The organism is Stenotrophomonas maltophilia (assembly GCF_001676385.1).
GTDB classification, from domain to species: Bacteria; Pseudomonadota; Gammaproteobacteria; order Xanthomonadales; family Xanthomonadaceae; genus Stenotrophomonas; species Stenotrophomonas maltophilia_J.
Genome location: NZ_LYVJ01000009.1, coordinates 1 through 56,441 on the forward strand (window position 1 = coordinate 1; position 56,441 = coordinate 56,441).

Annotated in this window: 53 protein-coding genes and 1 rRNA gene (1 of these 54 running past the window's edge); 30 read left to right on the plus strand and 24 right to left on the minus strand. The window is 67.5% G+C overall.

The annotated features are described in order from the left end of the window. Both A9K58_RS12470 and tyrS read right to left on the minus strand, forming a co-directional pair. Nucleotides 1–75 (minus strand): 16S ribosomal RNA (locus A9K58_RS12470); the annotation flags it as partial. Nucleotides 76–605: 530 nt separating this feature from the next. Further along, nucleotides 606–1,817, minus strand: a complete 1,212-nt coding sequence (gene tyrS, locus A9K58_RS12475; RefSeq protein ID WP_065199639.1) for a tyrosine--tRNA ligase — start codon at nucleotides 1,815–1,817, stop codon at nucleotides 606–608. Between the two features lie 168 nt (nucleotides 1,818–1,985). Here tyrS and A9K58_RS12480 point away from each other — a divergent pair, with 168 nt between their 5' ends. Both A9K58_RS12480 and A9K58_RS12485 read left to right on the plus strand, forming a co-directional pair. Next, nucleotides 1,986–3,458, plus strand: coding sequence for a M23 family metallopeptidase (locus A9K58_RS12480; protein WP_065199640.1), 1,473 nt, complete (start codon nucleotides 1,986–1,988; stop codon nucleotides 3,456–3,458). Nucleotides 3,459–3,523: 65 nt separating this feature from the next. Then, nucleotides 3,524–4,651: an anhydro-N-acetylmuramic acid kinase gene (locus A9K58_RS12485; protein ID WP_081284068.1), complete on the plus strand. Its 1,128-nt coding sequence runs from the start codon at nucleotides 3,524–3,526 to the stop codon at nucleotides 4,649–4,651. Between the two features lie 78 nt (nucleotides 4,652–4,729). Here A9K58_RS12485 and A9K58_RS12490 read toward each other — a convergent pair whose 3' ends face one another. From A9K58_RS12490 to A9K58_RS12500, 3 genes are all read right to left on the minus strand, one after another. Further along, a complete protein-coding gene (locus tag A9K58_RS12490; protein ID WP_005420465.1) occupies nucleotides 4,730–4,960 on the minus strand; it encodes a hypothetical protein in 231 nt (76 codons plus the stop codon). Nucleotides 4,961–5,038: 78 nt separating this feature from the next. After that, on the minus strand, nucleotides 5,039–6,343 hold the full coding sequence (locus A9K58_RS12495; protein ID WP_065199642.1) for an AmpG family muropeptide MFS transporter: 1,305 nt from the start codon (nucleotides 6,341–6,343) through the stop codon (nucleotides 5,039–5,041). Beyond that, entirely contained in the window at nucleotides 6,340–7,140 is an 801-nt protein-coding gene (locus tag A9K58_RS12500) for an exodeoxyribonuclease III (protein WP_065199643.1), read from the minus strand. Before A9K58_RS12500 ends, A9K58_RS12495 begins: the two co-directional genes overlap by 4 nt. A gap of 162 nt (nucleotides 7,141–7,302) precedes the next feature. Between A9K58_RS12500 and pyrE the strand changes: the two genes are divergently transcribed. From pyrE to A9K58_RS12525, 5 genes are all read left to right on the plus strand, one after another. Continuing rightward, nucleotides 7,303–7,962: an orotate phosphoribosyltransferase gene (gene pyrE, locus A9K58_RS12505; protein ID WP_065199644.1), complete on the plus strand. Its 660-nt coding sequence runs from the start codon at nucleotides 7,303–7,305 to the stop codon at nucleotides 7,960–7,962. Between the two features lie 18 nt (nucleotides 7,963–7,980). Then, nucleotides 7,981–8,646, plus strand: coding sequence for a hypothetical protein (locus tag A9K58_RS12510; RefSeq protein WP_065199645.1), 666 nt, complete (start codon nucleotides 7,981–7,983; stop codon nucleotides 8,644–8,646). Between the two features lie 222 nt (nucleotides 8,647–8,868). Next, on the plus strand, nucleotides 8,869–8,967 hold the full coding sequence (locus A9K58_RS12515) for a potassium-transporting ATPase subunit F (RefSeq protein WP_155760485.1): 99 nt from the start codon (nucleotides 8,869–8,871) through the stop codon (nucleotides 8,965–8,967). A 74-nt stretch (nucleotides 8,968–9,041) separates the two neighbouring features. Further along, a complete protein-coding gene (locus A9K58_RS12520; protein ID WP_065199647.1) occupies nucleotides 9,042–11,702 on the plus strand; it encodes a sensor histidine kinase in 2,661 nt (886 codons plus the stop codon). Beyond that, entirely contained in the window at nucleotides 11,683–12,396 is a 714-nt protein-coding gene (locus A9K58_RS12525) for a response regulator transcription factor (RefSeq protein WP_065199648.1), read from the plus strand. The genes A9K58_RS12520 and A9K58_RS12525 overlap by 20 nt, the downstream gene beginning before the upstream one ends. Nucleotides 12,397–12,525: 129 nt before the next feature. Here A9K58_RS12525 and A9K58_RS12530 read toward each other — a convergent pair whose 3' ends face one another. From A9K58_RS12530 to coaBC, 3 genes are read right to left on the minus strand one after another with little or no spacing between them, the layout of a single operon-like run. Continuing rightward, nucleotides 12,526–14,865 carry a phosphomannomutase/phosphoglucomutase gene (locus A9K58_RS12530; RefSeq protein ID WP_065199649.1) on the minus strand — a complete coding sequence of 780 codons (2,340 nt, stop codon included), beginning with the start codon at nucleotides 14,863–14,865 and terminating at the stop codon, nucleotides 12,526–12,528. Nucleotides 14,866–14,877: 12 nt separating this feature from the next. Further along, entirely contained in the window at nucleotides 14,878–15,351 is a 474-nt protein-coding gene (gene dut, locus A9K58_RS12535; protein ID WP_065199650.1) for a dUTP diphosphatase, read from the minus strand. Beyond that, on the minus strand, nucleotides 15,348–16,604 hold the full coding sequence (gene coaBC / locus A9K58_RS12540; protein WP_065199651.1) for a bifunctional phosphopantothenoylcysteine decarboxylase/phosphopantothenate--cysteine ligase CoaBC: 1,257 nt from the start codon (nucleotides 16,602–16,604) through the stop codon (nucleotides 15,348–15,350). The genes dut and coaBC overlap by 4 nt, the downstream gene beginning before the upstream one ends. Before the next feature lie 221 nt (nucleotides 16,605–16,825). On the opposite strand from coaBC, the gene A9K58_RS12545 reads away from it, so the two are divergent. The 4 genes from A9K58_RS12545 to A9K58_RS12560 all read left to right on the plus strand — a co-directional run bounded on the left by A9K58_RS12545 (nucleotide 16,826) and on the right by A9K58_RS12560 (nucleotide 20,936). Further along, entirely contained in the window at nucleotides 16,826–17,452 is a 627-nt protein-coding gene (locus A9K58_RS12545; protein ID WP_065199652.1) for a response regulator, read from the plus strand. A gap of 70 nt (nucleotides 17,453–17,522) precedes the next feature. Continuing rightward, nucleotides 17,523–18,227 (plus strand): RadC family protein, encoded by a 705-nt coding sequence (gene radC, locus A9K58_RS12550; RefSeq protein WP_065199805.1) that lies wholly within the window; start codon nucleotides 17,523–17,525, stop codon nucleotides 18,225–18,227. A 108-nt stretch (nucleotides 18,228–18,335) separates the two neighbouring features. Next, nucleotides 18,336–20,024, plus strand: a complete 1,689-nt coding sequence (gene argS / locus A9K58_RS12555; RefSeq protein WP_065199653.1) for an arginine--tRNA ligase — start codon at nucleotides 18,336–18,338, stop codon at nucleotides 20,022–20,024. Between the two features lie 21 nt (nucleotides 20,025–20,045). Beyond that, nucleotides 20,046–20,936 (plus strand): SPOR domain-containing protein, encoded by an 891-nt coding sequence (locus tag A9K58_RS12560; RefSeq protein WP_065199654.1) that lies wholly within the window; start codon nucleotides 20,046–20,048, stop codon nucleotides 20,934–20,936. A 101-nt stretch (nucleotides 20,937–21,037) separates the two neighbouring features. Here A9K58_RS12560 and A9K58_RS12565 read toward each other — a convergent pair whose 3' ends face one another. After that, nucleotides 21,038–21,790 (minus strand): SDR family NAD(P)-dependent oxidoreductase, encoded by a 753-nt coding sequence (locus A9K58_RS12565; protein WP_065199655.1) that lies wholly within the window; start codon nucleotides 21,788–21,790, stop codon nucleotides 21,038–21,040. A gap of 100 nt (nucleotides 21,791–21,890) precedes the next feature. Then, nucleotides 21,891–22,382, minus strand: coding sequence for a hypothetical protein (locus tag A9K58_RS12570; protein ID WP_065199656.1), 492 nt, complete (start codon nucleotides 22,380–22,382; stop codon nucleotides 21,891–21,893). A gap of 84 nt (nucleotides 22,383–22,466) precedes the next feature. Between A9K58_RS12570 and A9K58_RS12575 the strand changes: the two genes are divergently transcribed. Continuing rightward, nucleotides 22,467–22,934 carry a YehS family protein gene (locus A9K58_RS12575; RefSeq protein WP_065199657.1) on the plus strand — a complete coding sequence of 156 codons (468 nt, stop codon included), beginning with the start codon at nucleotides 22,467–22,469 and terminating at the stop codon, nucleotides 22,932–22,934. A 146-nt stretch (nucleotides 22,935–23,080) separates the two neighbouring features. Beyond that, nucleotides 23,081–23,470 carry a DUF6165 family protein gene (locus A9K58_RS12580; protein ID WP_065199658.1) on the plus strand — a complete coding sequence of 130 codons (390 nt, stop codon included), beginning with the start codon at nucleotides 23,081–23,083 and terminating at the stop codon, nucleotides 23,468–23,470. Between the two features lie 6 nt (nucleotides 23,471–23,476). On the opposite strand, the gene A9K58_RS12585 is transcribed toward A9K58_RS12580, so the two are convergent. Then, complete coding sequence (locus A9K58_RS12585; RefSeq protein WP_065199659.1) at nucleotides 23,477–24,154, minus strand: response regulator transcription factor; 678 nt, start codon at nucleotides 24,152–24,154, stop codon at nucleotides 23,477–23,479. Nucleotides 24,155–24,344: 190 nt separating this feature from the next. Continuing rightward, nucleotides 24,345–24,917 (minus strand): OmpO family porin, encoded by a 573-nt coding sequence (locus tag A9K58_RS12590; protein ID WP_065199660.1) that lies wholly within the window; start codon nucleotides 24,915–24,917, stop codon nucleotides 24,345–24,347. A 217-nt stretch (nucleotides 24,918–25,134) separates the two neighbouring features. Between A9K58_RS12590 and A9K58_RS12595 the strand changes: the two genes are divergently transcribed. Continuing rightward, entirely contained in the window at nucleotides 25,135–27,537 is a 2,403-nt protein-coding gene (locus A9K58_RS12595) for a S9 family peptidase (protein WP_065199661.1), read from the plus strand. A 92-nt stretch (nucleotides 27,538–27,629) separates the two neighbouring features. Continuing rightward, nucleotides 27,630–27,989, plus strand: a complete 360-nt coding sequence (locus A9K58_RS12600) for a DUF1428 domain-containing protein (RefSeq protein ID WP_065199662.1) — start codon at nucleotides 27,630–27,632, stop codon at nucleotides 27,987–27,989. A gap of 15 nt (nucleotides 27,990–28,004) precedes the next feature. Here the strand turns inward: A9K58_RS12600 and A9K58_RS12605 are convergent, their stop codons facing one another. Beyond that, nucleotides 28,005–28,697 carry a hypothetical protein gene (locus tag A9K58_RS12605; protein WP_065199663.1) on the minus strand — a complete coding sequence of 231 codons (693 nt, stop codon included), beginning with the start codon at nucleotides 28,695–28,697 and terminating at the stop codon, nucleotides 28,005–28,007. A gap of 105 nt (nucleotides 28,698–28,802) precedes the next feature. Beyond that, nucleotides 28,803–29,624 carry a histone gene (locus tag A9K58_RS12610; RefSeq protein ID WP_065199664.1) on the minus strand — a complete coding sequence of 274 codons (822 nt, stop codon included), beginning with the start codon at nucleotides 29,622–29,624 and terminating at the stop codon, nucleotides 28,803–28,805. 493 nt (nucleotides 29,625–30,117) lie between these two features. Here A9K58_RS12610 and A9K58_RS12615 point away from each other — a divergent pair, with 493 nt between their 5' ends. The 9 genes from A9K58_RS12615 to A9K58_RS12655 all read left to right on the plus strand — a co-directional run bounded on the left by A9K58_RS12615 (nucleotide 30,118) and on the right by A9K58_RS12655 (nucleotide 38,024). Continuing rightward, entirely contained in the window at nucleotides 30,118–31,551 is a 1,434-nt protein-coding gene (locus tag A9K58_RS12615; RefSeq protein ID WP_065199665.1) for a Do family serine endopeptidase, read from the plus strand. 101 nt (nucleotides 31,552–31,652) lie between these two features. After that, nucleotides 31,653–32,018, plus strand: coding sequence for a hypothetical protein (locus A9K58_RS12620; RefSeq protein WP_065199666.1), 366 nt, complete (start codon nucleotides 31,653–31,655; stop codon nucleotides 32,016–32,018). A gap of 8 nt (nucleotides 32,019–32,026) precedes the next feature. After that, nucleotides 32,027–32,497: a phage holin family protein gene (locus tag A9K58_RS12625; RefSeq protein ID WP_065199667.1), complete on the plus strand. Its 471-nt coding sequence runs from the start codon at nucleotides 32,027–32,029 to the stop codon at nucleotides 32,495–32,497. Further along, a complete protein-coding gene (locus A9K58_RS12630; protein ID WP_065199668.1) occupies nucleotides 32,494–32,949 on the plus strand; it encodes a protein sip-5 in 456 nt (151 codons plus the stop codon). The genes A9K58_RS12625 and A9K58_RS12630 overlap by 4 nt, the downstream gene beginning before the upstream one ends. Nucleotides 32,950–33,016: 67 nt before the next feature. After that, on the plus strand, nucleotides 33,017–34,126 hold the full coding sequence (locus tag A9K58_RS12635; RefSeq protein ID WP_065199669.1) for an AI-2E family transporter: 1,110 nt from the start codon (nucleotides 33,017–33,019) through the stop codon (nucleotides 34,124–34,126). A gap of 31 nt (nucleotides 34,127–34,157) precedes the next feature. Next, the gene (locus tag A9K58_RS12640; RefSeq protein ID WP_065199670.1) at nucleotides 34,158–34,877 is read left to right on the plus strand and encodes an HAD family hydrolase; all 720 of its coding nucleotides are present in this window, start codon (nucleotides 34,158–34,160) and stop codon (nucleotides 34,875–34,877) included. A 3-nt stretch (nucleotides 34,878–34,880) separates the two neighbouring features. Then, on the plus strand, nucleotides 34,881–36,248 hold the full coding sequence (locus A9K58_RS12645; RefSeq protein ID WP_065199671.1) for a leucyl aminopeptidase family protein: 1,368 nt from the start codon (nucleotides 34,881–34,883) through the stop codon (nucleotides 36,246–36,248). Between the two features lie 136 nt (nucleotides 36,249–36,384). Further along, nucleotides 36,385–37,491, plus strand: a complete 1,107-nt coding sequence (locus A9K58_RS12650; RefSeq protein ID WP_065199672.1) for a catalase family peroxidase — start codon at nucleotides 36,385–36,387, stop codon at nucleotides 37,489–37,491. Further along, entirely contained in the window at nucleotides 37,488–38,024 is a 537-nt protein-coding gene (locus A9K58_RS12655; protein WP_065199673.1) for a cytochrome b, read from the plus strand. Before A9K58_RS12650 ends, A9K58_RS12655 begins: the two co-directional genes overlap by 4 nt. Before the next feature lie 574 nt (nucleotides 38,025–38,598). Here the strand turns inward: A9K58_RS12655 and A9K58_RS12660 are convergent. Genes A9K58_RS12660 through A9K58_RS19520 form a run of 3 tightly spaced genes read right to left on the minus strand, consistent with a single transcriptional unit; the run spans nucleotide 38,599 to nucleotide 40,573 of the window. Further along, on the minus strand, nucleotides 38,599–39,201 hold the full coding sequence (locus tag A9K58_RS12660) for a response regulator transcription factor (protein WP_025878350.1): 603 nt from the start codon (nucleotides 39,199–39,201) through the stop codon (nucleotides 38,599–38,601). Continuing rightward, entirely contained in the window at nucleotides 39,198–40,421 is a 1,224-nt protein-coding gene (locus A9K58_RS12665; protein WP_065199674.1) for a sensor histidine kinase, read from the minus strand. Before A9K58_RS12665 ends, A9K58_RS12660 begins: the two co-directional genes overlap by 4 nt. Next, complete coding sequence (locus A9K58_RS19520) at nucleotides 40,418–40,573, minus strand: hypothetical protein (RefSeq protein ID WP_155760486.1); 156 nt, start codon at nucleotides 40,571–40,573, stop codon at nucleotides 40,418–40,420. The genes A9K58_RS12665 and A9K58_RS19520 overlap by 4 nt, the downstream gene beginning before the upstream one ends. A 205-nt stretch (nucleotides 40,574–40,778) precedes the next feature. Between A9K58_RS19520 and A9K58_RS12670 the strand changes: the two genes are divergently transcribed. The 4 genes from A9K58_RS12670 (at nucleotide 40,779) to A9K58_RS12685 (ending at nucleotide 45,318) form a co-directional block, all read left to right on the plus strand. Continuing rightward, complete coding sequence (locus A9K58_RS12670) at nucleotides 40,779–42,026, plus strand: efflux RND transporter periplasmic adaptor subunit (RefSeq protein WP_065199675.1); 1,248 nt, start codon at nucleotides 40,779–40,781, stop codon at nucleotides 42,024–42,026. Between the two features lie 102 nt (nucleotides 42,027–42,128). Continuing rightward, nucleotides 42,129–42,818, plus strand: coding sequence for an ABC transporter ATP-binding protein (locus A9K58_RS12675; RefSeq protein ID WP_065199676.1), 690 nt, complete (start codon nucleotides 42,129–42,131; stop codon nucleotides 42,816–42,818). 13 nt (nucleotides 42,819–42,831) lie between these two features. Further along, the gene (locus A9K58_RS12680; protein ID WP_065199677.1) at nucleotides 42,832–43,989 is read left to right on the plus strand and encodes an ABC transporter permease; all 1,158 of its coding nucleotides are present in this window, start codon (nucleotides 42,832–42,834) and stop codon (nucleotides 43,987–43,989) included. Between the two features lie 12 nt (nucleotides 43,990–44,001). Next, a complete protein-coding gene (locus A9K58_RS12685; protein ID WP_065199678.1) occupies nucleotides 44,002–45,318 on the plus strand; it encodes an ABC transporter permease in 1,317 nt (438 codons plus the stop codon). A 75-nt stretch (nucleotides 45,319–45,393) separates the two neighbouring features. On the opposite strand, the gene A9K58_RS12690 is transcribed toward A9K58_RS12685, so the two are convergent. After that, complete coding sequence (locus A9K58_RS12690; protein WP_065199679.1) at nucleotides 45,394–45,693, minus strand: YrhB domain-containing protein; 300 nt, start codon at nucleotides 45,691–45,693, stop codon at nucleotides 45,394–45,396. Between the two features lie 356 nt (nucleotides 45,694–46,049). Between A9K58_RS12690 and A9K58_RS12695 the strand changes: the two genes are divergently transcribed. Continuing rightward, nucleotides 46,050–48,875 carry a TonB-dependent receptor plug domain-containing protein gene (locus A9K58_RS12695; protein WP_065199680.1) on the plus strand — a complete coding sequence of 942 codons (2,826 nt, stop codon included), beginning with the start codon at nucleotides 46,050–46,052 and terminating at the stop codon, nucleotides 48,873–48,875. A 130-nt stretch (nucleotides 48,876–49,005) separates the two neighbouring features. On the opposite strand, the gene rarD is transcribed toward A9K58_RS12695, so the two are convergent. Together rarD and yedA are read right to left on the minus strand one after the other, a co-directional pair. Further along, entirely contained in the window at nucleotides 49,006–49,905 is a 900-nt protein-coding gene (gene rarD, locus A9K58_RS12700; RefSeq protein ID WP_065199681.1) for an EamA family transporter RarD, read from the minus strand. Then, complete coding sequence (gene yedA / locus A9K58_RS12705; RefSeq protein WP_065199682.1) at nucleotides 49,902–50,807, minus strand: drug/metabolite exporter YedA; 906 nt, start codon at nucleotides 50,805–50,807, stop codon at nucleotides 49,902–49,904. The genes rarD and yedA overlap by 4 nt, the downstream gene beginning before the upstream one ends. Before the next feature lie 225 nt (nucleotides 50,808–51,032). Here yedA and A9K58_RS12710 point away from each other — a divergent pair, with 225 nt between their 5' ends. Beyond that, entirely contained in the window at nucleotides 51,033–52,367 is a 1,335-nt protein-coding gene (locus tag A9K58_RS12710; RefSeq protein WP_065199683.1) for an MFS transporter, read from the plus strand. 123 nt (nucleotides 52,368–52,490) lie between these two features. Here the strand turns inward: A9K58_RS12710 and A9K58_RS12715 are convergent, their stop codons facing one another. The 4 genes from A9K58_RS12715 to A9K58_RS12730 all read right to left on the minus strand — a co-directional run. Continuing rightward, on the minus strand, nucleotides 52,491–54,143 hold the full coding sequence (locus A9K58_RS12715) for a M28 family metallopeptidase (RefSeq protein WP_065199684.1): 1,653 nt from the start codon (nucleotides 54,141–54,143) through the stop codon (nucleotides 52,491–52,493). A gap of 104 nt (nucleotides 54,144–54,247) precedes the next feature. Then, nucleotides 54,248–55,180, minus strand: coding sequence for an MBL fold metallo-hydrolase (locus A9K58_RS12720; RefSeq protein WP_065199685.1), 933 nt, complete (start codon nucleotides 55,178–55,180; stop codon nucleotides 54,248–54,250). Between the two features lie 181 nt (nucleotides 55,181–55,361). Continuing rightward, nucleotides 55,362–55,658: a hypothetical protein gene (locus A9K58_RS12725; RefSeq protein WP_065199686.1), complete on the minus strand. Its 297-nt coding sequence runs from the start codon at nucleotides 55,656–55,658 to the stop codon at nucleotides 55,362–55,364. A gap of 204 nt (nucleotides 55,659–55,862) precedes the next feature. After that, on the minus strand, nucleotides 55,863–56,441 hold the final stretch of the coding sequence (locus tag A9K58_RS12730) for a tryptophan--tRNA ligase (protein WP_065199687.1). Its footprint extends 717 nt past the window's final position; only the last 579 of its 1,296 coding nucleotides appear in the window; the start codon falls outside the window, past its right edge; the stop codon is at nucleotides 55,863–55,865.

Genomic DNA, 56,441 nt, shown 5'->3' on the forward strand with positions numbered 1-56,441 from the left:
GTGCTGCCGTTCGACTTGCATGTGTTAGGCCTACCGCCAGCGTTCACTCTGAGCCAGGATCAAACTCTTCACTTAAAACTACATGATCCGAAGATCAAAATTTAAAGCTGCAGATGATTGATGCTGGCAACGTATCGCTTGCTTTGAAACAATTAATAGTTGCTTGATCAAACGTCTGCAAGATGGACAATCATCCTTCCTGCAGGCGCCTTCACAAGATACCTGCGCATACTTTCAAAGATCCGGGGAAGCGGCCTCAGCGCCATTCCCGTGTGCTGCGAAGTTTCCTTCGTAGCGAGCCGCCCATTATGCCAGACTTTTTCAGTCCGTCAACACCTTCGTTCGATCATCTCGTTCGGCGGTGATGGGCACCCTGTTGTCGCCGAAGCGCCTTGGAGGCGACCCCTGCGACGGGGGAAGGAAAGTATGTGCCTGTTCGCCCCATTTGTGAAGGGGGTGTGGCAATTTTTTTCAGCGGATGTTGCATCCGTTCATGCGGAAGCGCCTGGCGCTGAGCTTTTCGCGGAGAGCAGAAGCAGCCGAGCGTGGGCCCGGCTCTACAGGCGCAGAAGCAGGGGCCGGCTGGCGCCGGCCCCTGCTTCCGCTCAGGCAGCGACCAGGTGCACGCGGGCGAAAGTACGCTTGCCGACCTGCAGCAGGCCTTCGAAGCCCGGCAGCAGCACCTGCTGGCCGTCTTCCACCACCTCACCGTCGACCTTGACCGCGCGTTCCTTCAGCTTGCGGTTGGCCTCGGAATTGCTAGGCGTCAGGCCGGCCGCGGTCAGCAACGCGGCGATACGCAGGCCTTCTGCCGGAACCGCCACGTCCTGCAGTGGCAGCTGGGTGATATCGCCCTGCCCGGTCACTGCCGCCTCCCAGCCGGCAATCGCCTGCTCGGCTGCGGCGGCGCCGTGGAAGCGGGTCGCCAGTTCGCGTGCCAGGCGCAGCTTGACCACGCGCGGGTTCAGGCCGCCATCGGCCACTTGCCCGCGCAGCGTCACTGCTTCGGCCTGGCTGATGTCGAAGGACAGCAGCTCGATCCAGCGCCACATCAGGGTGTCATCCACCTTCATGGTCTTGGTGACGATGTCGATGGCCGGCTCACTGATACCAATGTAGTTGCCCAGCGACTTGGACATCTTGTTGACGCCGTCCAGGCCTTCCAGCAGCGGCATGGTCAGCACCACCTGCGGCTTCTGCCCATGGTGTTCCTGCAGGCCACGCCCCATCAGCAGGTTGAACTTCTGGTCGGTGCCGCCGAGCTCGACGTCGGCCTCCAGGGCCACCGAGTCGTAACCCTGCACCAGCGGGTACAGGAACTCATGGATGGCGATGGACTGCTGGGCGGCGTAGCGCTTGGCAAAGTCGTCGCGCTCGAGCATGCGCGCCACGGTGTGCTGGCCGGCCAGGCGGATCATGTCGGCAGCGCCCATCTTGCCGAACCACTCCGAATTGAAGCGGACTTCGGTACGGTTGCGGTCGAGAACCTTGAAGACCTGCTCTTCATAGGTGCGGGCGTTGGCCAGCACGTCCTCGCGACTGAGCGGTTTGCGGGTCAGGCTCTTGCCGGAAGGGTCGCCGATCATGCCGGTGAAGTCGCCGATCAGGAAAACGACCTGGTGGCCGAGGTCCTGGAACTGGCGCATCTTGTTCAGCAGCACCGTATGGCCCAGATGCAGGTCGGGCGCGGTGGGGTCGAAGCCGGCCTTGATCCGCAGCGGACGGCCTTCCTGCAGGCGCGCACGCAGATCCTCCCGCTTGAGGATCTCGTCGGCACCGCGGCCGATCAGGGCAAGGGCTTCTTCAATCGAGGACACGTGACTACTCCCGGCAACGCCGATTCTTGTGTGGGGTGTTAAAGCCAAGTTAACCCGATTGGCTTCACAAAAGCCAATGGGCACAAGGGTTTGACGCGGTTTTCTCAGGTGTCTATGGTAACCGGCGTTTAGGCCCGCGCTCCCGGGCCCGCCAGGAAATGACCGCCGATGCACAACTCCGAATCAGGGCGCGCCCGCAAGCAGCGCTTCCAGGAACGCCTCCACGTCCTGCACGACAACGCCCTGCATCGGAAGCTCAGGCAACATCTTCCCGCCGCCTTCAATGAGCGCTGGACGCGCCGTCATTGGATGCACGCCAGCCTGTTTGTAACCATCGGCGCCCTGGTGGCGACGATCGTCCCCGGCTTCTCGCACACCATCGACGCGCCCTTCGCCGACACCCATACCAGCCTGGCCCTGCCGCTGCCGCCGCTGAGCATGGCCCGCCAGCAACAGGTGCCCGGCGACAGCTGGCAGGTGCTGCGCGTGCAGCGCGGCCAGACGCTGAGCGACTTGTTCGACAAAGCCGGCATCCCGGCCAGCACCCTGCACCGGGTACTGGACCATCCCGGCGCGCGTGAGGCGCTGACCAAGTTGCGCCCGGGGGCCGAAATCGCCTTCGACATGCCGCTGTCCGGTGGGCTGCGCAGCATCCGCTTCGATCGCGACGCCGACAACCGCGTGGAACTGAGCCTGGCCGGCGACGACATCACGGAGAAGGTGACCCAACGCGAGACCTCCACCCGCACCGTGGTCACCAGCGGCGAGATCACCAGTTCGCTGTACGCCGCGGCCCGCCGGGCCGGGCTGTCGCCGTCGGCGATCGCGACGATGACCGACGAGATCTTCAAGTACGACATCGACTTCTCCAAGGACCTGCAGCCGGGCGACCGCTTCAGCGTAGTGATGGATGAAACCTGGCGCGAAGGCGAGAAGGTGGACACCAGCAAGATCCTGGCGGCGACCTTCACCACCGGCGGCAAGACCTATTCCGGCTTCCGTTTCGACCGCAACGGCAAGGCCGAGTACTACGACATCAATGGCCGCTCGCTGAAGAAGAGCTTCATCCGCATGCCGATCCCGTTCGCGCGGCTGAGCTCGACCTTCGGCGCGCGCAAGCATCCGGTGCTGGGCAAGATGCGCATGCACAAGGGCGTGGACTACGCCGCGCGCACCGGCACTCCGATCATGGCTGCCGGCGACGCCCGCGTGCAGTTCGCCGGCGTGCAGCGCGGCTACGGCAACGTGGTGATCCTCGACCATGGCCGCGGCCACACCACCCTGTACGGCCACATGTCGCGCTTCGCGAACATCCGGACGGGCCAGCGCGTGGCCCAGGGCACGGTGATCGGCTACGTCGGCTCGACCGGCCTGGCCACCGGCCCGCACCTGCACTATGAATTCCGCGTCAACGGCGAGCACCGCAATCCGCTGACCGTGACCATGCCGCCGCCGGAACCGCTGAAGGGCGCCGAACTGGTCGCCTTCCGCGCGCAGACCGCACCGGCAATGGCCCGGATCCAGGGCATGGAGAAGTTGATCTACGCTGATGCCAGCCCGGCGCCCACCAGCCGCGACGAGGCGGCCACCGAAGTGGCCAGCGCCAAGGACAAGAGCAGCACCGGCCGCAAGCGCGGCTGAGCCCCTGCGTTGACGAAGAAGGACGCGGCAGCCCAAGCTTGCCGCGTCCTTTTTTTATGCCTGCCATGAACACGACCGCCGACGCTGACGCCCCCCTGTACCTTGGCCTGATGTCGGGCACCAGCGCCGACGGCATCGATGCGGCGCTGGTGCAGCTGCCGGAGGACGGTGGCTGCCGCTTCGTGCATGGGCTGACCGCCCGCTGGGAGCCGATGCTGCGTGCGCGGCTGGTGGCGCTGGGCGAAGGCGGTCCGCTGGATTCGCTGGAGGAACTGGGCGAACTGGATGCGCGGATTGCGATCAGCTTCGCCGAGGCCGCCAATCAACTGATGGCCGAGGCCGGCGTGGACCCCGGCCAGGTCCGCGCGATCGGCTCGCACGGGCAGACCGTGCGCCACCGCCCGCTGGCCGACCCCGCCTTCACCGTGCAGCTGGGCGACGGCAACCGCATCGCCGAACTGACCGGAATCACCACGGTGTCCGACTTCCGCCGCCGCGACGTAGCGGCCGGGGGCCATGGCGCGCCGCTGATGCCGGCCTTCCACCGGGCCATGCTGGGCGCGGCCGACGAGGACCGTGCGGTGCTCAACCTGGGGGGCATCGCCAACCTGACCCTGATCCCGCGCGTGGGCGCGGTACGCGGCTTCGACACCGGCCCGGCCAATGCGCTGATGGATGCCTGGTGCCAACGCCATACCGGTCGCACCTTCGATGCCGATGGCGCATACGCGGCCAGTGGCGCGGTGGATGACAGCCTGCTGGCGGGTTGGCGCTCGGATCCGTGGTTCGCGCTGCCGCCGCCGAAGAGCACTGGCCGCGAGCAGTTCCATCTGGCCTGGGCCGAGGCGCACATGGGCGAAGGCCAGTACGCCGCTGCCGATGTGCAGGCGACCCTGCTGGAACTGACCGTAGCGACGGTGGCCGACGCACTGCTGGCGCAGCAGCCGCAGACCCGTCGCCTGCTGGTCTGTGGGGGTGGCGTACGCAACCGCCAGCTGATGAAGCGGCTGGCGGCGTGGCTGCCGCAGGTGCACGTCGAGTCCAGCGCGGTGCACGGGCTGGACCCGGAGTACGTGGAGGCAATGGGCTTTGCCTGGCTGGCGCAGCGGACGATGGACGGCCTGGCCGGCAACCTGCCGAGCGTGACCGGGGCCAGGGGCCCGCGGATCCTGGGAGCCATCCATCTGGCGTGAGGTGGGCCATCCGCGCATGGCGTGAATCTACCGGGCAGCCGAGCGTAGGCTCGGCTCTACAGCATGGCGGCGCGGCCGCTAATCGAAGCCCTGCCCCGCAGGCAGGGCCTGCAGGGCAGCGATGGCGTCGGAGAGCGCATCCACTTCGGGATCACCGAAGCCGGAGCGGACCTCCAGTTCGCTGCTGAACAGGCCCTGCTCCAGCAAGGCTGCGCAGGTCTGTTCATGGGTCCAGCCGCGGGCGACCGCGACTCGCCGGATGCGTTCCAGCAACAGCGGGTCCAGATCCCGCAGCACAACGTCGGCCATGCTCACTTCCCCGTTCGCAAGGCACCGTCCCCTCGGCGCGTCGGGGGCGATGATCCCGCAGTCCGGGCGGGCAGGCAATCAGGGCACCGGTGGCGCCCCGCGGTCGACGATCCGCGGCCACAGCCAGGCCAGCAGCAGCAGCGTCGGCACCACGGTGACGGCGCTGAGGATGAAGAACGTGCTGTAGGAGGTCGCTTCGACGATGTAACCGGAAACGCCGCCGATGAATTTGCCCGGCAGGTTGGCCAGCGACACCAGCAGCGCGTACTGCGTCGCGGTGAAGTTGCGATCAGTCAGCGACGACATGAAGGCGACCAGCACGGTGCCGGCAAAGCCCTGGAACAGGTTGTCGGCACTGAGCGCGGCATAGAACGCCCACAGCTTGCCCGGATTGTGCGCCATCAGCAGGAAGGCCAGGTTGGACAGGGCCACGCCCAGCGCCGCCACCAGCAGCATGCGGCGGAAGCCGAACGCGGCTACCGCGACGCCCCCCACGAAAGCGCCCCCGATCCCCATCCACACGCCGAACAGCTTGGAGACCGTAGCGATGTCCGCCTTGTCGAATCCCGAGTCGAGATAGAACGGCCCGGCCATCACCCCGATCACCTGGTCGGGGAACTTGAACAGGCCGACGAAGGCCAGCAGCACCAGTGCCAGCGCGACGCCGTTGCGGCTGAAGAAGCTTGAGATGGGCTGGACGAAGGCTTCGGCAACATCGATGCGCCGCTGCACGGCGGTGGCGGGACGCTCCGGTTCGGCGCACAGCAGGGTGGTGATGATCGGCAGCAGCATCAGCGCCGCCATCGCCAGGTACGCAATGATCCAGCCTTCGAACTGGGCCAGGTACAGCGCGCCGGCACCGGCCAGGATCAGGCCGATCCGGTACCCCAGCGTATAGGTGGCCGCCAACGCGGCCTGGGCCGCCTGTGGCGCGATCTCGATACGGTAGGCATCGACAGCCGAGTCCTGGGTGGCGCCCGCGAACGAGGCCACCAGCACCCACATCACCAACGGCCAGACGCCCTGCTCGGGCCGGACGAAGGCCAGCGCGACCAGACCGACCAGCACCATCGCCTGCGATACCAGCAGCCACGAGCGGCGGCGGCCGAACCGGCCCAGCAGCGGAAAGGCATACCGGTCCAGCAGCGGGGCCCACAGGAACTTGAGCAGGTAGAAGAAGCTGGCCAGGCTGATCAGGCCAATGCTGCCCAGGTCCAGGCCGACGTCGCGCAGGCGCGTGGACAGGGTCTGCGAGGCAATCAGCAGGAACGGCAGCCCGCTGCCAAAGCCGAGCATGGCCATGGTCAGCGCCGACGGTGTCCCGAAGGCACGCTTGATGCCTGCCCAGCCCTTGTAGCTGAGCGGCTTGGCCGGCTCGGTCACAGGTCGTAGTCCACGGTGAACGGGGCGTGGTCGGAGAAGCGCTCGTCGCGGTAGATCGAGCAGCTACGCAGTTTGTCACGCAGGCCCGGGGTGATGAACTGGTAGTCGATGCGCCAACCGACGTTGTTGGCACGGGCGGCGCCGCGGTTGCTCCACCAGGTGTAGTCCTCGCCGGCAGGATTGAGCAGGCGGTAGGCATCGGCCCAGCCACGGCCGGCGGCGACATCGGTGGCCTGGCCGTGGTCGGCGCACAGGGCGTTGAGCCAGTCGCGCTCCTCCGGCAGGCAGCCGGAGTTCTTCTGGTTGGACTTCCAGTTCTTGATGTCCAGCGCCGAGCGCACGATGTTCCAGTCGCCACAGAGCACGTAGTCGCGGCCGCTGCGCGCCCACTCCTCGAGGATCGGGCGCAGCCATTCCATCACTTCGAACTTGAAACCCTGGCGCAGGTCGCCCGAGCTGCCGGACGGGATATAGAAGGAGACCACGCTGAGGTTGCCGTAGCGCGCCTCGATGTAGCGACCTTCATCGTCGAACGGCGCCCAGCCCAGCGAGGTGATGACCTGGTCCGGCTCACGCTTGCTGTAGATCGCCACGCCGCTGTAGCCCTTCTTGGTGATGGCATCGCGATAGAAGCAGTGATGGCCGTCCGGACGGAACATCGGATCGGTCAGCTGGTCTTCCTGGGCCTTGGTTTCCTGGAGGCACAGGACGTCGGCGTCCTGGGCACGGAACCAGTCGAGGAAGCCCTTGGTCGCGGCGGAACGGATGCCATTGGCGTTGAAACTGATGATGCGCATGCGGGGGACCTGCGGCGGGAAACCGGGCAAGCATACCGGTTGCCTGCGGGGCTGCGCAGTCGGCCAGGCAGGGCCCGGACGGCTACCGGGAGGGACTCGACGAGCGCGAAAGGCCCAGCTGGATTAGGATTTGCGTTCCAAATGAAGATGAATCGAGTTTTGATGAGCGACCACCGTCACCGTTTCCTGCAGCTGGCCCTGACCGCCGACGCCCTGCGCTTCGGCCAGTTCACCCTGAAGTCCGGCCGGCTGAGCCCCTATTTCTTCAATGCCGGTCGCTTCGATTCCGGTTCGCTGCTGTCCCAGCTCGGCGCCTGCTACGCCGACGCCGTGGACGCCTCCGGCATCAAGTATGACGTGGTGTTCGGCCCGGCCTACAAGGGCATTCCGCTGGCGACCGCGATGGCCTGCGAGCTGGCCCAGCGTGGCCGTGACCTGCCGCTGTCGTTCAACCGCAAGGAAGCCAAGGACCATGGCGAAGGCGGCCGGCTGATCGGCGCCGATATGAATGGCAAGCGCGTGCTGATCGTCGATGACGTGATCACTGCCGGAACCGCGATCCGCGAAGCGCTGGGCATCATCCGCGGCGCCGGTGGCACCCCGGCCGGCATCGTGGTGGCACTGGACCGCCAGGAGATCGCCTCGGAAACCGACCGGCGCTCGGCTGCGCAATCGGTCGCCGAAGAGGCCGGCATTCCGGTGATCGCCGTGGCCTCGCTCGCCGACCTGCTTGATTTCGCCTCCGGCAACCCGGAACTTGTGGGTTACCGGCAGCCGCTGGAAGCCTACCGGGCCCAGTACGGCGTCCGTTCGATCCGCTGACCGACCAGGGGAAAGGTCATGTCCCGAGTTCCTGCCGTCCTCTTTGCCGGCCTGCTGCTGGCCGCGCCTTCCGCCGCGCCCGCCCAGTCGCGGGCCTCCGGGAAAGTGGAAAAGAAGTTGTACTGTTGGAACGAGGGCAAGGAGCGGATCTGCAGTGATTCGCTGCCGGCCGAGGCGGTCAACCGTGCCCGCGAGGAATTCAACGCAAAGAGCGGCCTGCGCAATGCGCAGGTGCAGCGCGCGCTGACCGACGAAGAACGCGCCGCCGCCAGCACGGAAGCAGCACAGCAGCAGCTGGACCTGATGGCCGAGCAGACCCGGCAGCGCACCGAGCAGGCGATGCTCGCCACCTATGGCAGCGAGGACGACCTGCGCCGGGTGTTTGCCGAACGCCAGGAAGTGCTGGACAACAGCCTGAAGACCGCCGAGTACAACGTGGCCAGCCTGCGCGGATCGTTGGTGACACTGCTGGCGGCGGCAGGCGACCGCGAACTGGCTGGCGGCAAGGTCGCCGACAAGCAGACCGAAGCGATTCGCCAGCGGCACCTGCAACTGCAGTCGCAGCAGCGCCTGCAGGCCAGTTTCCAGCAACAACAGCTGGCCTTGACGACCGAGATCGAGAACACCCTGCAGCGCTATCGCGAACTGAAGGGACTGGCGCCCGCGCCGGGCCGGACGGACTGAACACTGCTTCCCCGGTGGCGGTGTGATTCCGGTAGCGCCTGAAACCCGCGGAGCCACAGGGAGCCCCAGGCAGGTGCCACCGGGCAGGGTCCGGCCTGCACAGGCCGCGTGGAATTTACGCACTCTTTACGCGCCGGCCCGGGCCGGCGCGTAGTGCGTTTATGGGAAGCAGGACGACAATGACGGCCTGAGGTGGAGGGGTTCCACCAGGACACCGCTGCGATGTCCCCTTGGCTGTCGTTGTTGTGTGGCGTGGTGGCGCTGGTCGCTGCCGCCTGCCTTCTCCATGTCATGCTGCTGCCCGCTGCGGGCAGGCAGTGATGCCCGACCCTGCGCGGAAGTGGCCCGCGCCGCCGTGATGCCAGCCCGTACCGCTTGCGCGCACAATGTCAGCCATGAGTGACCTGCGTACCCGCCAGGCCGACGCCCTGGTCGAAGGCCTGCAACGCGAGGCCGGTGGCAAACTGACCGTCTTCCTTGGCGCCGCCCCCGGCGTTGGCAAGACCTACACCATGCTGGGCCGCGCGCAGGAGCAACTGCGCCGCGGCGTCGACCTGGTGGTGGCGGTAGTGGAGACCCATGGCCGCGCCGATACCCAGGCATTGCTGGAGGGCCTGCCGCGGCTGCCGATGAAGGAGGTGGCCTACCACGGCCACTCCCTGCAGGAAATGGACCTGGATGCCGTGCTCGCCCGGCACCCGGCACTGGTGCTGGTGGACGAGCTGGCCCATCGCAACGCACCGGGCAGCCGCCACGAACGGCGCTGGCAGGATGTGATGGAGCTGCTTGACGCAGGTATCGACGTGTGGACCACGGTCAACATCCAGCACCTGGAAAGCCTCAACGACGTGGTGATGCGCATCACCGGCGTGCGCGTGAGCGAGACCGTACCCGACGGCGTGCTCGACCGCCTGCACGACATCGTGCTGGTCGACCTGCCGCCACGCGAGCTGATTGCGCGCCTGCAGCAGGGCAAGGTCTACGTGCCGGAGCAGGCGGCACAGGCCCTGCAGGCATTCTTCTCGCCAGCCAACCTGACCGCGCTGCGCGAGCTGGCGATGCAGGAGGCCGCTGACCGCGTCGACAGCAGCCTGCGCGAGACCCGCGCCGCACGGGGCGAGAGCAACCTGCCGCTGCGCCGTGGCGTGCTGGTGGCGATCGATGGCGGTGGACAGAGCGAATACCTGGTGCGGGTGGCGCGGCGTATTGCCGAGCGCCGCGATGCACCGTGGACGGTAGTGACCGTGCAGGGCCGACGCCAGGACGAAGCGACCCGGCGCGAGATCGATGCGGCCTTCGCGCTGGCGCGCCGCCTGGGCGGCGACGCCGAACTGCTGCACGGTTCGAGCATCGCCGATGCACTGCTCGACCACGCCGCACACAACGGAGTTTCGACCCTGGTGCTGGGCCGCACCCGCGAAAGGCCGCTGGCGCGGATGTTCAACCGCACCCTGACCCAGCAGTTGATCCAGCGCGGCGCACATTACGAGATCACCATCATCAGCACCCCGCAGGCGCGGGCGCGGGCGCGCCGCGAGGGCCTGCTTCCACCGATGCGCGGCATCAGCCATGAGCCGGTACAGGCGTTGATCGCCACCGCCCTGGCCTGCGCCGTGGCCTGGTTGGCTGAACACTGGGTGGGCATGGCCGACCTGTCGATGGTGTTCATCGTAGCGGTGGTGCTGGTGGCGGCGCGTACCCGCGCCAGCGTGGCGGTAATGGCCGCGATCCTGTGCTTCCTCGCCTATAACTTCCTGTTCATCGCGCCGCGTTTCACCTTCGCCATCGGCGCACGCCAGGGCGTGATCACGGTGTTCCTGTTCCTGGCCGCGGCATTGGTAGCGGGCCGCCTGGCCTCGCGCCTGCGCATGCAGGTGATCGCACTGCGTGCGGCCAACCGCCATGCGCGCGCGCGCCAGCGGTTGGGTCGGCAACTGGCCAGCGCGGCAGGCAACGGCGAAGTCGCGCAGGCCGGTCGCCATGCACTGGAACAGGCGCTGGACGTGCCGGCATGGCTGCGGATCGGCACCGACACCGCGGCCGGTGGTCGTTTCCAACCCGGTGACATCGATCTGGCGGCGGCCGACTGGGCGCTGCGCCACGGACAGCCCAGCGGCCGCTTCACCGATACCCTGGCCGGCGCGCAGTGGTGGTTCCTGCCGCTGCTGGACGGTGAAGGGCGTGCGATCGGTGTAGCCGGCCTGTACCTCCCCGCCGGGCAGGCACGCCTGCTGCCCGAACAGCGGCAGCTGGCAGAGGCGATGGTTGACGACATCGCCCAGGCTGCGCTGCGCACCCGGCTGGTGGCAGAACTGGAACAGGCACACGTCAGCAATGAAACCGAGCGGTTGCGCTCTGCCCTGCTCTCTTCGGTGTCACACGACCTGCGCTCGCCACTGGCCGCGATGATCGGTTCGGCCGACAGCCTTGCCAGCTACGGCGAGGCGATGGACGCGACCGATCGCCGTGCCCTGCTGGACACGATCCTGGTGGAAGGTGAACGGTTGGACCGTTACATCCAGAACCTGCTGGACATGACCCGGCTTGGCCACGAGGGGTTGAAGATCAACCGCGACTGGATCGGCGTGGACGAGCTGATCGGCTCGGCCGCCCGGCGGCTGCAGCGTTACCAGCCGAAAGTGAAGCTCGACCTGGACATTCCCTCCACGCTGGCGCCGATCTGGGTGCATCCGGCACTGGTCGAGCAGGCGGTCTTCAACGTGATGGAGAATGCAGCCAAGTTCTCGCCCGCCGATGCCGCCGTGCAGGTGCAGGCCCGCGAACTGGACGGCCAGCTGCGCATCGACGTGATCGATGCCGGACCCGGCATTCCCGATGATGAGCGCGCCCGCATCTTCGACATGTTCTACAGCGTCGAGCGCGGCGACCGCGGCCGCCACGGTACCGGCCTGGGCCTGACCATCTGCCAGGGCATGATCGGCGCGCATGGTGGCAGCGTGCAGGCGCTGCCCGGACGCGACGGACGCGGTACCCTGATCCGCATCACCCTGCCCCTGCTCAAGCCCCCCTCCAACGATGAGCCCGACTCCGATTGATGCCAGCGTGCCTGCCGCGCGCGTGCTGGTGATCGACGATGAAACCCAGATCCGCCGGTTCCTGGACATCAGCCTGCGCGCGCAGGGCTACCAGGTGCGCCAGGCAGCGACCGGCGAGGAAGGCCTGCAGCTGGCTGCCAGCGAGGACATGGATCTGGTGATCCTGGATATCGGCCTGCCGGACATGGAAGGCCATGAGGTGCTGGAACAGCTGCGGCAGTGGAGCCAGGTACCGGTCATCATGCTGACCGTGCGCGCCGGCGAGGCGGAGAAAGTGCGGGCCCTGGATACCGGCGCCAACGACTATGTGACCAAGCCCTTCGGCACGCAGGAACTGATGGCGCGGGTACGAGCGCTGCTGCGCACCCGCAGCGTCCCGGTCGATGGCACGCCGCCCGTGTTCGACGACGGCCATCTGCGCGTGGACCTGGTGCGCCGGGAAGTGGCGCTGGATGGCGAGCTGGTGGCGCTGACCCGCAAGGAGTACGCGTTGCTTTCACTGCTGCTGCGCAATGCCGGGCGGGTGGTGACCCAGCCGCAGATCCTGCAGGAGATCTGGGGACCTACCCACCAGCACGACACCCATTACCTGCGCATCCTGGTTGGCAAGCTGCGGCACAAGCTGGGCGATTCGGCGCTTGAATCGCGCTACCTGTTCACCGAACCGGGCGTGGGCTTGCGGTTCAAGGGGTGAGGTGTGCCGACCAACGGTCGGCACCCACCATGTGTGGATGAACATCCATCCGAATCGGAAGAGCATCCACGCGTGGCGTGGCTCTACCGCGTCGACCCCGGCGGGTGCCGGGCGCAGCCCGGCCCCAGCTCAGAACCCCAGCGGGGTATCGCCCAGCAACGACTGCAACTGGGCGCGGAACAGCGCCTTGATGCGTTCCAGCGCCGCCTCGTCGCTGCCTTCGAAACGCAGCACCAGTACCGGCGTGGTGTTGGAGGCACGCACCAGGCCCCAGCCATCGGGAAAGTCCACGCGCAGGCCGTCGATGGTCGACAGGCGCCCCCCCACGTACGGATTGTCCGGTGACTGCGCTGCGCTCACCAGCATCGCCACCAGGGCATGCGGCGTGCCCTCGGCCACCGGCACCTTCAGTTCCGGTGTCGCCACTGTCTCCGGCAGTTCGCCCAGCACCTCGTCCGCGGTTTCCTCGCGCTGGGCAAGGATCTCCAGCAGGCGCGCGGCGGCGTACAGGCCGTCATCGAAACCGAACCAGCGCTCCTTGAAGAAGAAGTGGCCGCTCATCTCGCCGGCCAGTTCCGCGTCGGTCTCGCGCATCTTCGCCTTCATCAGCGAATGCCCGGTCTTCCACATCAGCGGGCTGCCGCCGTTGCGCAGCACGTGGTCGGACAGCTGGCCGGTGCACTTCACGTCATAGATCACCATCGCACCGGGATTGCGCATCAGCACATCGGCGGCGAACAGCATCAGCAGGCGGTCGGCATGGATGATCCTGCCTTCGCCAGTGACCACCCCCAAACGGTCACCGTCGCCATCGAAGGCTACGCCGAGGTCGGCACCAAAGCGCTTCACCGTCTGCACCAGGTCTTCCAGGTTGGCCGGTTCACTGGGGTCGGGGTGATGGTTGGGGAAGGTACCGTCGACATCGCAGTACAACGGGATGACGTCGGCACCGATGGCTTCCAGCAACTGCGGCGCCAGGGCCCCGGCCACGCCGTTGCCGGCATCGGCCACGACTTTCAGCGGGCGATCCAGCTGGACGTCATCGGCAATGCGCTGGATGTAGTCGGCACTGACATCGCGCTGCTGGTAGTCCCCCGGCTCGGCCGCCTGCACCAGGCGGCCTTCGATGATGCGCAGGTAGAGATCGGTGATGGCATCGCCAGACAGCGTTTCGCCACCGACGACCACCTTGAACCCGTTGTACTCGGGCGGGTTGTGGCTGCCGGTGACCGCCACGCAGGTGCCGGTGCGCAGATGGAAGGCGGCGTAGTACACGACCGGCGTCGGCGCCAGGCCGATGTCGATCACCGCGCAACCGGCGCGACGCAGGCCCTCGGCCAGCCCCGCAGCCAGTTCTGGACCGGACAGGCGGCCATCCCGGCCGATCACTACCTCACGCAGGCCCTGCTCCAGCGCCGCGCTACCGATGGCCTGGCCGATCAGCGCGGCGGTCCTGGGTGTCAGTTCGCTGCCGACCACGCCGCGGATGTCGTACGCGCGGAAGATGCCTGCGGCCAGTTCCTCGGCTGGCACCGGCGGAGGGGGCGGTGGCGAGCTTTCGGGGCTGGCAGCGGTGACCGGTGGCGGGGCTGCCTGCAGGCTTTCGCTGAGCGTCGGGCCATGATCGGTGTCCACGGCCGCACGGCGTGGCAACGGCAGCGCCTTCGGCAGGCGGCCACGACCGACCACCAGCAGCACGGCGATGAACGCCAGCAGCAGCGCGACGATGGCACTGGCCAGCGCGCCCAGGCCCAACGGACCCGGTTCGACATTGGGTACGGCGGCCACCAGCCGCAGCGGCGTGCCCGGGACCGGACGTGCCATGGCTTCGGCGCTTTCGGCCAGGCTGGCATCGCCCTGGGTGACCAGATCGTGCGCCCCTTGGCGCAGGCCGAGAAAGCCGGCCGACGGCGCGCTGATCTGGTCCAGCGGCGCGGTCAGCCGGAGCAGTGGTTGGCGGACATACAGCACGGCCGGTCCAAGGCTGCCCAGCTGAACCGGTGCGGCCAGGCCAAGGCGGTTGCCACCGCCATCACGGACCACGCGCAGGGACGGCTGGGTATCGGCCATCACCGCTTCCAGCAACGCCAGACGACCGTAGCCAAAGGCAGCCGGATCAGCATAGGCGGTGCCCAGATCAGCCGTCAGCACTTCAACCTGTTCGACGCCGGTCCAGCCCTCGCGGACCGCCAGCGCGGCGGCGGCGGCATCACCTGCCTGCAACGCCTGTTGCACGCGTTCGTTCTTCAACTGCTGCTGCAGTTGCTTCAGCTGCCCGGCGGCCGCGTCCCGCAGGCCCTGCACGGCCTGGTCACGCGCTGCCTCAAGCGCCTGGCCATCGGCTTCCTTCCGCCACTGCTGCACCGCGCTCCATCCGAACCAGCCGGCCAGCAGCACCAGCAGTACGCCCAGGAGTGGCGCGCTGCGTCCCAACGACTGTCCCCGCTGTCCTTCCCCGATGCCGCTCATTGATGTCCCCCGTCAACGCACCCCGGTATGGCCGAATCCACCCGTTCCCCGCACGCTGTCGGTGAAAGTATCTACTACCTGCAGGCTGACGCGGGCAATCGGCACCACCACCAGCTGCGCGATGCGATCACCCGGCTCGATGGTGAACACCTCGCGCCCCCGGTTCCAGACGCTGATCAGCAGCGGTCCCTGGTAGTCGGCGTCGATCAGGCCCGTGCCGTTGCCGAGCACGATGCCATGGCGATGACCCAGTCCCGAACGCGGCAGGATTACCGCGCACAGGTTCGGGTCGGCGATATGGATGGCCAGGCCGCTGGGCACCAGCGCGGTATCACCCGGCTGCAGGGTCAGCGCCGTGTCCAGCGCCGCACGCAGGTCCATGCCTGCGCTGGCCTCGGTCGCATAGGCCGGCAGGGGCCAGCTGTCGCCGAAGCGCGGATCGAGCAGTTTTACCTGCAACGGTTGGGAGGCGAACGCCTGGGTCATGCCTGGAGCCTCCGCGCGATCAGCGCCAGCAGTTGTTCGGCCAGCTCGCGCTTGGACGTGGCCGGGAATACCTGTTCACCATCCTGCCAGAAGGCAGTGGCTGCATTGTTGTCGCTCTCGAAGCCGCCGCCACTGATGCCGACCTGGTTGGCGATCACCAGGTCCAGGCGCTTGTCGACCAGCTTGCCACGCGCGTATTTCTCCACGTCGTGGGTCTCGGCCGCAAAGCCGACCACCAGTTTCAGCGACTGCGTCTGCGCGGCAACTTCGGCGAGGATGTCCGGAGTGCGCACCAGCTCGAGCACAAGTGACTGGCTGTCGGCGGTCTTCTTCAGCTTCTGCGCGGAGACCTGGCGCGGGGTGTAGTCCGAGACGGCCGCCGCTCCGATGTAGATGTCCGCCGGCAGCGACTTCAACACGGCATCGCGCATCTGCGCGGCCGAACGGACGTCGACGCGTTGCACACCCGGCGGTGTGGGCAACTGCACCGGGCCACTGACCAGGACCACGTGCGCGCCCATCGTGGCTGCCGCAGCCGCCAGCGCGAAGCCCATCTTGCCGCTGCTGCGGTTGCCGACGTAGCGCACCGGGTCGATGTCTTCATAGGTCGGGCCGGCACTGATCAGCAAGCGCAGGCCCTGCAGCGCGCGGGTTTCCTGGGCCGGTGGAGCCGCGTCGCCGTTGGCGGCCAGGGCAGCGACGATGTCGCCCGGTTCCGCGAGCCGGCCAGGACCGGATTCGCCTTCAGCCAAGGGGCCGTCGACGGGTCCGATCACCTGCGCGCCGCGCTGGCGCAGCAGCGCGATGTTGGCCTGCGTGGCCGCATGCAGCCACATGCGATGGTTCATCGCCGGGCAGAGGGTCAGCGGCGCGGTACTGGCCAGGCACAGGGTGCTGACCAGATCATCGGCATGGCCATGGGCCAGCCGCGCCAGCAGGTCGGCGGTCGCGGGGGCCACAACGATGCGATCGGCCCAGCGGGCCAGCTCGATATGGCCCATGGCCTGTTCGGCGGCGCTGTCCCACAGCGTGGTGCGGGTCGGCTGCCCGGACAGGGCCTGGAAACTGAGCGGAGTGACGAACTGCTGGGCACCAGCAGTCATCGCCACCTGCACCTGGGCGCCGGCATCGCGCAGGCGACGCACCAGCTCCAGGGCCTTGTAGGCCGCGATCCCGCCTCCGACGCACAACAGCAGTTTCTGACCTTCCAGCGCGCGGGCCGGCGCAGGGGACGTGTTGGGGGAGTCAGCCACCTGGAATTCCTGTGCAAACGAGGGCGTTAGCTTACCCGATGGCCGGTAGGGTCCCGATGCAGGGTGCACATGGCGGCCCGCTATCAGCAAATGGGGTCGCAGGCCCGGTCGCGGGATTCACCGGGTATCGGTTTCGGACCTTTCCTATACCTCTTTGCAGCCATCGCTTTGCAGAATCAGGCCTTGCCCCCTGCCGTAGCCCGCCCGCCCCCAGGAGCCGCGTGCATCCACGCATCATCATCGCCGACGACCACCCCGTGGTCCTGCACGGCATCCATATCGTGCTGCAGACCCACCTGATGCAGGTTGTCGGCAGCGCGCGCGATGGTGCCCAGCTGCTGCAGCTGGTGGACCGCCACGATTGCGATGCGGTCCTGACCGATCTGTCGATGCCCGGCCGCGGCCCGGATGGACCGGAACTGATCGACGCGCTGCGCCGGCGCCGCCCCGCGCTGCCGGTGGTGGTCCTGACCGGCGCACGCCATCCGGGCCTGCTGGACAGCCTGCTGCGCGAAGGCATCAGCGGGCTGGTCGACAAGTGCGCCGATTTCGCCGAGCTTCCACAGGCCCTGAACGCCGCGCTGGCCGGCAAGATGTTCGTCTCCCGGCAGCTGCGCCACCATCTGCAGGCCCGCGACCTGCTGTTCCCGCGCGAGCCGGTGGCGCTGTCGGCCCGCGAGCGGGAGGTGCTGGAACTGCTCGCCGCCGGGCTGAGCGTGAACGCCATTGCCGAGCATTGCGGACGAAGCCCCAAGACCATCAGCCGGCAGAAGGCGGAAGCCAAGCGCAAGCTCGGCCTGCAGAACAACCAGGAATTGTTCGACTACCTGCAGACCCGGCGCGGCTGAGGCATCGACCGACCTGTGCCTGCGGCAAGCGCCGATGGCAGGCAGCGCCAGCACTGGCGATGATGCACGCATGCCCATCCACGACTGGCCCGAACAGGAACGCCCCCGCGAGAAGCTGATCGCACGCGGGCCGGCGGCACTCTCCGACGCCGAACTGCTGGCGCTGTTCCTCGGCTCGGGGTTCGGCGGTCGCGATGCCGTGCAGACCGCGCGCGACCTGCTGCAGGCGCATGGCCCGCTGCGGGTGCTGCTGGACCGTCCCGCCCGGGAACTGGCCCGGTTGCCCGGTCTCGGCCCGGCCCGCAGCTGCACGTTGGCCGCCGGGCTGGAGCTGGCCCACCGCTACCTGGCCGCCGAGCTGCAGCAGGGCGAAGCGGTCGGTGGCAACCCCGGCGCGGTCGGCCGCTACCTGCAGCACCGGCTGCGCGGGCAGTCGCGCGAGGTCTTCATGGCCCTGTTCCTGGACAACCGCCACCGCCTGATCGCCTGCGAGGAGCTGTTCCAGGGCACCATCAACGCGGCCCCGGTCTACCCGCGCGAGGTGGTGCGGCGGGCCCTGCTGCACAATGCCGCGGCGGTGATCCTCAGCCACAACCACCCGTCCGGCGACCCGGAACCCTCCGCAGCCGATACCCGCATCACCGACGAGCTGCAGCAGGCGCTGGCCCTGGTGGACGTACGCCTGCTGGACCACTTCGTGGTCGGCGAGGGCCGCCCTGTTTCGTTTGCTGAACGAGGCCTGCTCGCCCAGCCCCAGCCTCGCCTGTTCGGCTGAGGGCGGCCGGGCCGGGCGGACCGCCCCGCAGGCAGCTTGCGGTCAGCGAGGCCGCCGGCATCTGCGCTAAAATGGGCGATTCCGCCGCTCATTCTCACAGCAGGCCTCGTGAAAAATCTCCTCCGCGCCCTGATCAGCCAAGGCATCGAAGCCTTGCGCGCCAATGGCACCCTGCCCGCCGACTCCCTGCCGCCGGACTTCGTGGTCGAGCGCCCGAAGACCCGCGACCATGGCGACTTCGCCACCAATGCCGCGATGCTGCTGGCCAAGGCCGCGCGCAGCAACCCGCGCGCACTGGCGCAGGCACTGGTCGAAGCGCTGCCGCGCAGCGAGGACGTCAGCAAGGTCGAGATCGCCGGCCCCGGCTTCATCAACTTCCACCTGGCCCCGGCCGCGTACCAGCGCGAAGCCGCTTCGGTCATCAAGGAAGCCCACGACTACGGCCGCAACCTGTCCGGCAACGGCCGCACGGTGGGCGTGGAGTACGTGTCGGCCAACCCGACCGGCCCGCTGCACGTCGGCCATGGCCGCGCCGCGGCGATCGGCGACTGCGTGGCGCGCGTGCTCGATGCCAATGGCTGGAACGCCAAGCGCGAGTTCTATTACAACGACGCCGGCGTGCAGATCGAGAACCTGGCGCTGTCGGTGCAGGCCCGCGTGAAGGGCATCGCACCCGACCAGGACGGCTGGCCGGAAGGCGGCTACCGCGGGGACTACATCGCCGACGTCGCGCGTGCCTACATGGCCGGCGCCAGCGTCGACCTGGAAGGCACCACCGTGGTCGGGGCCAAGGATCCGGATGACATGCAGGCAATCCGTCGTTTTGCCGTTGCCTACCTGCGCAACGAGCAGAACCTGGACCTGGCCGCATTCGGTGTCGACTTCGACATCTACTTCCTGGAAAGCTCGCTGTACGCCGACGGCAAGGTCGCCGAGGCCGTGGCCAAGCTGCAGGCGTCGGGCCACACCTACGAGGAAGGCGGCGCATTGTGGCTGCGCAGCACCGACTTCGGGGACGACAAGGACCGCGTGATGCGCAAGTCCGACGGCACCTTCACCTACTTCGTGCCGGACGTGGCCTACCACCTGTCCAAGTGGCAGCGCGGCTACGAGCGCGCGATCACCGAGCTGGGCGCGGACCACCATGGCTCGCTGGCCCGCGTGCGCGCAGGCCTGCAGGCGCTGGAGGTCGGCATCCCGCAGGGGTGGCCGGAGTACGTCCTGCACCAGATGGTCACCGTCATGCGCGGCGGCGAGGAAGTGAAGCTGTCCAAGCGTGCCGGCAGCTACTTCACGCTGCGCGACCTGATCGAGGAAGCCGGCCGCGATGCCACCCGCTGGTTCCTGATCGCGCGCAAGCCGGATTCGCAGCTTACCTTCGACATCGACCTGGCCCGCCAGCAGAGCAACGACAACCCGGTGTTCTACGTGCAGTACGCGCACGCCCGCGTCTGCAGCCTGCTGCGCCAGGCGCAGGAGAAGGGCCTGGTGTACGACCAGGGCAATGGCCTGGTCCAGCTGGGCCGGCTGGCCGACGATACCTCGCTGGCACTGATGAACGAGATCTCGCGGTATCCGGAAGTGGTGGAAGCGGCCGGCGTGGCGCTGGAGCCGCACCTGGTCGCGCAGTACCTGCGGGAATTGGCGCATGCGTTCCACACGTGGTATCACGGGACGCCGGTGCTGGTGGATGACAGCGATGACCGCAACGCCAAGCTGACGCTGGCCTGTGCGGCGCGCCAGGTACTGGCCAATGGCCTCGAGCTCCTGGGCGTAAGCGCCCCGGAGAAAATGTAAGCACCAGGAGACGCAGTACACATGGCAGCACGACGCGGCAAAAGCCAGGCACGACGCAACAGCAGCAGCCAGGGCACACCCGGATGGGTGTGGCTGGTGGCCGGCGTGGCGATCGCGGCCGTGGTGTTCCTGGCGGCGCCGAACCTGTTCAAGGGCGAAGGCGACGGCTTCCTGCGCGCGGGCCCGCAGCCGAACCCGAATGCGCAGCCGGCCCCCGTCGCCGATGCCGACAGCGATGCGGGTACCGAACCAGCGGCGCAGCCTGCCGGAGCCAAGCCTGCCGAACCGGAAAAGCCGGCTGCCACCCAGTACGACTTCTACACCCTGCTGCCGGGCAAGGAAGTTGAAATGTCCGACGCTGAACTGGCCGCCAGCGCGCGTGCCGAGGAACAGCGCCGGGCCAGAACCGAAGCGCAGCGCGCGCAGGCCGCGCTGGAAGGCAAGCCAGTACCGCCGGCGACGTCCACCGCGCCGGCACCGGCAGCGACAGCCAGCGTGGCCAGCACTGCGCCGGTGCCGTCGGCCAATCCCCCGCTGCCGGCACCGTTGAATGAGCGCCCGGCCGCGGCGGCGCCCGCCAGCTCGGCGCCGGCCCCGGCCCGCACGACGGCTGCTGCTGCGCCGCGCGCGGAGACCGCGCCGGCCACAGCCAGCAGCGCTTCGGCACCGGCGGCCGACAACGCCCGCTATATCCTGCAGGCTGGCGCCTTTGGTGCTTCCGGCGACGCAGAGGCAACCAAGGCCAAGCTGGCCATGATGGGCCTGGCCGCACGCGTGGAATCGGCGCAGATCAACGGCAAGACGGTGTACCGGGTACGCATGGGTCCTTACGGCAGTGCCGGTGAACTGGCCGAGGCCAAGCAGAAGCTGGATGGCACCGGGCTGCAGGCAATGGCAATCAAGGCGCAGTGATCCTTCGGGCCTGAACGGGAAAAGCCGGGCATTGCCCGGCTTTTTTTTCGCCGGTGAAGCCGAGCATGGGCTCGGCTCCACGGCCCCATCCAGGGTGCCGATCAGCCTTCGCGTGCCACCTGGAAACCGGCAAACGACTGGCTGACGGGCATCAGCTCCAAGCGGTTGATGTTGAGGTGCGGCGGCAACGTGGCCACCCAGAAGATCTGTTCGGCAATGTCCTCGGCGGTCATCGGGTTGGCGCCGCTGTACAGCTTGTCCGACGCGTTCTGGTCGCCGTGGGTACGCACCACGGTGAACTCGGTCTCGGCCATGCCCGGTTCGATCGTGGTCACACGCACGCCGGTGCCGTGCAGGTCCGAACGCAGGCCCAGCGAGAACTGGCTGACAAAGGCCTTGGTACCCCCGTAGGCGTTGCCGCCGGGATACGGGTAGACGCCGGCCACCGACGAAATGTTGATGATCGCGCCCTTGCGCTGCACCAGCAGCGGCAGCAGGCGGTGGGTCAGGGTGACCAGCGCGGTGATGTTGGTGTCGATCATTGTGGTCCAGTCCTTCAGGCTGGCGCTCTGCGCCGGCGCCGTCCCCTGCGCCAGGCCCGCGTTGTTGACCAGCAGGTCGATCTCGCCAAAGGCCGGCGGCAGCGCCAGCAGCGCCGCTTCCATCGCTACCGGATCGCGGATGTCGAAGGCAGCGGCATGCACCACGTCCTTGCCGTAGCGATCAACCAGCGGCTGCAGGCGCTCGCTGCGGCGGCCGGTGGCGATCACCCTCCAGCCCGCTTGGGCGAAGCGGTGCACAGCGGCGGCGCCGAAGCCGGAAGTGGCGCCGGTAATCAGGACGGTGCGGGTCATGCAGGCAACTCCATGGGAACCAAGCCGTCATTCTGGCATCGTCGGGTCGGCCCTGCGTTGCCCAGGCTGCCCGATGGCCGGCCCGCGGAGCTGTCCCGGCTCAGCGCAGCCGGAACACACGTGCCTTGGGCAGGTCTTCGTCGACCTGCAGGAACCAGCGCCCGGCAATTCCCGGCACCACTGCCACCTGCGGCGCCTGCAGCACCTGGCGCAGCTTCATCTGGCCCTTCATCACCTGCCACTGCTGGCCGTTGTCGAGGGTGAACACCGTGCCCGGCGCCCAACCCGCGACATCACCCACCACGCGCGCGCTGACCGGCCCTTCTTCCAGGCCCAGGTGCATGCTGGCCGGGGCCGGCAGATTGGCGGGCAGCGGTGAATCCGCGGAAGCACCCGGCGCGGCGGCATGCGAGGCCGCCGCCCCCTCGGCCTCGCGCAGCACCCGGTTCAGTACCTGCAGCTGTGCCGGGGTGAGGCCGACTTCGGCCAGCTGGGCCGCGTTGAGGCGCTGCTCGACCGGTACGAAGCCATCCGCGGCGTAGACGACGGAACTGCTGGCGAACAACAGCACGGAGAGAATGCACCGGCGCATGGTAGAGATCCTGCTGGAAATCCAGCCACCCTGCGTCTGTTGGATGACAACCCGGTGACAGGCGGCGGGCCGGTACAATGGGCCATGATCAACAACGATGTCCTGCGCAGCGTGCGCTACTCCCTGGACCTGGGCGACCATCACGTGGTGGCCCTGTGCCAGTTGGCCGATCCGGCGTTCGCCGTGGATACCGAGCAGGTGAAGGCCTGGCTGCGCCGTGAGGACGAAGCCGGCTTTGCGCCGATGGCCGACATCGCACTGGCGCATTTCCTCGATGGCCTGATCGTGCACCTGCGTGGCCGCGACGAAAGCCAGCCGCGGCGTGCGGTGGAAACCCGCATCGACAACAACCTGGTGCTGAAGAAGCTGCGCGTGGCATTCCAGCTGCGCGACGTGGACCTGATGGATATCTTCGCCGGTGCCGGTTTCAGCGTCTCCAAGTCGGAAGTCGGCGCACTGTTCCGCCAGCCGGGCCATGCCAACTACCGCCGCTGCCTGGACCAGATGCTGCGCAACTTCCTCAAGGGACTGAGCCTGCGCCTGCGCGGCTGAGTGGCTGCCCGGCCCCCTGCCTCTCGGATGTGGCGCAGCGGGATCAGCGGTGATGCCCCAGCCTGGCGGAAACCGATGCAAGGGCTGCTCGGGGTGCCTCCCTGCCGGCGCGGTATCATGGCGTCCTGTTTCCAGGGACCAACCACGTGGACGCCATCCTGACCCCGGTATCGATCGGCGAACTGATCGACAAGATCACCATCCTCGAGATCAAGGCCGAGCGCATCGGTGATGCCGCCAAGCTGGCCAACGTGCGCACCGAGCTGGATGGCCTGCTGCCGTTGCTGCAGCAGCAGTTGCGGGCCCAGCCGGCACTTGACGCACTGAAGCAGCAGCTGAAGGCGATCAACGAGCGCATGTGGGACATCCAGGACCGGCTGCGCGACAAGGAAGCAGCCCAGGTATTCGACGATGCGTTCATCCAGCTGGCGCGCGGTGTCTATGGCACCAACGGCGAACGCGTGCAGGTGAAGAACGAGATCAACCGCGTGGCTGGTTCGGCACTGGTGGAAGAAAAGCAGTACCAGGGCGAATAGGCCGGCTCATCCGCATTCGAGCAGGTGCCGGATGCGGAACAGGTCACCATCGCTGTGGATGCCGAGCTTCCGGTAGGCCGTCCGCTTCTGCGTACTGACCGTACTGGCGGTGCGGCCGAAGCGCCGCGCAACCTCGCCGGTGGTGCAGCCCTGAAGGACCAGCCGCAGTACCTCGCGCTCGCGCCGGCTCAGGGGCGTGAGCATCGGCGCCGGGGTGCGCCGCACCCGCGTTCGATTCAACTGCGTGTGCAGCTCCACGGGGACGAAGCGGCCACCACGGGCCAGCACATCGACCGCCCGCAACAGCATTTCCGGCGTGGTGCCTTTTGCCAGGAATCCGCGCGCGCCAGCCTGCATCACCATGGTCACGGTGCTGGCGTCGCAGTGCGCGGACAGCACCAGCACCGGCAGCCGCGGCCAGCGCCGGGACAACAGGCCGAGCAGGGCGAGACCATCGGCGACAGCGACATCCGGCAGCAGGTCGATCAGCACCAGATCGATGCTGCCCGGTCGTGAGTACAGCAGGTTCAGCAGCTCGCGCCTGCTGGAGAAACTGCCGCAGATCCGCACCCCTCCCCGCTGCTGCAGCACCACTTCCACGCCCAGCCGCAGCACCGGATGCGGGGCCAGCAGTGCCAGGCAGCACGGCCGTCCAGGAGGCAGGATGGGAACGGAAGGCGGCATCACGGCAGACCCGGCAATACGATGAACCCACCGTAGGCCGGCACCGCAGGCAGCGGAATCCAATTTATTGCAACGCACCGGCCCCCCCCCTGCACGGTCAGCCGGCGTTCCGGTTCCCCACAACGCAACAGGCCCGGCGTGGGCCGGGCCTGTCGAGGCATCTCCAGCGCGGATGCGCGCCGGGAAGCAGTTACCAGCTGAAGCGCGGGCCGACGGTGTATTCCTTGTCGCCGTCGCGGTTCATCTTCAGTTCGCCGTTCAGGCCCCAGTTCTGGTTCAGCTTGACCTGGCCACCCAGGCGGCCGTACCACTGGCCTTCTGGGTTGACGCCGTGCTTCTTGGAGAAGTCTTCGTAACCCACCATGCCGTAGACCTCGGCGTGGGCACCGAAGGCCGTGCGGATGCCGGCTTCAGCGCTGTAGCCGTTGAAGTCCAGGCCATGCTTCGGGTCGAACTTCTGGTAGGCAACGCGGGCAACGAAGTCGGTCGACGGAGCGATCTCGACGTTGTAGCCGGCGCCGACCTTCCACTGGTCAACCTTGAGGTTGGTGTGGTCGATTTCCTGGCGGCTGTATTCGCCGAATGCGTGGAAGTTCGGCAGGAAGCCGTACGAACCCTTCACGCCCCAACCGTCGGCCTTGACACCATCGACGTCGGTCTTGGCGTAGTCGGCTTCGGCATAGTTGTAGGACAGGTTCTCAGCAGCCGAGGCGGTGAACGGCAGGGCAGCCGCCAGGGCCAGAGCAATCAGCGAATTCTTCATGGGGGTACACCTTTACTTTCTTATGGTGTGCAGCAGCGCCAGGGCGCCATCGCATCGGGAATGTAAATTCTCCGTTATTCGCCCCAACGTTCCCTGAAAACAGCGGTCTTCGCATTGCTGAATTTTCTGGCTTGATTCAGGCTGCGTCTGGCATACGCGCGCGGCGCGTGCATCTGTGATGCGTTGATGTGATCCACGATTGCCACAGGAGGTTGCCTTGCACGTGCCCGATCCGTTGTTGACGTCCGTCCGCGCCGCCGTTCTGGCCGGCGCTGCCCTGTTCTCGACCAACGCCGCACATGCACTGCAGGCCGCTGACTACCAGCGCGCCGAACGCGTGCACGACAGTCATCTGCGCGGGGCGCTGCGCAATGCATCGGTGCTGCCGAACTGGCTGCCCGATGGGCGATTCTGGTATGAGCGCGACGACGCGCAGGGTCGACGCCAAGCGGTACTGGTCGACCCGCTGCAGGCCACCCGCAAGGTCCTGTTCGAGCCCGCCGCGCTGGACAGCGCAGTTGCACCCTTCGGTGCGAGCGGGCCACACCTGCGCCTGGCCAGCGTGCAGGCAACCGACGATGGCCTGCGCCTGCGCTTCAGCGGTGCGGTGCCGATCGATTGCCGATGGCCGCGCTGGCAATGCGTGCGTTCGCAGGATGCAGCGCCACCGCCTGATGCATTGCCTTCGCCCACTGGCAATGCCTGGCTGCGGGTACGCGACAACAATCTGTGGCTGCAGTCCCCCGCCACGGCAACGCGTGCGCTGACCACTGGCGGTGAACCCAGCCATGGGTATGGCGTACTGCCGGACTTCACCCTTCGCGGTATTCCGCGCCGCCAAGGCCGGATGCCGGTGCGGCCATTTGCGGTCGGCTGGTCACCGGATGGCCGCTACGTGGCCGGCATCCGCTACGACGAGCGTGCGCTGCGGGATTACCCCTATCTGGAAAGCACGCCGGTCGGCAGCGCGCGCCCACGCGTGCACACCGTGAAGCTGGGGGTGATGGGCGATGCACAGCAGGTGCGCGACACCCTGTTTGTGGTGGATACCCGAAGCGGCAGGCAGCATGACATCGCACTGCCCGAGGGCTGGAACACCCTGAGCGAGGCGGGCATCCTGGGCTGGGACGGTGGCCGGTTGTACGCCGTGATCGCGCACTTCGGCGCACCACGGCGCCTGCGCCTGGTGGAGGTCGAGGCCGACAGCGGAGCGCTGCGCACCATACTGGAGGAAGCCAGCGATACCCGCCTGCAGCTCAACGTGTATTCCTACAACCGGCCAACGGTGGCGATCCTCCCCGGTCAGGACACGGCCGTGTGGTTCTCACAGCGCGATGGCTGGGGCCACCTGTACCGGGTACGCCTTTCCGATGGAAAGGTAGTGCGGCAGCTGACGCGCGGTCACTGGGCAGTGCGTGACCTGCTGGGCGTGGACAGCGCCGGCGGCTGGGCCTACTTCAGCGCGGGCGGCGTCGACGCTGGCGATCCCTACATGCGTGGCCTGTACCGGGTATCCCTGCAGGGCGGGCCTGTCCAGCGCCTGGCCGCCGATGGCAGCGACCACATGGCCGATGCTGGTACCGGCGCGCTGTTCGGCGGCCGTGCGCCACAGGCACTGTCACCGGACGGTGGCTACCTGGTGGATACGGTGTCCAGCCTCGAACAGCCGCCACGCACGGTGCTGCGTGCCAGCGACGATGGCCGTGAGGTCCTGGTGCTGGAACAAGCGGACACCCGCGCGGTGCTTGCTGCCGGGTGGCGCTCACCGCGGCGCGAACGGCTGCTGGCCGCTGACGGGCGCACGCCGATCTTCGCCACCCTCTACCTGCCCCGCGACTATCGCGATGACGGCAGCTTCCCAGTGATCGACGCAATGTACGGTGGTTCCTTCATCAGCAATGCGCCGGTGACGTACGCCGAGGCGGTGTCCGCCTTGAACCCGGTATCGCGTGCCAGCCTCGCCGAACTCGGCTTCGCGGTGGTCAGCATCGATGCACGCGGCACCGGTGGCCGCGACAAGGCGTTCCATGACAGCAGCTTCCTGCACGGCGCCGATGTGCAACTCGATGACCATGTGGCCGCGCTGCGCCAGCTGGGCGAACGCTACCGGGGTATCGACCTGCAGCGGGTCGGCATCTATGGGCATTCGTTCGGTGGTTACAGCGCGGCGCGTGCACTGCTGCGCTACCCGGCGTTCTACAAGGTGGCCGTGGCCTCGGCAGGCAGCCACAACTTCCAGGGCATGTACGGCGGCGCCCTGCACGGCATGGACCGGCTGTTCGGTGGCGTGCTGCCAGCTACGGCCATAGCCGATGGCGTGCCGGCACCCTTTGCCGGGCTCGACAATGCGGCACTGGCCAGCAACCTGCGCGGGCATCTGCTGCTGGTGTATGGCGAGCTGGACGAGAACGCGCCACCGGCATTGACCCTGCAGCTGGCCGCCGCCCTGAACAGCGCCCAGCGCAGCTACGACCTGCTGTACCTGGCCCGGCAGGACCACGAGTTGTTCCGCAACGACGCCACCTACACGCATCGCATGTGGGACTACTTCGTGCGCCACCTGGCCGGCCTGCGGCCACCGGAGACGGTGCTGGCGCCGCTCCCCGGCGCTCCGGGCTGAACGGGCGCCGCGCTGGTGTCGATCCGCGGCGCCCTGGTTCGTCGTGTACCTGAAGGCCGTGCATGTGGCACGGCCCATTCCGGAGGCAGGCAATGAGCTACATCGATGGTTTCGTACTGGCAGTCCCCACCGCCAACAAAGAGAAATTCCTCGCCCACGCCCGCGAGGCCAATCCGATCTTCGTCGAGTTCGGTGCACTGCGCGTGGTGGAGTGCTGGGGTGATGACGTCCCGCACGGCAAGACCACCGACTTCTTCGGCGCAGTGAAAGCCACGCCGGATGAGACGGTGATGTTTTCCTGGATCGAATGGCCGGACAAGCCAACCCGCGATGCCGGGATGAAGAGGATGATGGAGGATCCGCGGCTGGACCCGCAGAAGAACCCGATGCCATTCGACGGCGCGCGGATGATCTACGGCGGCTTCGTGCCGATCTACGAGCTGACCCGCTGAACCGGGCGGACGTGCTCAGCGCGCGTCCGTTTCATCGCTGGCGGAGGCATGGCCGGCGCCCAGTGCGGCGCCGGCGCCGAGGCCCATGCCGCCCATGCCGCCCATGCCGGCCCCCATTCCGCCACCTGCACCCGCACGGCCGCCCTTGGCATCGCCGTCGTTGCGGCCCTTGCCGCCGCCACTGGCAGCGCCCGGCCGGGTCGGTCCCTGCGGCGGTATCTGCAGGTCGGCCGGAATCGGCGCCAGATCCAGCGCTTCGCGCACGAAGTCGCGCAGCGAGATCACCAGTTCGTGGATGTGCACCGGTCGCCCCTGTGCCATCTCATTGGCGGCACGCGCAGCCAGCCGGACCTGTTCGTCGGTGCCCAGCAGCAGGATGTCCGACAGCGCCGCTTCGACGGCATCGCGGATGCGGCGCGCGCGATCCGAGCGGGGCTCGGCGATGCCTTCGGCCTCTTCTCGCTGGCGCAGGTCACGGCGATGGCTGGGATCCACACCCAATTCGCCAGTGAACGAACCGCCCAGGGTCTTGTAGGCGGCCATCAACGTGCGCAGCCGTTCGTTGATCTGCCGGTTCTCGCGTTCGCGGCGCTGCTGCAGGGTCTGCATCACCAGCAGGCGGATGCCCACGCCCAGCAGGGTGATCAGGACCAGGCCGGCCAACGTGGACAGCACGCCCTGCCAGGAACTGAAGTCGATACCGCGCATGGGGGGGCTCCGGCGGGAAGTACCTGCATCTTGCCCCAGACCGCGCCCCAGAAACGCGAAAGGCCCGACCACCCGGGGGTGGCAGGGCCTTCGGTCACGGCGCGATTACTTGCGCTTGGCGACCTTGCGCACGGCCTTGGCCGGTGCCTTCTTGGCGGCAGCCTTCTTGGCCGGCGCCTTCTTGGTGGCAACCTTCTTCAGCGGTGCCGCCTTCTTGGCGACGACCTTCCTGGTCGCAGCGACCTTCTTGCCGACAACCTTCCTGGCAGCCGCGGTCTTCTTGGTGGCGACCTTCCTGGTGGCGGCAACCTTCTTGCCGACAACCTTCTTCGCAGCCACAGCCTTCTTGCCGGCGACCTTCTTGGCGGTGACGGTCTTCTTGGCCACAGCCTTCTTGGCGGTGGCGACCTTCTTGCCGACAGTCTTCTTGGCGGCCGCGGTCTTCTTGGCAACCGTCTTCTTCGCAACTGCAGCCTTCTTGGCGGCGGCCTTCTTCACGGTGGCGACCTTCTTGCCGGCAGCCTTGGTGGCAGCCTTGGTGGTCTTCTTGGCAGCGGCGGCCTTCTTGGTCACAGCCTTGCCTGCAGCCGCCTTCTTCCTGGCCACTTCCTTCTTCAGGGCAGCGGCTTCGGCCTTGGCGTTCTTCTTGGCGGCTTCCAGCTTCTTCTTGGCCGTGGCAACAGTCTTGCCGACCGACTTGGCAGCCTTCCCGGCCTTCTTGGCAACGGTCTTCTCGACCTTGGCCACTGCCTTCCTGGCCTTGGCAACGCGAGTACCGGCAGCCTTGGCGGCGCGCTTGACGGTCTTCCTGACCGACTTCACTGCGTCTTCGGCAGCGTGGGCGATGGTGTCGCCGACGTTGGTAGCGGTTTCTTTCACGTTCTCGACGGCGTCGGTCACGACCGACACACCATTACCGTTGCTCATGTTGCCCTCCTGCGGGCCTTAAGTGTCAAAACGGGGCGATGCTATACCGACATTGACGATCGTGGAACGGGGCAGCCGCACACAATCGCATCCGTTGCGACAGGATGGGTGTAGTGCGGCTCCCGTGCCATGGGAGCGGGCGCGCTGGAAATCCCTGCATTTTCAGTGCCGCGCCGCTGCCCACGTGCGAGGAATATCGGCCCTTGCATGTATCCGCCCGGGGGGGGCTCATTGCTTTGTGCCAGAGGGTGACGCTCCCTCGGTTGCGCGGAACTGCGCAAGCATCGGCCACTGCCGACGCGGTTTCCGGCGCCCGCTGGCGCGAACGGAACCAGAGGGGTGGATGTCGCTGGCGGCCCGCCAGCAAGGATCGCATCCCCTACGCCGGCCACCCGCTTTTCATGGCGCATTTATCCGAATCGCGACACACTCATTCAGCTTGTTTTACCGTAAGGCCGAACCGCCCCCATCCACGCCAGCGAATCCAACTCCCATGCGACCGCTTCCCACCCTGCTCACGCTTGCGATTGCCGCCGCTTTCGGCGGTTTCGTTGCCACCGGCATCAACACCCATCTGGACAATCGCGCCGACGCAGCACCGCTGCCGGCGGCACTGCCGACGGTCGCTGCGTTGCCCGCCTCGGTGGCCGGGCAGCCAGTGCCGTCGCTGGCCCCGATGCTGGAGAAAGCGATGCCGGCGGTGGTCAGCGTCAACACCAAGCAGGTGGTGCGCGTGCGCAACCCTTTCTTCAATGACCCGTTCTTCCGTCGCCTGTTCCCGGACATCCCGCAGGAGCGCATCAATGAATCGCTCGGTTCAGGCGTGATCATCGACGCCAGGGAAGGACTGGTGCTGACCAACCACCATGTCATCGAGAACGCCGATGACGTGCAAGTGACACTGGCCGACGGGCGCACGGTCAAGGCCGAGTTCCTCGGCTCGGACCGCGATACCGACATCGCACTGATCCGCATCCCGGCACAGAACCTGACCGACATCAAGCTCGGCAACAGTGACCAGTTGCGGGTGGGAGACTTCGTGGTGGCCATCGGCAACCCCTTCGGTTTCAGCCAGACGGTCACCTCGGGCATTGTTTCGGCGGTAGGCCGCAGCGGCATCCGCGGCCTGGGCTACCAGAACTTCATCCAGACCGACGCGTCGATCAACCCCGGCAACTCCGGCGGCGCACTGGTCGATCTGCAGGGCCAGCTGGTGGGCATCAATACGGCCAGCTTCAACCCGCAGGGCAGCATGGCCGGCAACATCGGCCTGGGCCTGGCGATTCCGTCCAACCTGGCTCGCAGCGTGGTCGACCAGCTGGTCAAGCATGGCGTGGTGGTACGCGGCACGCTGGGCGTGGAAAGCCAGAACCTGAGCGCGCAGATCGCGCAGGGCCTGGGCCTGGGCGAAACCCGCGGCGCGCTGATCACGCGGGTGCTGGCCGGTTCGGCGGCCGCAGCTGCAGGCCTGAAACCCGGTGACGTGGTGGTTGCGGCCAATGGCCAGCGCGTGGACAGCGCAGAAGCCCTGCACAACGTGGAAGGCCTGGCCGCGGTCGGCAGTGCAATGGCGCTGGACGTGCGCCGGGAAGGCAAGCCACTGCAGATCAAGGCTACGTTGAAGGAGCAGGCGCGCGCTGTCAGCGGTGACAGCCTGGACCCGCGCCTGGGTGGCGCCACGTTCGTGGACCTGCCCGAGTCGCTGCGCCAGTCCGGTGTCGGCGGCGTGCTGGTCAGCGAGGTCAGGCGCGGCAGCCGTGCGGCCAGCAACGGCCTGCAGCAAGGCGACATCATCACCGACGCCACGGTGGGAGAATTCGCCGATCTGGCCAGCTGGCGGGCGAACTTCCAGCAGCGCCCGCCGACCCTGGTGCTGCGCATCCTCCGCAACAATGGCCAGCAGCAGGGCCAACTGGTGATGCGCTGATCGCTTGGCCGTAACACCCCCTATACCCCGGCAGTGCTATTGCTGTCGGTCCAGGTCGGCACCGCCGACGCCCGTTCCCCCATCGCAACAGGAGTGATTCGATGAGCCCCACCAATACCGAGAGCCTGAAGGAACACCTGGGTGAAGCCGGTTCCCACCTGAAGCAGGCCGCCACTGCCGCCGGCGGTGCGATCAAGGGCGCCACCGGCGCAGCCACCGACGAGCTGCGCATCGGCAAGGCCAACGTCAAGGCCGAGCTGTCCGACAGTGCGCTGTCCGGCCTGGCTGCCGCCGAATTCGGCGGTGCTGCTGCCAAGGAACAGGTCGATGCATTGATGGACAAGGGCAAGGACCTGATCGACAGCGCCGCTGAGCTGATCCGCGAGCGTCCGCTGGCCTCGTTCGGCGTCGCCTTTGCGGCGGGCTGGATCATCGCCAAGCTGGCCCGCGGCAGCAGCGACAAGTAAGCCGCGGCGTGAGCGAAGACAACGCGCAAACCCCTGATCCGGCGGCCACCCCGCCGCTGGATGAGAGCATCCGCCAGGTCGGCGCGGCCGGTCGGGCCGCCGCCGACTCGGCCAAGCACACGCTGCGGTCGCTGCGCCGCCTGGCTTCGGCCGACTTCGCGCTGGCCCGTAGTGCGTTCGGCCGCGCGCTGGCCTGGGCCGGGGTAGCGATCGTGTTCGGTGCGTCGGCCTGGCTGCTGATGGCCGCAACCCTGATCGCCCTGCTGCAGAGCTGGGGCCTGAGCTGGCTGCAGGCACTGCTGATCACCTCGCTGCTGAGCCTGGCCGTCACCGGCTATGCGATCTGGCGGGTGTCCTACTTCTTCCACCACACCGGCATGCACGCTACCCGGCGCCAGCTGTCACGCCTGGGCCTGTTCGACGAGCCCAGCGAGGATGATCCCGATGCCGGCGTGCAACTGCCGGAGGGCAAGCCATGAAGTTCGGCGCGCTGCAGCGGCGGGTGAAACGCTGCGAACAGGTGGTGACCGTACGCCTGGGCGAGACCCAGGACCACTGGTCCACGCTCAGCCAGGTCTGGCGCCAGGGCTGGTCTCCGCTGCGCATCGTGGTGGTCGGCCTGGCCGGTGGCTTCATTGCCGGCAGGCTGGAAGTGCCGGGCCGGGTGAACGGGGCGCGCTGGCTGCAGATGATCGGCTCGGTGTCCAACCTGTTCGCCAGTGGCCAGGCCGCGTTTGCCGCAGCGATGGCTGCGCACGCGGCCGATACCGCCGACGATGCGGTCGAGGACGCCGGCACTGCCAGTGAACAGGCACAGCCCGCCACGCCCGCTGCCGAAGCCCAGCCCGCGGGCACGCCACCGCCCGCCCCTGTTCCGGACCCACGCGGGCCCAGCCCCGCCGAAGCGGCCACCGAACTGTCCGAACGTTGATCCAGGAAACCCGCCGTGCCGATCATGGCCGGCGGATAATGCGCTCTCCTTCCCGGTTGGTGCGCCAATGAGCCAGTCCTTCCCGTCCCCGTCACCACCCGGCAGTGGAGAGCCCGAGGCACCCGTGCCACCGCCTCCGCGTCCGCGTGGGCCGATGTCGCTGGTGGTGCTGGCGACCCTGGCGGTGGGCTACACCCTGTGGGCCGCGCAGGACATCATCCTGCCGGTGCTGCTGGCGATGTTCTTCGCGCTGGTCGGCAATCCGATCCTGCGGCTGCTGCAGAAGCTGTGGATTCCACGCGCACTGGGCGCACTGCTGATCCTCGGTGCCGGGTTGGGCGTGACCGGTTCGCTGGCGGTGCAGCTGGTCGGGCCGGCCATGGAATGGGCGCAGGAGGCACCGCAGCAGCTGCGCAAGGTGGCCCGCCAGGTGCAGGACCTGACCCGGCCGGTGCAGCAGGCCAACCAGGCGGCAGAGAACTTCGCCCGCGTGGCCGGCGGCGACAGCAACCGCAAAGTGCAGGTGATCCGCACCCAGCTGGACGATCCCTATCGCATGCTCACCCGCGCGCCGCGCCTGGCCGCCTCGGTGCTGGCGGTGGTGCTGCTGACCCTGTTCTTCATGATCTACGGGCAGAGCCTGCAACGCGCGGCGATCGCTTTGTTCCCGAACCGCCAGCAGCAGCGCTTCACCAGCGACATCCTGCGCTCGATCGAGCGCGAGGTCTCGCGCTACGTGCTGACCATCAGCGTGATCAACACCCTGGTCGGCCTCGTGTTTGCCGGCGTACTGATGCTGCTCGGCATCGGCCTGCAGGAGGCGCTGCTGTGGGGCACGGTGGCGGCGCTGCTGAATTTTGCTCCGTACGTGGGTCCGTTGATCGGCGTGGCGCTGATGCTGCTGATGGGCTTCGTCGAATTCCGCGACCCGCTGCAGGCACTGCTGCCGGCCGCCGCCTACCTGGCCCTGCATACCCTGGAGGGGCAGCTGGTGACCCCGATCGTGCTGGGCCGGCGCATGAAGCTGTCGCCGCTGGTACTGATCCTGGCGTTGATGGTATTCGGCTGGGCGTGGGGCATGATCGGCCTGCTGCTGGCGGTGCCGCTGCTGGTGTGCATCAAGCTGGTGCTGGCGCGGCTGGACGGCATGCAGGGCTGGGCGCGCCTGCTGGAATGAAAGCCCGCGCGGGCGGGAGTAGAATGGCGGGGTGAATTTCCCCGTCCAAGCCATCACCCTCGACCTTGACGACACGCTGTGGCCGTTCACTCCGATCGGCGCCCGCATCGACCAGGTCCTGCACGAGTGGATGCGCGAACACAGCCCCGCCACCGCCGCGATGTATCCGGTGGCGGCGATGCGCGAACTGCGCGAGCGCTCGTTCCGCGACAATCCGCATCTCCACCACGACCTGAGCGCACTGCGCCGGCTGACCCTGCACGAAGCGCTGCAGAACAGCGGTGCCAGCCTTGAGCTGCTGGAACCGGCCTATGAAGTGTTCTACGCCGCGCGCAACCAGGTCGAGTGCTATCCCGATGCGCTGGACGCACTGGCGCGCATTGCCGCGCGGGTGCCGGTGGCGGCGCTGAGCAACGGCAACGCCGACCTGGAACGGATTGGCCTGGCCCACCATTTCGCCTTCCAGCTGGGCGCGCGCGAACACGGCGCGGCCAAGCCCGAGGCCAGCATCTTCCACGCCGCCTGCACCCGCCTGGGTGTGGCGCCGGCACAGGTACTGCACGTCGGCGACCACGCCGAGATGGACGTGGCCGGGGCGATCGCCGCCGGCCTGCGCGGGTGCTGGATCAACCGTGACGCAGCCACCTGGACCCATCCGCAACTGCAACCGGACCTGCAGTTCGACACCCTCACCGGCCTGGCTGACTGGTTGGACGCCAACCTTGATGCCGCCGCACCCCGGAGTATCTGACGCATGAGCGAGATCACTGGTTTCACCGCCGACAGCGCTGCGGCGCTGCCGCTGTACGTGCTGGACCGCGAGCAGTTCGCAGCCTGGAAAGGCAACCAGCCGGCTGCCGCACAGGCGTGGCTGGCCTCGCAGGGCTTCACCGCCGGTGCGCACAGCGTGGCCCTGCTGCCAGGTGCCGATGGCCTCGCCGGTGCGGTGATCGGCGTCGGCGATCGCGCCGATGCCTACAGCTATGCGCATGCCCCGCATGCATTGCCGGAAGGCAGCGTGTGGCAGCTGGCCAACGAACTGCCGGCCGCCGAACAGGCGCTGCTGCAGTTGGGCTGGGGCCTGGGCAGCTACCGCTTCGACCGCTACCGCAAGCGCAACCGAGCGCCGGCGCAGCTGGTGGCCGCACCGTCCGGCGAGGTGGCCGACCTGATCACCGCCAGCCTGCGCGTGCGCGACTGGGTCAACACCCCGACCGAGGACATGGGCCCGCAGCAGCTGGAGGACGCCGCACGCGCGCTGGCCGATGCACACGGCGCCCAGGTCGAAGCGATCACCGGCGATGAACTGCTGAAGCAGAACTTCCCGGCCATCCACGCGGTCGGACGTGCGTCGCACCGTGCGCCGCGCCTGGTCGTGCTGCGCTGGGGCAAGGAAACCGATCCGGCGCTGGTGCTGGTCGGCAAGGGCGTCTGCTTCGATACCGGCGGCCTGGACATCAAGCCGGCCGACGGCATGCGCAACATGAAGAAGGACATGGGCGGTGCGGCACACGCACTGGCCCTGGCCGGCCTGGTGATGGCACGCGGGCTGCCGGTGCGCCTGACCCTGCTGGTCCCGGCCGTGGAGAACGCGATCGGTCCGGATGCCTTCCGCCCGGGTGAAGTCATCGCCACCCGCAAGGGCCTGAGCGTGGAGATCGACAACACCGACGCCGAGGGCCGCGTGATCCTGTGCGACGCGCTGACCTTCGCCGGTGAACAGAAGCCGGACCTGGTGCTGGACTTCGCCACTCTCACCGGTGCTGCGCGCATTGCGCTCGGCCCGGACCTGCCGGCACTGTTCAGCAATGACGACACCGTCGCGCAGCAGTGGCTGCAGGCTGGCGATGCCACCCGTGACCCGGTCTGGCGCATGCCGTTGTGGCGCCCCTACCTGCGCTACCTGAGCAGCGGTATCGCCGACCTGGCCAATGCCGGTTCGCGCATGGCCGGCTCGGTGACCGCCGCGCTGTACCTGGAGCGCTTCCTGGAGGAGGGCCAGCGCTGGGCCCACCTGGATGTATATGCCTGGAACGATGGCGAGCGCCCGGGCCGGCCGGCCGGCGGTGAAGCGCTGGCGCTGCGTTCGGCGTGGGCCATGCTGAAGCAGCGCTACAGCTGATCGGGTGGGTGCCGACCGTTGGTCGGCACGCCGTCCCCGGAAAATCTGACGAAAAATTGAATTTCGGCTCCGGCCGGGTTCTGCGAGGATGTGGGGGTCGACCACCCACACGCTCCGTGAAGGCAGGACTCCGACCATGTCGCTCTTCCGCTACACCCGCGCGGGCCAGGCACCGGGCACACCGCGCAGGCATTCGCCACTGCCCTGGATCGCGCTGATCGCGCTGATCCTGGGCATCGTCGCCCTTGCGTTCGCCTGGCTGGCCGGCTGGATCGGCAGCCGCCTGACCGCACAACGCTTCACCGACACCCTCGAAGCCACCGGTCCTGCCCACCCCGGGTTCCGCCGTGCGCACGGCAAGGGCGTCTGCGTGAGCGGCTGGTTCGAGCCCAGCGCGCAGGCCGCCACCCTGTCCAGTGTACGGATGTTTTCGCAGCCGCGTGTGCCGGTGCTGGGCCGTCTGTCGATTGGCGGCGGCGACCCTTATGGTGCCGATAACACCGCACGCGTGCGCAGCCTGGCCGTGCAGATGGTCAGCGATGACGGGCAGGAGTGGCGCATGGCGATGAACAGCTTCCCGTTCTTCGCCGTGCCCACCGCCGAAGCCTTCTTCGAACAGACCCGCGCATCCATCCCCGACCCGGCCACCGGCAAGCCCGATCCGCAGAAGATGGCTGCGGTGCTGGCGAAATACCCCAGCGCACAAGCCTTCCAGCAATGGGCCAAGGCGGCACCGTGGACCAGCAGCTGGGCCGACACCACCTTCAACAGCGTCAACAGCTTCTGGTTCACCAACGCGCAGGGCCAGAAGCGCGCGGTGCGCTGGCGCTGGCAGCCGCAGGCGCCCGTGGTGGAAATGGATGCGGAAACGCGCGGGAAGGCCAGCGCCGATTTCCTCAGCCAGGAATTGCAGCAACGCCTGGCCAGCGGACCGGTGCGCTGGGATCTGGTCGTTACCACGGCCGGACCGGGCGATGCCATCGATGATCCGTCGGTGCCGTGGCCTGCCTCGCGCGAGCAGGTGGTGGCCGGCGTGCTCAGCCTGGACCGCATGCAATCGCAGGAGGACGGCGCCTGCGGCCAGCTCAACTTCGATCCGTTGATCCTCCCCAGCGGCGTGCGTGGCAGCGACGACCCCATCCTGGCCGCACGCTCGGCCGTATATTCGCAGTCCTTCAACCGCCGCGAACGCGAACGCGCCGCAGGCAACGTCGAACCACCGAAGAAGGAGACCGCACGATGAGTTCCGGCAACGGTCACTTCAACCTGCTGGCGCGGATGCTGCACTGGTCCATGGCAGTGATGATCGTCGCCATGCTGTTCGTCGGCGTGACCATGGTCGCCTCGCTGCATCTGCGGCCGATGCTGATCGACCTGCACCGCCCGCTGGGCGTGGCGATCCTGCTGCTGGTACTCCTGCGCCTGTACAACCGCCTGCGCCACCGCCCGCCGCCGCTGCCGGCCGATCTGCCGGCGTGGCAGGCAATGGCAGCCAAGGCCTCGCACTGGATGCTGTACGCGCTGATGCTGGCGATGCCATTGATCGGCTGGGCGATGCTGTCGGCCGGCGGCTACCCGATCGTGTTGTGGGGTGGCCTGCACCTGCCGTCGATCATGCCGCATACCCCGGCGCTGTATGCCGCGTTGCGCAACGCGCACAGCCTGCTGGCTTACGTGTTGTTCGCTACGGTGCTGATGCACGTGGGGGCGGCGCTGTTCCACCTGTGGGTGCGGCGCGACGGGGTGTTCCAGGCGATGGCGCGCGGGAAGGATTGATCGGGTTCGCCGGGCGTTCCCGGCGGATCGTTTCCGCGACCGCGGGCGGGTGTCACTTTCTTTGCTCGTGCAAAGAAAGTAACCAAAGAAACACGCCGCCGGGGCGCGAGCCGGCGCTGCGCGCCGGTTCCCTGCGCTTCTCGGTGAATCAGGGGACGGCGCCGAACTCGCTACGCTCAGACATCGGCGCCTCTACGCCCCTGATTCCCCTGCGATGCTCGGCTCGCCCAAGGCGGGCCCAAGAGCAAAAACCGCGGCTGCACCCAGTAAACCCACGCCGTGCGTGGATGCTCTTGTTGTTGATTTTGACCTTCCAGTCCGCCTTGAGCGAGCCGAGCACCGCAGGTCCGGCGAGGGCGAAGAGGCACGGGTGTCTGAGCGCAGCGAGTTCCCGTGCCGTCCCTCGACGGGCCGAGGAGCGCAGGGCACCGGCGTGCGCAGCACGTCGGCTCGCGACCGGCGGAGCGTTTCTTTGGTTACTTTCTTTGCGCGCAAAGAAAGTGACACCTCTCCACAGGCGCGGAAATGATCCGCCGGGCAGCGCCCGGCGCTACCAGTGCGTCGGCGCACGCCGCTACAGCCACCCCTTCTGCCGCGCCAGCCGGTACGCCTCGATCCGGTTCGCCACACCCAGCTTGCCGATGCACTCGGACAGGTAATTGCGCACCGTCCCGTGCGACAGCCCCAGCTGTTCGGCGATCTCGCTGGCCGTGCGGCCCTCGCCTGCCAGGCGCAGCACGCGGCGCTCGCGGTCGGTCAGCGGATCGGCCTGCGACCACGCATCCAGCGCCAGCTGCGGGTCGATCGCACGGATGCCCTGCTTCACCTTGCGCAATGCCTCGGCCAGGTTCTCAGCCGGTGCATCCTTCAGCAGATAGCCCAGCACGCCCGCTTCCAGCGCGCGGCGCAGGAAGCCGGCACGGGCGAAGGTCGTCACGATCACCACCTTGATCGGCAGCTCGTGACGCGCGATGCGCTGCGCAAGCTCCAGCCCGGACAGGCCCGGCATCTCGATGTCGGTCACCAGGATGTCCGGCTGCAGCTGCTGCAGCATGCGCCAGGCGGCCTCGCCGTCGGCAGCGCTGCCCAACACCTCGATATCCGGCTCCAGGCCAAGCAGCGCCGACAGTGCGCCACGCACCATTGCCTGGTCCTCGGCCAGCAGGATACGGATCATGCGGTGCCCTCCGGCGCCAATGACGGAGGCGTGCCTGGCGGCAACGGTGCGGTCGCGGCGGCCAATGGCACGCGCACGGTCAGCACCGTGCCCTCGCCTCGCGCCGACTGCACCACCAGCTGGCCACCCAGTGCGTCCACGCGCTCGCGCATGCCGGACACGCCATTGCCCTCGGCCTGAAGGCCACCACGGCCATCATCGCGGACCTGCATCACCAGCATGCGCCCCTCCCGTACGAATTCCACATGCGCCCGGGTGGCCTGCGCATGGCGGGCAATATTGGTGGCCGCCTCGCGCAGTACCAGGGCCAGGCCGCGTTCAACGTCCACCGGCATCGCCGGAGGCGCTGCGTAATGCAGGTGCACCTGCTGGCATTCCAGCAGCAACCGAGCCGAGGCCAGTTCACCGGCAAGATCACTGGCACGGATGCCGGTCACCGCGCTACGCACCTGCATCAGTGCGTCGCGGGCAATCTCTTCGGCTTCACCGATCTCCTGCCGCGCGCGTGCATCTCCACGATCGTGCAGCTTGCGCGCCAGTTCCAGCTTCAATGTAATCAGCGACAGAGTATGACCCAGCAGATCATGAAGGTCGCGGCCGATGCGCTCGCGCTCTGCGGTGGCGGCCAGGCGCCGCACCTCCTCCTGCGACAGCTGCAGGGCGGCGTCCTTCTGCTGGTTGAGCGCCTCCACGTTCACCACCAGTCCCACGATGTAGGAGACGGCGGGAATCCAGACCAGGCTCTGCCATGGATAGTGAAACAGCATCGCCAGCGCGCAGAACAGGAGGTTGAGGGCCGTCAGCTGCAGCAGGTACCGCCACCAACCGCCTCGGCCGCTCACCCGCATCAATACGCAGCCGAACACGAAGTAGGTCAGCCCGGCCGGATACCAGGGCAGCAGTGCCAGGGCCAGCGCGACCAGGCCGAGCGCATGGCGGGGCGCCTGGTGGCGCGGCACCATCAGCGCCCTGGCGTAAAGCAGGAGGAAGACGGGATAGGAGCCCAGCGTCAGCAGCAGCCAGCGCCGGGTGAACCCGCTGCCAAGCAGCGGCGTCAGGAAGATCCACACCGACCACAGCAGATGGATCGCCTCGCTCCAGGGTGACTTGCCGCGGCGCAGGGTGTCGGCCACCGCCGAATCCGGCGCAGGGCGCAGCAGGGAGGCAAGCCAGCTCGACGGCACGGGCGGATCCAGGCGAGGAAGACCGTTGCCGATCATGCCAGTTCGGCCGATGCCGCGCAGGTGGCCTGGCCGGCATCGGCCGGACACGTGCCCCGGCGCAACGATGCGCGGATCGCGGTACTCTTGCCGGCGCCGTGGCGGCCCGCCTGCAATGGCCGCAGGCGCAGACGCAAGGTAATCGGATCCATGGGCGGTACCGGTAGCGGGGAGGTTGCCATCCTGTGCCGCCAGGGTCACATTCGGCAGGTGCCGCCGTCAGTGTCTTCGGATGACAGCTGTCACTGCCGTTGATGCCGTGGCTGCCCTCATGCTGTACCGCACGCTCCACCACCGGAACCGCCGCCGCCCGCGCTTCCGGCCACACCCGACCCAAGAACGTCTGTGATGGAACGAATGAACGCTTCTGCCGAGCTGTTGAAGGAACTCCGCATCGATCGCAAGTCGCCACCACCGGCCACCGGAGGCAATGGCGGGAGCCGCCGCGGATTGTGGATCGCGGTGGCCGTGATCATCCTGCTGCTGGCTGCAGCGGCCTTCGTGCTGTTCGGCCGTACCCCCGCAGTGGAGGTGGAAACCGCACCGGCGGTCGCCATCCAGCAGGGCAGCGCCAGCAGTTCGGTGCTTGATGCCAGTGGCTACGTGGTTGCACGGCGCATGGCTACGGTATCGGCCAAGATCACCGGCAAGGTACGCGAAGTGATGATCGAGGAAGGCATGCGGGTCGAGGCCGGCCAGGTGATGGCCACGCTCGACCCGATCGATGCCGACGCCCAGCGCAGCCTGTATGCCTCGCAGCTGCAGGCTGCACGCAGCCAGGTGGCCGGGCTGGAGGCACAGCAGAAGCAGGCCGCCGCCGAAGCCAGCCGCCTGCAGGCGCTGGTCGGCCAGCAACTGGTCTCGCGCTCGCAGTACGACCAGGCCGTGGCCCAGCGCGACAGCCTGCGCGCGCAACTGGACACCGCCCGGCGCAATGTCAGGGTGGCCAACGATCAGTTGGCCATCGCCGACCTGGGCGTGGACAACAACATCGTGCGTGCGCCGTTTTCTGGCGTAGTCACCGCCAAGGCGGCACAGCCCGGCGAGATCGTTTCGCCGCTGTCGGCCGGCGGCGGCTTCACCCGCACCGGCATCGGCACCATCGTCGACATGGACTCGCTGGAGATCGAAGTCGAGGTGGGCGAGGCCTTCATCGGCCGCGTGCAGCCGAAGATGCCGGTGGAAGCCACGCTCAATGCCTATCCGGAGTGGAAGATCCCGGGCGAGGTCATTGCCATCATCCCCACCGCCGACCGCGGCAAGGCCACGGTGAAGGTGCGCGTGGCACTGAAGGTGAAGGACCCGCGCATCGTGCCGGAAATGGGCGTGCGGGTCAGCTTCCTGGAACAGGCGCAGCCGCAGGCGGCCGCCACGCCGCAGGGCGTGCGCGTGCCCGGCGGCGCCGTGGTCCAGCGCGAGGGCGCATCGGTGGCCTTCGTGCTGGGTGACGAGAACCGCGTGCAGCAGCGCGCGGTCGAGGCCGGCCAGGCGATGGGCAAGGACCGCCAGATCCTCAAGGGCGTGAGCGCAGGTGAATCGGTGGTGGTGAACCCGCCGGACACCCTGCGCGATGGCGCCAAGGTGCAACTGAAACAAGCGCAGTAACGGCCTGGCGCCTGCGGGCGCCGCCGGCAGCACCGCTCGACGCACGCCTGCGGCCTCCGCCGGTGCGCTTCCCCGTTTCCCGCCTCCCGTGGAGAACCACCCATGTCGACCCTGGTTTCACTGCGCAACATCACCAAGACCTATCAGCGTGGCCCCGAGAAAGTACAGGTGTTGCACGGCATCGACCTGGACATCGCCAGCGGCGACTTCGTCGCACTGATGGGCCCGTCCGGCTCGGGCAAGACCACCCTGCTCAACCTGATCGGTGGCCTGGACAACCCCAGCAGCGGCGAGATCAGCATCGAAGGCGAGCGCATCGACCAGATGAGCGGCGGGCAGCTGTCGACCTGGCGCAGCCACCACGTCGGCTTCGTGTTCCAGTTCTATAACCTGATGCCGATGCTGACCGCGCAGAAGAACGTGGAGCTGCCGCTGCTGCTGACCCACCTCAATGCCGCGCAGCGCCGCCGCAATGCGGAGATCGCTCTGACCCTGGTCGGACTGGCCGACCGCCGCAGCCATCGCCCGAATGAACTCTCCGGCGGCCAGCAGCAGCGCGTGGCGATCGCCCGGGCGATCGTCTCCGATCCCACCTTCCTGATCTGCGACGAGCCCACCGGCGATCTCGACCGCCAGTCCGCCGAGGAGATCCTGGGCCTGCTGCAGCAGCTCAACCGCGAGCACGGCAAGACCATCATCATGGTCACCCATGACCCGAAGGCCGCCGAGTACGCCACGCACACGGTGCACCTGGACAAGGGCGAGCTGGCCGACGCGCCGCTGGCCCACTGACGGAGGCACGGCGATGAAATACTTCTCGTTGGTGTGGGCACAGCTGTTCCGCAGCCGCACCCGCACCTTGCTCACCCTGCTCTCGGTGGTGGCTGCGTTCCTGCTGTTCGGCATGCTCGACTCGGTGCGGGTGGCGTTCTCTTCCGGTGGCAGCGTGGAAGGCGCCAACCGCCTGATCGTAGCCTCGCGGCTGTCGATCACGCAGTCGCTGCCGATCCGCCTGGAAACCCAGGTCCGGCAGGTGGCCGGCGTGCGCGACGTCGCCTACGGCATGTGGTTCGGCGGCATCTACCAGGACCCGAAGAACTTCTTCCCGAATTTCTCGGTCTCGCCCAACTACTTCGATGTGTACCGCGAGCTGCAGATCGACCCGGCGCAGCTGGAGGACTGGAAGCAGACCCGCACCGGCGCCATTGTCGGCGAGACACTGGCCAAGCAGTTCGGCTGGAAGATCGGCGATACCATTCCGCTGCAGGCAACGATCTTTCCGCGTGGCGGCAGCAACGACTGGCCGCTGGTGCTGAAGGGCATCTACCGCTCCAAGGATCGTGCGCTGGCCGCCAATGAAGAACGCCAGTTGATGATGAACTGGAAGTACTTCGATGAATCCAACGACTACATCAAGAACCAGGTGAGCTGGTACACGGTGACGCTGGACAATCCGGACCAGTCTTCGCGGGTGGCACAGGCGATCGACGCGATCTCGGCCAACTCCGACCACGAGACCAAGACCCAGACCGAATCGGCATTCCAGCAGGCGTTCGTCAAGCAGTTCGCGGACATCGGCATGATCGTCACCTCGATCATGGGCGCGGTGTTCTTCACCCTGCTGCTGCTGACCGGCAACACCATGGCGCAGGCCGTGCGCGAACGCATTCCGGAACTGGCCACGCTGAAGACGCTGGGCTTCAAGGACAGCACCGTGCTGACCCTGGTGATGGTGGAGTCGGTGCTGCTGATCGGCCTGGGCGGCCTGATCGGCATGGGCCTGGCTGCGCTGATCCTGCCAGCGATCGGGCCGAAGAGCATGGGCATGCTGCCGCCACACGTACCGACGCCGACCTGGCTGATGGGCCTGGGCCTGATCGTAGTGATCGGCATCATCGTCGGCCTGCTGCCGGCGCTGCGTGCCAAGCGCCTGAAAATCGTCGATGCACTGGCCGGCCGCTGAGGAGGATTGCAGATGAACAAGCTCAAGAAGTGGCTGGGCAACGGTGTAACCGTGCTGCTGCTTGCGATCGGCCTGGTACTGTGGATCGGCCTGCCGTGGATCGGTGTTCTGGCCGTCGCCGCGCTGGTGGCGTTGTGGCTGCTGCTGACCCGCAGTGGACGGCTGGCGCTGGCCGCTACCCGTATCGGCGTGGCCAGCCTGCCGCAGCGCTGGGGCGCCTCCTCGGTGATCGTGGTCGGCATTGCTGGCGTGGTCGGCGTGCTGGTAGCAATGCTGGCAATGGGCGAAGGCTTCCAGGCCACGCTCAACAACACCGGGGACGACACCACCGCCATCGTGCTGCGCGGCGGATCGCAGGCGGAGACCAACTCGGTGATCACCCGCGAGCAGGTACCGATGCTGTCGACCCTGCCCGGCATCAGCCGCGATGCACAGGGCCGGCCGTTGCTGTCGCCGGAGCTGTCGCAGGTGGTCAATCTTGTCTCGAAGTCCGATGGCACCGACGTCAACGCGCAGTTCCGCGGTGTCGGTCCCCAGGCCTGGGCAGTGCATGACAAGGTCAGGATCGTCGAAGGTCGCAAGTTCGCCACCGGCCTGCGTGAGATCGTCGTCGGCCAGGGCGCCAAGGGCCAGTTCCGCGACATGGAGGTCGGCAGGACGCTGACCCTCGGCAACCAGACCTGGACCGTGGTTGGCGTGTTCGCCACCGGCGATGCACACGATTCGGAGCTGTGGACCGACGCCGATACGCTGGCCACCACCTACCAGCGCAGCGCCTGGCAGTCGATCAGCGTGCGCACCGAAGGCAAGCCCGGCTTCGAGCAGTTCAAGGCTGCCGTCGCCGCCGACCCGCGCCTGAAACTGGATGTGGAGACCACCCGGGTGTACTACAGCAAGCAGGGCGGCGGCCTGACCAAGCTGATCGACATCCTTGGCAAGGTGATCGGCACGATCATGGCGGTGGGCGCAGTGTTCGGCGCGCTCAACACCATGTATGCCGCCGTGGCGACGCGGGCCCGTGAAATCGCCACCATGCGCGCGATCGGCTTCCGTGGCCTGCCCGTGGTGACGGCGGTGATGCTGGAGACCATGCTGCTGGCCCTGCTCGGCGGCCTGCTCGGTTGCGCGGTGGCCTGGCTGCTGTTCAATGGCTACAGCGTGTCCACCATCGGCAGCAACTTCAGCGCGGTGGTGTTCAAGTTCCATGTGTCGCCGGAACTGCTGTGGACCGGCCTGAAATGGGCGCTGGGCATCGGCCTGGTCGGCGGCCTGTTCCCGGCGCTGCGCGCGGCGCGTTTGCCGATCACCACGGCGTTGCGCGAAACCTGAGCATCACGCACCGATTGAATGGACGTTCTGCAGGGGGACGGGGCGAAGGCTCCGTCCCCCTTTTTGTCTCTGGACTCAGAAGCCCGGCGAGGTGGCGCCGGATGACAGGGCGCGCAGTGCCTGATGCTGGCGCAGGGCTTCCTCAGGCGCATATGCCGCGCCAAGCGCGTGCTGCTCGCCCGTCTGCGTGTCGAAGAAGATCGGCCCATTACCGGCCAACGCATCCGAGATCTCGCCGGATTGCAGGTAGCGCAACGACTGGAAGCAGAACAGCCAGCCTCCGACCACCTCATGCTCGTGCGTGATGACAACCGGCTCTTCGTCGTCGGCGAGAGCGGCCTCCACGCGACGGCGTGCCTCTTCAAGATGAATCACTCCTCCATCTCCTTCGCTCGGTGACAACGCGACAAGCATTCCATGCAGGCGGGCGCGTCACAACTGAAGAGCGCCTGCGCATGGCTGTGCACTGCGACGTGTTGTCGCTAGCACTCAAGCATGCCGGGTTTGTGCCGCTATCGATGCCTCTGCGCATCGCAAACGCAACGCGCGTGACGTTGCGCACATCGCATCTGTGGATTGTTGGTTGCGATTCATTTTCGCGCCCATCCGCGGCGCAGTGACAAACAGTTTCGAATGAAAACACTCTAGAATCCCGCCCCCCACGTTGGTTTGCAGCACCCCACGCGCCCATAGACGGGCGCTTGTTTTTACTGAAACACGAGATTTCACGGATGTCCCTGAAGACCACCCCGCTGCGCAACGCGATCGCCATCGCGCTCGCTGCCAGCTGCACCACCCCCGCCTTTGCACAGGATGCGGGCGACAACACCACCAACCTCGACCGCATCGAGATCACCGGCTCGCGCATCCGCCAGGCCAGCGTTGAAACCGCACAGCCGGTCGTGGCGCTGAACCGCGCCGAGATCGAGAAGAAGGGCTACGTCAACGTCGCCGACATCCTGCAGGACGTGACTGCTGCCGGTTCTCCGAGCATGAGCCGCGCCTCGTCGCTGACATCCTCGCGGGACTTCGGCGGCATGTACGTGAGCCTGCGCAACCTGGGCCCGGAACGCAGCCTGGTGCTGATCGACGGCCGTCGCATGGGCGTCAGCGCCGGTGGCTACTCCGACCTGGCTTCGATCCCCTCGGCCATCGTCGAGCGCGTCGAAGTACTGACCGACGGCGCTTCAGCGCTGTACGGCTCGGACGCCATCGCCGGCGTAGTCAACATCATTACCCGCAAGAACTTCGATGGTGGCGAAGCCAGCGCCTACGTCGGCCAGTACAGTGAAGGCGACGGCCAGAAGCGCGCCTACAGCGCCACCTTCGGCAAGACCTTCGAGCGCGGCTGGTTCAGCGTCGGTGCCGAGCGCACCCGGGAAGACGAAGTGATGGGCGGCGCGCGTGAGTTCAGCCGCTACGTCAACGGCCCGCGCCACCCCGACGATGGCCTCAACGGCACCACGGCATGGGGCACCGTCACCGTCGGCGGCAAGCCGCTGACCGTCGGCCCGGGCGGCGACCCGACCCATGCCGGCAACTTCCACGCGCCCGACCCGGCCGATGGTGCCAACACCAAGACCAACATGAGCCTGCTGACCGGCCTGGAGCGCACCTCGGTGTTCGCCAACGGCGGCTTCTCGATCAACGACGACCTGCGCATCGTCGCCGACGCAATGTACAGCAAGCGCGAATCGACCAAGCATCTGGCCGGTTACCCGTATTCGGTCAGCGCCGCACAGGCCCGTAGCGGAAGCCGCGCCGCGCTGTCCCGGGACAGCGCGTTCAACCTGTGGGGCCAGGACGTGCTGTTCTCGCACCGCACCGAAGAAATGCTGCGTGGCACCGAAAATACCCTGGAAACCAAGCGCGGCAGCCTGGGCCTTGAAGGCAGCTTCGAGACCGGCTCGCGCTACTGGGACTGGAACGTCAGCTACACGTACAACCGCAATGAGGGCGAGCGTGTCGGCACCGGCAGCATGTACCAGCCGCATGTCAATCTTGCCGTTGGCCCGTCCTTCATCGAGAACGGCGTGGCTTACTGCGGTACCCGTGACGCCGTGATCGCCGGCTGCGTGCCGTGGAACCCGGCTGCCCCGATGGGCTACACCGGCCCGGGTTCGCTGAGCAACCAGGACGTGCAGGACTACCTGTTCGCCCGCTTCGTCGATCGGAGCGAGACCACCACCAAGGTGGCCAGCGCCAACATCTCCGGCTCCCTGTTCTCGTTGCCTGCCGGCGACATCATGGCCGCGATGGGCTTCGAGCACCGCTCCGAAGAAGCACGCTACACCCCGGACCTGCGGGTGCAGAACGGCCAGATCGCCGGCACCAGCGGCAAGCCGACCCAGGGCGACTACTCGCTCAACGAGGCCTACCTGGAACTGCAGGTACCGCTGCTGGCCGACGTTGCCTTCGCGCGCGAGCTGTCGCTGGACGTGGCAGGTCGCTACTCGGACTACAACAACTTCGGTTCGACCACCAACAGCAAGTTCGGCCTGAAGTGGAAGCCGATCGACAGCCTGCTGGTGCGTGCCACCTACGGCACCGGCTTCCGTGCCCCGACCGTGGACGACCTGTATGGCGGCACCGTCAGCAGCCGTGACTCGTTCACCGACCCCTGCGATACCTCGTTCGGTACTGCTGCCACCAGCCCGACCGTCGCCGCTCGTTGCCAGGCGCTGAAGGTGCCGGCCAACTTCCGCCAGGTCAACAGCGACGGCAGCGTGGCCAGCAAGCCGGGCCAGCAGGCCACCACCGATTTCAACTCGGGCTCCAACCCGAACCTGAAGCCGGAAACCGCCAAGACCTGGACTGTCGGCCTGGTCTACAGCCCGGACTTCGTGCAGGGCCTGGATGTCAGCCTGGACTGGTGGAAGATCCGCATCGACAACGCCATCGTCGGTGAGTCGGCCACCAACATCCTGGAGCAGTGCTACGTGCAGGGTTCGGACGCTGCCTGCGGCCGCTTCAGCCGTGGCAGCAACGGCCAGGTCAATGCGCTGGACCGCTCGCTGGTCAACGCCGGCTATCGCGAAACTGCCGGCTATGACATCAGTGCACGCTACCGCCTGCCGGATACCGCGTTCGGCAGGTTCGCCGTTACCTGGAACACCACCTATACCGACTACCTGGAGCAGCGCAACGACAACGCCGCTACCACGCCGGTGGAACAGCTGACCAGCTGGGGCGGCAACTTCCGCGTGCGTTCCACCTTCAACCTGGACTGGCAGTACGGCAACCTTGGGGTCGGCTGGACCGCGCGCTACTACTCCAGCATGAAGGAGAAGTGTTCCTACATGGACGAGTGCAACCTGCCGGGCTTCAGCTCGGCCTACACCGATGCCTCGCCGACCAACAAGGTGGGCTCGAACACCTTCCACGACCTGCAGGTGCGCTACAGCCTGCCGTGGAATGGCACCGTGTCGCTGGGCCTGAACAATGTGTTCGACCACCAGGGCCCGGTCATGTACAGCCAGCCCAACAGCAGCTTCGTCTACTACGGCGGCTTCGACATCGGCCGTTTCATGTACATGAAGTACCAGCAGCGCTTCTGAGCCTGCGTCCGCGTTCCCGCCGCAGCCATCTCTCTCCTGGCTGTGGATGGAAGCAGAACGGCGCCCTTCGGGGCGCCGTTCTTTTTTGCGTGCCTGTCCGCCACGCCCGCCAGGCTGGATCCTCCCGGCGCTAGCGCCGCGCCGCCCGCATCGTGCGGATGTTGTCGCCGACGAACAGGATCAGGCCGGCCCAGATCGCGGCGAAGCCGATGGCCTTGCCCAGGTCGAACGCTTCATGGAAGAAGAACACGCCCAGCAGCAGCTGCAGGCTCGGCGCGATGTACTGCAGGATGCCGACCAGCGACAGCGGGATGCGCTTCACGCCGTAGGCGAAGCCGATCAGCGGTACGGCGGTCACCACGCCGCCGAAGATCAGCAGCAGATCGTTGCGCCAGCCCCAGCCACCGAAGAAGCCGCCGCCGTGGCCGTTCTCCGCCCACAGCGCGAAGCCCAGCGCGGGCAGGAACAGGTACAGGCTTTCCACTCCCAGGCCAGCGACCGGATCGACCGAAACCAGCTTGCGCAGCAGGCCATACAGGCCGAACGAACAGGCCAGGCCCAACGCGATCCACGGTGGCGTGCCAGCATCAATGGTCAGCCAGGTCACGCCCACCGCGGCCATCGCCACGGCCACCCACTGCAGCCGTCGCAGGCGCTCCTTCAGCACCAGCACGCCCAGCAGCACGTTCACCAGCGGGTTGATGAAATAGCCCAGGCTGGTCTCGATCACATGGCCGGCGTTGACCGCCCAGATATACAGGCCCCAGTTGAAGGCAATGGTCAGGCTCGATACCAGCAGGATGGGCAGCGCGCGCGGTTGCGCGGCGATCTTCCGCCACCAGCCCAGGCGTGAACTGAGCAGCAGCCAGCCCAGCACCAGCACGGTGCTCCAGATGATGCGGTGGGCGATGATCTGGAACGAAGGCACTTCGTTGAGCAGGTGCCAGTACACCGGCACCAGGCCCCAGATCACGAAGGTGGAGGCGGTGACCAGCAGGCCCCGGCGTTGTTCCTTCTCGTCCATGCTCATTGCTTGCGCGTCCTTGCCATCGTCAGTACCACCACACCCAGCAGAATCACCGCCATCGCCAGCAGGTCGCGCCAGCCGAAGCGTTCACCGTTGAGCAGCGCGCCCAGCAGCACCGCGATGACCGGATTGACGTACGCATAGCTCCCGGCCAGCGCCGGGCGCACGTTCTGCAGCAGCCACACGTAGGCAGTGAACGCAACGATGGACCCGAACACGCACAGGTAGGCCATCGCCAGCAGGCCACCGGTGTCCGGCAGCGTGGTCGGGCGCTCGCCGACCGCCAGGCCGATCAGCACCAGCAGCACGCCGCCGCAGATCATCTGCCCGGCCGCGGTCATGAAAGGGCCAGGCAGGTCCAGGCCGCGTGCCCACACCGAACCGAACGCCCAGCCGATCGGCGCGATCAGCAGCAGCACCAGCCCGGTCGGCGAGCCGGTCAGGCTGCTGCCGGCGTTGAGCCAGACCACGCCCAGGAAGCCAATGGCGATGCCCAGCCACTCACCGCGGCTCGCATGCTGCCCGCGCAGGGCCGAGAACAGTGCCATCCACAGCGGCACCGAGGCCACTGCAGTGGCGGCCAGCCCCGAGGACACCTCGCGCTCGGCCAGCACCACCATGCCGTTGCCCAGCACCAGCATGGTCACGCCCATGATGACCAGGTTGCGCCACTGCCGCAGGGTCGGGTTGGGCAGCTTCCAGAACAGGCGCAAGGCCAGGAACATCAGGCCACCGGCAATGATGAAGCGGCTGCCGGAGACCATCGTCAGCGGCAGCGCGCCGCCGTGCAGGGCCTTGGCGATGCCCAGGTAGGTCGAGCCCCAGACCACATAGACCAGCAGCAATGCCAGCGCGACAAGGCCGCCCCGGGGGGCAGCCGCAGAGGAAGAGGGGGGAGCCGACATGACACACCAGGGGGCCGGGGGAACGCGGATTCTAGGACGTTTTGAGTATGGTCCGGGACCCCGTACGGTGGCACGCTGTCATCCACCCATGCATGCTGTCCTGGTCTGCTACCCCGTGTTGACGGTGGGATGCAGTACCAGGAGGGCTGCCCGGCTGCGCCGCCCCGATGGCCGTGCACCGTTTTCCCTGCGCACGGATGCGCCGCATCGAGGATTTCCACCCAGATGAGCACTACGCCCCAATCCGCTGCACCTGGTACCGACGGCCGCGCCCTGCGGCGGTCGATCTCCAACACACTCAAAGGTTCCGCCGGCAACCTGGTGGAGTGGTATGACGTCTACGTATACTCGGTGTTCGCCGTGTACTTCGAGTCGCAGTTCTTCTCGCCGGAAGACAAGAACTCCACCCTCTACGTGTGGGCAATCTTCGCGGCGACCTTCCTGATGCGCCCGATCGGCGCGTGGTTCTTCGGCCGCTTCGCCGACCGCCATGGCCGTCGACTGGCACTGACGGTGTCGGTCACAGTGATGGCCCTGTGCTCGTTCCTCATTGCGATCACGCCCACCGCGGCCAGCATCGGCATCTGGGCGGCGATCATCCTGCTGTTCGCGCGCCTGCTGCAGGGCTTCGCTACTGGCGGCGAGTACGGCGCCAGCGCCACCTACATGTCCGAGGCCGCAATTCCCGGCCGCCGCGGCTTCCTGTCCTCCTTCCACTACGTCACCCTGGTCGGCGGCCATGTGCTGGCCCAGCTGACCCTGCTGCTGATGCTGACCTTCTGGGGCAAGCCAGAGATCTCGGAGTGGGGCTGGCGCATCGCTTTCGGCATCGGCGGTATCGCTGCGGTCGTGGTGTTCTGGCTGCGCCGGGGCATGGACGAGTCGCTGTCGGAGTCGTCCATCGAAGCCGCACGCGAAGGCAAGGCCAGCAAGTCCGGCTCGATGTACGAACTGTTCGTGCACCAGTGGCGGCCGCTGCTGCTGTGCTTCCTGATCACCGCCGGTGGCACCGTGGCCTTCTATACCTATTCGGTGAACGGCCCGAAGATGATCCAGAGTGCCTTCGCCGCCAATGACCCGATGACCGGCACCCTGATCAACCTGGGCGTGCTGGCCTTCCTGATGGTGCTGCAGCCGGTCGGTGGCTGGCTGTCGGACATCATCGGCCGCAAGACCCTGCTGGTGTTCTTCGGCGTCGGTGGCGTGCTGTACAGCTGGTACCTGATCACCCAGCTGCCGCACCAGCATGACGCCACCCTGGCCTTCCTGACCCTGGCGCTGGCTTTCGTCATCCTCACCGGCTACACGTCGATCAATGCGGTGGTGAAGGCCGAGCTGTTCCCCACCCACGTGCGTGCACTGGGCGTAGGCCTGGGCTATGCACTGGCCAACTCGCTGTTCGGCGGTACCGCGCCGCTGCTGTACCAGGGCGCCTTGAAGACCGGCCATGTCGACTGGTTCGCCCTCTACGTGACCGCTACCATCGCCGTATCGCTGGTGGTCTACGTGTTCTTCCTCACCAACAAGGGCCCGAACTGGCTCGACGGCACCCGCCGGTAAGGACGTCACGCGGTCGTGACCGTGGCCACCGGCGCAATGCCGGTGGCCGTTGCATTTCCCGCGCCGGCGCTGAGGGCGGAATCGACTGCCAGGCGACTCTGCGCGCCGCCGTCCACCGTTGCCTCAGCGGCGGGCCGCTTCGCTCTTGTCGCGTGCGCCGCGGAACTCCGAGTCCTTTTCCCACGTCGGCCAGCGGCGGCTGTTGGCCAGCTCGGCGCCGAGGTCGTAGACGAGCAACGTATCGGCGGCGTGGCCGCTGGGGTCCCAGCGCGGCGTCCAGGCATCGCAGGCCTGGTGGTAGCAGTCGGCAAAGTACTTCTCGCGCAGCGCGCGTCCGGCTTCCACGCCACCGTCCAACCTGTCCAGGCCCGGGCCGATGGTGATCGCCGGCACGCCCAGGCGTGCGAAGGCGAAGTGGTCGGCACGATAGAAGAAGCCGGCCTCCAGGTTGGGGTCGGGGCTGTAGCTGCGGCCGCGGGCCTTGGCGACGCGTTCCAGGTCGCCTTCCAGCGACACCCGGCCCTTGCCCCATGAGGCGATGTCGCGGGTCGCGCCATCCGGGCTGAACATTTCGATGTTCAGCACCGCAGCGGTCTTTTCCAGCGGCGCCAACGGGTGCGCGGCGTAGTAGCTGGCGCCCAGCAGGCCCTTCTCTTCGGCAGTCAACGCCACGAAATACAGTGTGCGCTGCGGCTGCGGGCCGGCGGCGAACACGCGGCCCAGTTCCAGCACGGTCGCCACGCCGGTGGCGTTGTCGATCGCCCCCCGGCGGATGCGGTCACCCTTGGCATCGGGCTGGCCGACGCCGAAGGCATCCCAGTGCGCCGAGAAGATCACCGCCTCGTCGCCATGCGCGCCACCGGGCAGCTTGGCCACGACGTTGCGGGTCACCACCTGCTCGCGCTTGAGTGCGAAGTCCACGCTCAGGCGGGCATTGTCCAGGGCCACAGGATGGAAGTCGGCGCGCATCGCCTTGCGCTTCTCGGCCTCGAAATCGAGCCCGGCGTCAGCGAAGATCGCCTCGGCCAGTTCGCGCTGCATCCAGCCACGCAACGGCGTGTGCTGCGCCATTGCGTCGGCCCGGCTGCGTTGGATGTCGAACAACGGCGAGGTGCCCGAACTCTTCACCGTAGCCCAACCATACGCGGCCGGTGCAGTCTCATGCACGATCAACACGCCTTCAGCGCCGCGGCGCGCGGCTTCCTCGAACTTGTAGGTCCAGCGGCCGTAGTAGGTCACCGCCTTGCCGTCGAACGCGCCCGGCGCATCGGCTTCGAAATCGGCGTCGTTGATCAGCACCACGGCAATCTTGCCGCGCAGGTCCACATCCTTGTAGTCGTTCCAGTGGCGTTCCGGCGCCTCGATGCCGTAGCCGACGAAGACCAGTGGCGCGTCCTTGATCTGCACACGCTTGCGTGGCTGCAGGCTCTGCAGGGTCACGTCCACGCCGTTGGCCAGCGCACGGCTGCCCTGCTTCAGCGCCAGGCTGGCCGTGGCCGGGCCGTCCAGCTGCGCACGCACCAGCGGCACTGCCTGCACCCAGCTGCCATCCACGCCGCCCGGTTGCAGGCCATAGCTGCGGAACTGCTCGATCAGGTATTGCACCGTGCGCTCTTCGCCCTCGGTGGCCGGTGCGCGGCCCTCGAATTCATCCGAGGCCAGCACACGCACATGGCGCGACAGGGCCTGCGGATCGATGCCGCCACCCGGCAGGTCGTTGGCCGCATGGGCCAGGCCACCCACGAACAGGCAGGACGACAGCAGCAACACGCGCATCGGATTCACGGCAGGACCACGGCTAGCTTGGAAGTCACCAAAGTGTAACGTGTGGTGACGTCGCGGCGCAGCGCGGGCCCGCCCCATCCACGCAGGGTACGGAGCTAGCCGCGGATGCGGTCCAGCCAGCAGGCCAGGCCCTGCGCGTTGAGCTCGATGTCCATCGCCAGCGCGGCGGTCACCGCCGCCTCGTCCAGCGCGCAGCCATGCTGCTGCGCGCGCTCCAGGTACAGTGCCCGCAACGCGGCCAGCAGGCAGCGGTGGCGGTCCGGACGGCCATCGCACTGGCGAGCGATGGTGGCCATCGCATCGATCTGCTCGAACAGGTCTTCGGCCAGCTTTTCCACCTGCTCGACGCGCCCATAGTGGGTCAGGTACATCGCCTGCGGCGCATAGTCCAGCATGCGCCGGATCGAGGCCTTCATCGCCTCCGGATCGAACTGCACCGGCGACGAGGTTGGAAAGATGAAAGCGCCTTGCACGCTGTCCAGTTCGCGGTAGGCGATGCCGAAGGTATCGCCGGTGAACCAGCTGCCGCTGCGCGCATCCCACACGCAGTAATGGTGCAGCGCGTGGCCCGGCGTATGCAGCAGCAACAGTTCGCGGCCGGCCAGGTCGATGCGATGACCATCCTCGGCCACCACCACGCGGTGTTCCGGAATCGCCTCGATGCGGCCATAGCTGCGCGCGATCTCTTCGGCGCCGTACACCGCCGTCGCACCGGCAATCAGCCGTGTCGGATCGATCATGTGCGGCGCACCACGCGGATGCAGTACTGCCTTCGCGTTGGGCAAGTGCCGCATCAGGAGGCCGGCGCCGCCGGCATGGTCCAGGTGCACGTGGGTCAGCAGCAGCCAGTCCACCGCTTCCACGCCCAGGCCCGCATCCGCCAGCGCCTGCAGCATCGCCGGTACCGACAGGCCGGTGCCGCAGTCGACAAACGCCGCGCGGCCGCCTTCGACGACCAGGTAGGCCGCGTCGAAACGGGGGCGCTGGAAACCGGTATCGATGGTATGGATGCTGGGGTCGGCGGTCATCGGCACGCACCTGGCGAAATCGGGAACAGACCGCCATGGTAGGCGCGCCGGCGGCCGGGGTTCGATGCGGCTTTGGTCGGAGGGGGGCGATCCTGTAGGGCCGAGCCCACGCTCGGCCGCCTTTCTGCCAGGCATCAGCCGAGCGTGGGCTCGGCCACAGAAGGCACACGCGGGCGCTACATCAGGGACGCAACCAGCGCGGCCGCAGCAGCAGGGCCAGCACCAGCACCGCCAGGAACGCACCGTAGGCATACAGCACCGCCAGCACCTGCGGCCAGATCGGGCCAGCGCCGGGTTGCACCCCGCCGATGCGGTAGCCCCACAGCATCGACACGATGCTCAGCACGAAGGCCAGTACCAGGGCGGTGCCGTCGAACAGGCGCCGTCGCGCGCTGCGCGGCTGGCGCGGGAACAGCCAGTACAGGCTGCCCAGCAGCAGGAACCAGGGCAGGAACAGCAGCAGCGACAACCAGGCCATCGCGGACTCCATGTCATCGCGCCGGAGGCGCGCGGACATCATGCCATGGGCGCTGTGCCACGGTCGTGCCGGCAAGGGGCTTCCCTGTAGAGCCGAGCCCATGCTCGGCTGCTTTGCTACCCAGCCGAGCACGGGCTCGGCTCTACAGAGGCGGAGCAAAGTCGAGCATGGCTCGACTCTACAAAGGGCAGGCAGGCCCGGCGATCAGGCCTCTTCGCGCAGCACGGCCAGAGCGGCCAGCACGGCACCGGCCTCAGCTTCCAGCGTAAACCGCTGGTTCTGCAGCGCATCGCCCTGCTCGGCCTGCTTGATGAGCGCAATCAACTGGCCGGCCTCGCGCGGCGAGTCGAAGGCTTCGCTCTGGATCAACAGCGTGCCATCGCCGGCGGTCAGCTTGAAATAGAAGCGGCCATCCTTCTCGCGATACTGCTTGAACTGCGGTGGCGCCACCCGGGCCACACCGGCGTCCTCGCTGGCGATATTGCCGGCGCTGGACAGGTCGCGCAGGCCGACTGCATTGCGCAGCTCTTCCAGCAGCGGCATGGCCAACGTCTCGCGCAGCTGCTGGCCGCGTCGCCTGAGCAGCGCCTCGATCTTCTCCGGTTCAGCCATCAGCGCGTTGTAGCGCTCGCGCAACGGCGCCAGCTCGCTGTCGATGCGCTCGAACAGCTGCTGCTTGGCATCACCCCAGCTGATGCCGGCGGCGAAGGCGTTGGCGAACTCAGCGGTCTGTTCCGGGCTGGCGAACGCCTGGTACATCTGGAACAGCGCCGAACCTTCGGT

Coding starts and splice junctions, on each gene's coding strand:
- A9K58_RS12480 (WP_065199640.1), top strand. CDS start 1,986: ATGCACAACTCCGAATCAGGGCGCGCCCGCAAGCAGCGCTTCCAGGAA.
- A9K58_RS12485 (WP_081284068.1), top strand. CDS start 3,524: ATGAACACGACCGCCGACGCTGACGCCCCCCTGTACCTTGGCCTGATG.
- A9K58_RS12490 (WP_005420465.1), bottom strand. CDS start 4,960: ATGGCCGACGTTGTGCTGCGGGATCTGGACCCGCTGTTGCTGGAACGC.
- A9K58_RS12500 (WP_065199643.1), bottom strand. CDS start 7,140: ATGCGCATCATCAGTTTCAACGCCAATGGCATCCGTTCCGCCGCGACC.
- pyrE (WP_065199644.1), top strand. CDS start 7,303: ATGAGCGACCACCGTCACCGTTTCCTGCAGCTGGCCCTGACCGCCGAC.
- A9K58_RS12510 (WP_065199645.1), top strand. CDS start 7,981: ATGTCCCGAGTTCCTGCCGTCCTCTTTGCCGGCCTGCTGCTGGCCGCG.
- A9K58_RS12515 (WP_155760485.1), top strand. CDS start 8,869: ATGTCCCCTTGGCTGTCGTTGTTGTGTGGCGTGGTGGCGCTGGTCGCT.
- A9K58_RS12520 (WP_065199647.1), top strand. CDS start 9,042: ATGAGTGACCTGCGTACCCGCCAGGCCGACGCCCTGGTCGAAGGCCTG.
- A9K58_RS12525 (WP_065199648.1), top strand. CDS start 11,683: ATGAGCCCGACTCCGATTGATGCCAGCGTGCCTGCCGCGCGCGTGCTG.
- A9K58_RS12530 (WP_065199649.1), bottom strand. CDS start 14,865: ATGAGCGGCATCGGGGAAGGACAGCGGGGACAGTCGTTGGGACGCAGC.
- dut (WP_065199650.1), bottom strand. CDS start 15,351: ATGACCCAGGCGTTCGCCTCCCAACCGTTGCAGGTAAAACTGCTCGAT.
- radC (WP_065199805.1), top strand. CDS start 17,523: ATGCCCATCCACGACTGGCCCGAACAGGAACGCCCCCGCGAGAAGCTG.
- A9K58_RS12560 (WP_065199654.1), top strand. CDS start 20,046: ATGGCAGCACGACGCGGCAAAAGCCAGGCACGACGCAACAGCAGCAGC.
- A9K58_RS12565 (WP_065199655.1), bottom strand. CDS start 21,790: ATGACCCGCACCGTCCTGATTACCGGCGCCACTTCCGGCTTCGGCGCC.
- A9K58_RS12570 (WP_065199656.1), bottom strand. CDS start 22,382: ATGCGCCGGTGCATTCTCTCCGTGCTGTTGTTCGCCAGCAGTTCCGTC.
- A9K58_RS12575 (WP_065199657.1), top strand. CDS start 22,467: ATGATCAACAACGATGTCCTGCGCAGCGTGCGCTACTCCCTGGACCTG.
- A9K58_RS12585 (WP_065199659.1), bottom strand. CDS start 24,154: ATGCCGCCTTCCGTTCCCATCCTGCCTCCTGGACGGCCGTGCTGCCTG.
- A9K58_RS12590 (WP_065199660.1), bottom strand. CDS start 24,917: ATGAAGAATTCGCTGATTGCTCTGGCCCTGGCGGCTGCCCTGCCGTTC.
- A9K58_RS12600 (WP_065199662.1), top strand. CDS start 27,630: ATGAGCTACATCGATGGTTTCGTACTGGCAGTCCCCACCGCCAACAAA.
- A9K58_RS12605 (WP_065199663.1), bottom strand. CDS start 28,697: ATGCGCGGTATCGACTTCAGTTCCTGGCAGGGCGTGCTGTCCACGTTG.
- A9K58_RS12610 (WP_065199664.1), bottom strand. CDS start 29,624: ATGAGCAACGGTAATGGTGTGTCGGTCGTGACCGACGCCGTCGAGAAC.
- A9K58_RS12615 (WP_065199665.1), top strand. CDS start 30,118: ATGCGACCGCTTCCCACCCTGCTCACGCTTGCGATTGCCGCCGCTTTC.
- A9K58_RS12620 (WP_065199666.1), top strand. CDS start 31,653: ATGAGCCCCACCAATACCGAGAGCCTGAAGGAACACCTGGGTGAAGCC.
- A9K58_RS12630 (WP_065199668.1), top strand. CDS start 32,494: ATGAAGTTCGGCGCGCTGCAGCGGCGGGTGAAACGCTGCGAACAGGTG.
- A9K58_RS12635 (WP_065199669.1), top strand. CDS start 33,017: ATGAGCCAGTCCTTCCCGTCCCCGTCACCACCCGGCAGTGGAGAGCCC.
- A9K58_RS12645 (WP_065199671.1), top strand. CDS start 34,881: ATGAGCGAGATCACTGGTTTCACCGCCGACAGCGCTGCGGCGCTGCCG.
- A9K58_RS12650 (WP_065199672.1), top strand. CDS start 36,385: ATGTCGCTCTTCCGCTACACCCGCGCGGGCCAGGCACCGGGCACACCG.
- A9K58_RS12655 (WP_065199673.1), top strand. CDS start 37,488: ATGAGTTCCGGCAACGGTCACTTCAACCTGCTGGCGCGGATGCTGCAC.
- A9K58_RS12660 (WP_025878350.1), bottom strand. CDS start 39,201: ATGATCCGTATCCTGCTGGCCGAGGACCAGGCAATGGTGCGTGGCGCA.
- A9K58_RS12665 (WP_065199674.1), bottom strand. CDS start 40,421: ATGATCGGCAACGGTCTTCCTCGCCTGGATCCGCCCGTGCCGTCGAGC.
- A9K58_RS19520 (WP_155760486.1), bottom strand. CDS start 40,573: ATGGATCCGATTACCTTGCGTCTGCGCCTGCGGCCATTGCAGGCGGGC.
- A9K58_RS12670 (WP_065199675.1), top strand. CDS start 40,779: ATGAACGCTTCTGCCGAGCTGTTGAAGGAACTCCGCATCGATCGCAAG.
- A9K58_RS12675 (WP_065199676.1), top strand. CDS start 42,129: ATGTCGACCCTGGTTTCACTGCGCAACATCACCAAGACCTATCAGCGT.
- A9K58_RS12680 (WP_065199677.1), top strand. CDS start 42,832: ATGAAATACTTCTCGTTGGTGTGGGCACAGCTGTTCCGCAGCCGCACC.
- A9K58_RS12685 (WP_065199678.1), top strand. CDS start 44,002: ATGAACAAGCTCAAGAAGTGGCTGGGCAACGGTGTAACCGTGCTGCTG.
- A9K58_RS12695 (WP_065199680.1), top strand. CDS start 46,050: ATGTCCCTGAAGACCACCCCGCTGCGCAACGCGATCGCCATCGCGCTC.
- rarD (WP_065199681.1), bottom strand. CDS start 49,905: ATGAGCATGGACGAGAAGGAACAACGCCGGGGCCTGCTGGTCACCGCC.
- yedA (WP_065199682.1), bottom strand. CDS start 50,807: ATGTCGGCTCCCCCCTCTTCCTCTGCGGCTGCCCCCCGGGGCGGCCTT.
- A9K58_RS12710 (WP_065199683.1), top strand. CDS start 51,033: ATGAGCACTACGCCCCAATCCGCTGCACCTGGTACCGACGGCCGCGCC.
- A9K58_RS12715 (WP_065199684.1), bottom strand. CDS start 54,143: ATGCGCGTGTTGCTGCTGTCGTCCTGCCTGTTCGTGGGTGGCCTGGCC.
- A9K58_RS12720 (WP_065199685.1), bottom strand. CDS start 55,180: ATGACCGCCGACCCCAGCATCCATACCATCGATACCGGTTTCCAGCGC.
- A9K58_RS12725 (WP_065199686.1), bottom strand. CDS start 55,658: ATGGCCTGGTTGTCGCTGCTGCTGTTCCTGCCCTGGTTCCTGCTGCTG.